The organism is Thalassobacter stenotrophicus (assembly GCF_001458315.1).
Taxonomy (GTDB): domain Bacteria; phylum Pseudomonadota; class Alphaproteobacteria; order Rhodobacterales; family Rhodobacteraceae; genus Thalassobacter; species Thalassobacter stenotrophicus.
In genome coordinates this window covers 453,565-509,286 of sequence record NZ_CYRX01000031.1, presented here as the reverse complement: position 1 = coordinate 509,286, position 55,722 = coordinate 453,565, and the positions used below count along the sequence as shown (strand labels likewise).

Annotated in this window: 55 protein-coding genes and 2 tRNA genes (2 of these 57 cut by a window edge); 26 read left to right on the top strand and 31 right to left on the bottom strand. The window is 59.0% G+C overall.

The window, feature by feature from the left end; all coding sequences use genetic code 11:
- Window positions 1–891, top strand: the 3' portion of a protein-coding gene (locus THS5294_RS13065) for a hypothetical protein (RefSeq protein ID WP_082645025.1). Its footprint begins 54 nt before the window's first position; the window shows 891 of its 945 coding nt (coding positions 55–945); its start codon lies beyond the left edge, outside the window; it ends in the stop codon at window positions 889–891.
- Here THS5294_RS13065 and THS5294_RS13060 read toward each other — a convergent pair.
- The 8 genes from THS5294_RS13060 to THS5294_RS13025 all read right to left on the bottom strand — a co-directional run bounded on the left by THS5294_RS13060 (window position 883) and on the right by THS5294_RS13025 (window position 9,077).
- Window positions 883–1,497 (bottom strand): nucleoside/nucleotide kinase family protein, encoded by a 615-nt coding sequence (locus THS5294_RS13060; protein ID WP_058124107.1) that lies wholly within the window; start codon window positions 1,495–1,497, stop codon window positions 883–885. The two genes, THS5294_RS13065 and THS5294_RS13060, sit on opposite strands and share 9 nt — an antisense overlap.
- Before the next feature lie 31 nt (window positions 1,498–1,528).
- Complete coding sequence (locus tag THS5294_RS13055; RefSeq protein ID WP_058124106.1) at window positions 1,529–3,025, bottom strand: mannitol dehydrogenase family protein; 1,497 nt, start codon at window positions 3,023–3,025, stop codon at window positions 1,529–1,531.
- The gene (locus tag THS5294_RS13050; RefSeq protein WP_058124105.1) at window positions 3,025–3,789 is read right to left on the bottom strand and encodes an L-iditol 2-dehydrogenase; all 765 of its coding nucleotides are present in this window, start codon (window positions 3,787–3,789) and stop codon (window positions 3,025–3,027) included. Before THS5294_RS13050 ends, THS5294_RS13055 begins: the two co-directional genes overlap by 1 nt.
- Window positions 3,786–4,793: an ABC transporter ATP-binding protein gene (locus THS5294_RS13045; RefSeq protein ID WP_058124104.1), complete on the bottom strand. Its 1,008-nt coding sequence runs from the start codon at window positions 4,791–4,793 to the stop codon at window positions 3,786–3,788. The genes THS5294_RS13050 and THS5294_RS13045 overlap by 4 nt, the downstream gene beginning before the upstream one ends.
- A 12-nt stretch (window positions 4,794–4,805) precedes the next feature.
- The gene (locus tag THS5294_RS13040) at window positions 4,806–5,636 is read right to left on the bottom strand and encodes a carbohydrate ABC transporter permease (RefSeq protein WP_038006878.1); all 831 of its coding nucleotides are present in this window, start codon (window positions 5,634–5,636) and stop codon (window positions 4,806–4,808) included.
- Between the two features lie 12 nt (window positions 5,637–5,648).
- Window positions 5,649–6,527 (bottom strand): carbohydrate ABC transporter permease, encoded by an 879-nt coding sequence (locus THS5294_RS13035; protein ID WP_058124103.1) that lies wholly within the window; start codon window positions 6,525–6,527, stop codon window positions 5,649–5,651.
- Between the two features lie 116 nt (window positions 6,528–6,643).
- A complete protein-coding gene (locus THS5294_RS13030) occupies window positions 6,644–7,957 on the bottom strand; it encodes an ABC transporter substrate-binding protein (RefSeq protein ID WP_038006884.1) in 1,314 nt (437 codons plus the stop codon).
- 94 nt (window positions 7,958–8,051) lie between these two features.
- A complete protein-coding gene (locus THS5294_RS13025) occupies window positions 8,052–9,077 on the bottom strand; it encodes a LacI family DNA-binding transcriptional regulator (RefSeq protein WP_058124102.1) in 1,026 nt (341 codons plus the stop codon).
- Between the two features lie 208 nt (window positions 9,078–9,285).
- Between THS5294_RS13025 and THS5294_RS13020 the strand changes: the two genes are divergently transcribed.
- Entirely contained in the window at window positions 9,286–9,777 is a 492-nt protein-coding gene (locus THS5294_RS13020; RefSeq protein ID WP_058124101.1) for an Lrp/AsnC family transcriptional regulator, read from the top strand.
- 161 nt (window positions 9,778–9,938) lie between these two features.
- A complete protein-coding gene (locus THS5294_RS13015; RefSeq protein ID WP_058124100.1) occupies window positions 9,939–11,081 on the top strand; it encodes a glycine cleavage T C-terminal barrel domain-containing protein in 1,143 nt (380 codons plus the stop codon).
- Between the two features lie 106 nt (window positions 11,082–11,187).
- Here THS5294_RS13015 and THS5294_RS13010 read toward each other — a convergent pair whose 3' ends face one another.
- Window positions 11,188–11,802: an HD domain-containing protein gene (locus tag THS5294_RS13010; protein ID WP_233486477.1), complete on the bottom strand. Its 615-nt coding sequence runs from the start codon at window positions 11,800–11,802 to the stop codon at window positions 11,188–11,190.
- A 188-nt stretch (window positions 11,803–11,990) separates the two neighbouring features.
- Here THS5294_RS13010 and THS5294_RS13005 point away from each other — a divergent pair, with 188 nt between their 5' ends.
- The 7 genes from THS5294_RS13005 to THS5294_RS12975 all read left to right on the top strand — a co-directional run bounded on the left by THS5294_RS13005 (window position 11,991) and on the right by THS5294_RS12975 (window position 19,732).
- Window positions 11,991–12,536 (top strand): YaeQ family protein, encoded by a 546-nt coding sequence (locus tag THS5294_RS13005; RefSeq protein WP_058124099.1) that lies wholly within the window; start codon window positions 11,991–11,993, stop codon window positions 12,534–12,536.
- Between the two features lie 108 nt (window positions 12,537–12,644).
- Window positions 12,645–13,589 (top strand): DMT family transporter, encoded by a 945-nt coding sequence (locus tag THS5294_RS13000; protein ID WP_058124098.1) that lies wholly within the window; start codon window positions 12,645–12,647, stop codon window positions 13,587–13,589.
- A gap of 164 nt (window positions 13,590–13,753) precedes the next feature.
- A complete protein-coding gene (locus THS5294_RS12995) occupies window positions 13,754–14,470 on the top strand; it encodes a GntR family transcriptional regulator (protein ID WP_058124202.1) in 717 nt (238 codons plus the stop codon).
- Window positions 14,460–15,368, top strand: a complete 909-nt coding sequence (locus THS5294_RS12990) for a dihydrodipicolinate synthase family protein (RefSeq protein ID WP_058124097.1) — start codon at window positions 14,460–14,462, stop codon at window positions 15,366–15,368. Before THS5294_RS12995 ends, THS5294_RS12990 begins: the two co-directional genes overlap by 11 nt.
- On the top strand, window positions 15,365–16,843 hold the full coding sequence (locus THS5294_RS12985; protein ID WP_058124096.1) for an aldehyde dehydrogenase: 1,479 nt from the start codon (window positions 15,365–15,367) through the stop codon (window positions 16,841–16,843). Before THS5294_RS12990 ends, THS5294_RS12985 begins: the two co-directional genes overlap by 4 nt.
- The gene (locus THS5294_RS12980; RefSeq protein WP_058124095.1) at window positions 16,840–18,390 is read left to right on the top strand and encodes a trimethylamine methyltransferase family protein; all 1,551 of its coding nucleotides are present in this window, start codon (window positions 16,840–16,842) and stop codon (window positions 18,388–18,390) included. The genes THS5294_RS12985 and THS5294_RS12980 overlap by 4 nt, the downstream gene beginning before the upstream one ends.
- 1 nt (window position 18,391) lies before the next feature.
- Window positions 18,392–19,732: an NAD(P)/FAD-dependent oxidoreductase gene (locus tag THS5294_RS12975; protein ID WP_058124094.1), complete on the top strand. Its 1,341-nt coding sequence runs from the start codon at window positions 18,392–18,394 to the stop codon at window positions 19,730–19,732.
- Window positions 19,733–19,867: 135 nt separating this feature from the next.
- Here the strand turns inward: THS5294_RS12975 and THS5294_RS12970 are convergent, their stop codons facing one another.
- Both THS5294_RS12970 and THS5294_RS12965 read right to left on the bottom strand, forming a co-directional pair.
- Window positions 19,868–21,073: an acyl-CoA dehydrogenase family protein gene (locus tag THS5294_RS12970; RefSeq protein WP_058124093.1), complete on the bottom strand. Its 1,206-nt coding sequence runs from the start codon at window positions 21,071–21,073 to the stop codon at window positions 19,868–19,870.
- A 152-nt stretch (window positions 21,074–21,225) separates the two neighbouring features.
- Window positions 21,226–22,266, bottom strand: coding sequence for a helix-turn-helix domain-containing protein (locus tag THS5294_RS12965; RefSeq protein ID WP_058124092.1), 1,041 nt, complete (start codon window positions 22,264–22,266; stop codon window positions 21,226–21,228).
- Between the two features lie 151 nt (window positions 22,267–22,417).
- Between THS5294_RS12965 and THS5294_RS12960 the strand changes: the two genes are divergently transcribed.
- The 3 genes from THS5294_RS12960 (at window position 22,418) to THS5294_RS12950 (ending at window position 26,562) form a co-directional block, all read left to right on the top strand.
- Window positions 22,418–22,491, top strand: a tRNA-Gly gene (locus THS5294_RS12960).
- 141 nt (window positions 22,492–22,632) lie between these two features.
- Window positions 22,633–24,468 (top strand): ABC transporter transmembrane domain-containing protein, encoded by a 1,836-nt coding sequence (locus THS5294_RS12955; protein ID WP_038006916.1) that lies wholly within the window; start codon window positions 22,633–22,635, stop codon window positions 24,466–24,468.
- 204 nt (window positions 24,469–24,672) lie between these two features.
- Window positions 24,673–26,562, top strand: a complete 1,890-nt coding sequence (locus tag THS5294_RS12950; RefSeq protein ID WP_072936638.1) for an acyl-CoA synthetase — start codon at window positions 24,673–24,675, stop codon at window positions 26,560–26,562.
- Between the two features lie 53 nt (window positions 26,563–26,615).
- Here the strand turns inward: THS5294_RS12950 and THS5294_RS12945 are convergent, their stop codons facing one another.
- A complete protein-coding gene (locus tag THS5294_RS12945) occupies window positions 26,616–26,825 on the bottom strand; it encodes a cold-shock protein (RefSeq protein WP_038006922.1) in 210 nt (69 codons plus the stop codon).
- 162 nt (window positions 26,826–26,987) lie between these two features.
- Here THS5294_RS12945 and THS5294_RS12940 point away from each other — a divergent pair, with 162 nt between their 5' ends.
- Window positions 26,988–27,317, top strand: coding sequence for an ArsC/Spx/MgsR family protein (locus THS5294_RS12940; protein WP_058124091.1), 330 nt, complete (start codon window positions 26,988–26,990; stop codon window positions 27,315–27,317).
- Here THS5294_RS12940 and thrS read toward each other — a convergent pair.
- Window positions 27,314–29,260: a threonine--tRNA ligase gene (gene thrS / locus THS5294_RS12935; RefSeq protein ID WP_058124090.1), complete on the bottom strand. Its 1,947-nt coding sequence runs from the start codon at window positions 29,258–29,260 to the stop codon at window positions 27,314–27,316. The two genes, THS5294_RS12940 and thrS, sit on opposite strands and share 4 nt — an antisense overlap.
- Window positions 29,261–29,484: 224 nt before the next feature.
- On the opposite strand from thrS, the gene THS5294_RS12930 reads away from it, so the two are divergent.
- The 8 genes from THS5294_RS12930 to THS5294_RS12895 all read left to right on the top strand — a co-directional run bounded on the left by THS5294_RS12930 (window position 29,485) and on the right by THS5294_RS12895 (window position 36,542).
- Window positions 29,485–29,709, top strand: a complete 225-nt coding sequence (locus tag THS5294_RS12930) for a hypothetical protein (protein WP_058124089.1) — start codon at window positions 29,485–29,487, stop codon at window positions 29,707–29,709.
- A gap of 73 nt (window positions 29,710–29,782) precedes the next feature.
- Entirely contained in the window at window positions 29,783–30,517 is a 735-nt protein-coding gene (locus tag THS5294_RS12925; protein WP_058124088.1) for an alpha/beta fold hydrolase, read from the top strand.
- Between the two features lie 49 nt (window positions 30,518–30,566).
- A complete protein-coding gene (locus tag THS5294_RS12920; protein ID WP_058124087.1) occupies window positions 30,567–31,556 on the top strand; it encodes an alpha/beta hydrolase in 990 nt (329 codons plus the stop codon).
- Between the two features lie 27 nt (window positions 31,557–31,583).
- On the top strand, window positions 31,584–32,561 hold the full coding sequence (locus THS5294_RS12915) for an ester cyclase (protein ID WP_058124086.1): 978 nt from the start codon (window positions 31,584–31,586) through the stop codon (window positions 32,559–32,561).
- Window positions 32,562–32,612: 51 nt separating this feature from the next.
- A complete protein-coding gene (locus THS5294_RS12910; protein ID WP_058124085.1) occupies window positions 32,613–33,359 on the top strand; it encodes an SDR family NAD(P)-dependent oxidoreductase in 747 nt (248 codons plus the stop codon).
- On the top strand, window positions 33,356–34,372 hold the full coding sequence (locus THS5294_RS12905) for a LacI family DNA-binding transcriptional regulator (protein ID WP_058124084.1): 1,017 nt from the start codon (window positions 33,356–33,358) through the stop codon (window positions 34,370–34,372). The genes THS5294_RS12910 and THS5294_RS12905 overlap by 4 nt, the downstream gene beginning before the upstream one ends.
- Entirely contained in the window at window positions 34,369–35,352 is a 984-nt protein-coding gene (locus THS5294_RS12900) for a nuclear transport factor 2 family protein (protein WP_058124083.1), read from the top strand. Before THS5294_RS12905 ends, THS5294_RS12900 begins: the two co-directional genes overlap by 4 nt.
- 62 nt (window positions 35,353–35,414) lie before the next feature.
- A complete protein-coding gene (locus THS5294_RS12895; protein WP_058124082.1) occupies window positions 35,415–36,542 on the top strand; it encodes a cobalamin-independent methionine synthase II family protein in 1,128 nt (375 codons plus the stop codon).
- On the opposite strand, the gene THS5294_RS12890 is transcribed toward THS5294_RS12895, so the two are convergent.
- From THS5294_RS12890 to THS5294_RS12860, 7 genes are all read right to left on the bottom strand, one after another.
- Complete coding sequence (locus THS5294_RS12890; RefSeq protein ID WP_058124081.1) at window positions 36,539–36,880, bottom strand: DUF427 domain-containing protein; 342 nt, start codon at window positions 36,878–36,880, stop codon at window positions 36,539–36,541. The two genes, THS5294_RS12895 and THS5294_RS12890, sit on opposite strands and share 4 nt — an antisense overlap.
- Before the next feature lie 134 nt (window positions 36,881–37,014).
- The gene (locus tag THS5294_RS12885; protein ID WP_058124080.1) at window positions 37,015–38,811 is read right to left on the bottom strand and encodes an aminopeptidase P family protein; all 1,797 of its coding nucleotides are present in this window, start codon (window positions 38,809–38,811) and stop codon (window positions 37,015–37,017) included.
- Window positions 38,811–40,682 carry a cobaltochelatase subunit CobT gene (cobT, locus tag THS5294_RS12880; protein WP_058124079.1) on the bottom strand — a complete coding sequence of 624 codons (1,872 nt, stop codon included), beginning with the start codon at window positions 40,680–40,682 and terminating at the stop codon, window positions 38,811–38,813. The genes THS5294_RS12885 and cobT overlap by 1 nt, the downstream gene beginning before the upstream one ends.
- Before the next feature lie 79 nt (window positions 40,683–40,761).
- Window positions 40,762–41,748 (bottom strand): cobaltochelatase subunit CobS, encoded by a 987-nt coding sequence (gene cobS / locus THS5294_RS12875; RefSeq protein WP_038006960.1) that lies wholly within the window; start codon window positions 41,746–41,748, stop codon window positions 40,762–40,764.
- 250 nt (window positions 41,749–41,998) lie between these two features.
- Window positions 41,999–43,333 (bottom strand): PepSY-associated TM helix domain-containing protein, encoded by a 1,335-nt coding sequence (locus tag THS5294_RS12870; protein ID WP_058124078.1) that lies wholly within the window; start codon window positions 43,331–43,333, stop codon window positions 41,999–42,001.
- A gap of 43 nt (window positions 43,334–43,376) precedes the next feature.
- The gene (locus THS5294_RS12865) at window positions 43,377–43,739 is read right to left on the bottom strand and encodes a hypothetical protein (protein WP_058124077.1); all 363 of its coding nucleotides are present in this window, start codon (window positions 43,737–43,739) and stop codon (window positions 43,377–43,379) included.
- A 54-nt stretch (window positions 43,740–43,793) separates the two neighbouring features.
- Entirely contained in the window at window positions 43,794–44,420 is a 627-nt protein-coding gene (locus THS5294_RS12860) for a J domain-containing protein (protein WP_116904192.1), read from the bottom strand.
- A 79-nt stretch (window positions 44,421–44,499) separates the two neighbouring features.
- On the opposite strand from THS5294_RS12860, the gene THS5294_RS12855 reads away from it, so the two are divergent.
- Window positions 44,500–44,757 carry a BolA family protein gene (locus THS5294_RS12855; protein ID WP_082645024.1) on the top strand — a complete coding sequence of 86 codons (258 nt, stop codon included), beginning with the start codon at window positions 44,500–44,502 and terminating at the stop codon, window positions 44,755–44,757.
- On the opposite strand, the gene THS5294_RS12850 is transcribed toward THS5294_RS12855, so the two are convergent.
- The 4 genes from THS5294_RS12850 to THS5294_RS12835 form a co-directional block, all read right to left on the bottom strand.
- Window positions 44,747–45,094, bottom strand: a complete 348-nt coding sequence (locus THS5294_RS12850) for a DUF4177 domain-containing protein (protein ID WP_058124076.1) — start codon at window positions 45,092–45,094, stop codon at window positions 44,747–44,749. The genes THS5294_RS12855 and THS5294_RS12850 overlap by 11 nt on opposite strands.
- A 34-nt stretch (window positions 45,095–45,128) precedes the next feature.
- Complete coding sequence (locus THS5294_RS12845; protein ID WP_058124075.1) at window positions 45,129–45,569, bottom strand: NUDIX hydrolase; 441 nt, start codon at window positions 45,567–45,569, stop codon at window positions 45,129–45,131.
- A complete protein-coding gene (locus THS5294_RS12840) occupies window positions 45,566–45,991 on the bottom strand; it encodes a hypothetical protein (RefSeq protein ID WP_058124074.1) in 426 nt (141 codons plus the stop codon). The genes THS5294_RS12845 and THS5294_RS12840 overlap by 4 nt, the downstream gene beginning before the upstream one ends.
- Window positions 45,992–46,233: 242 nt before the next feature.
- Window positions 46,234–46,318: transfer RNA gene (locus tag THS5294_RS12835), tRNA-Leu, on the bottom strand.
- Window positions 46,319–46,449: 131 nt separating this feature from the next.
- Here THS5294_RS12835 and THS5294_RS12830 point away from each other — a divergent pair.
- Both THS5294_RS12830 and THS5294_RS12825 read left to right on the top strand, forming a co-directional pair.
- The gene (locus THS5294_RS12830; RefSeq protein WP_058124199.1) at window positions 46,450–47,028 is read left to right on the top strand and encodes a YqaA family protein; all 579 of its coding nucleotides are present in this window, start codon (window positions 46,450–46,452) and stop codon (window positions 47,026–47,028) included.
- Between the two features lie 11 nt (window positions 47,029–47,039).
- The gene (locus THS5294_RS12825) at window positions 47,040–47,504 is read left to right on the top strand and encodes a disulfide bond formation protein B (RefSeq protein ID WP_058124198.1); all 465 of its coding nucleotides are present in this window, start codon (window positions 47,040–47,042) and stop codon (window positions 47,502–47,504) included.
- 69 nt (window positions 47,505–47,573) lie between these two features.
- Here the strand turns inward: THS5294_RS12825 and gatB are convergent, their stop codons facing one another.
- Window positions 47,574–49,106 (bottom strand): Asp-tRNA(Asn)/Glu-tRNA(Gln) amidotransferase subunit GatB, encoded by a 1,533-nt coding sequence (gene gatB / locus THS5294_RS12820; RefSeq protein WP_058124197.1) that lies wholly within the window; start codon window positions 49,104–49,106, stop codon window positions 47,574–47,576.
- A gap of 167 nt (window positions 49,107–49,273) precedes the next feature.
- Between gatB and THS5294_RS12815 the strand changes: the two genes are divergently transcribed.
- Complete coding sequence (locus THS5294_RS12815; protein ID WP_233486476.1) at window positions 49,274–49,999, top strand: transglycosylase SLT domain-containing protein; 726 nt, start codon at window positions 49,274–49,276, stop codon at window positions 49,997–49,999.
- Between the two features lie 3 nt (window positions 50,000–50,002).
- Here THS5294_RS12815 and THS5294_RS12810 read toward each other — a convergent pair whose 3' ends face one another.
- The 6 genes from THS5294_RS12810 to THS5294_RS12785 form a co-directional block, all read right to left on the bottom strand.
- Complete coding sequence (locus tag THS5294_RS12810; protein ID WP_058124073.1) at window positions 50,003–50,944, bottom strand: AEC family transporter; 942 nt, start codon at window positions 50,942–50,944, stop codon at window positions 50,003–50,005.
- Window positions 50,937–51,779, bottom strand: coding sequence for an MBL fold metallo-hydrolase (locus tag THS5294_RS12805; protein ID WP_058124072.1), 843 nt, complete (start codon window positions 51,777–51,779; stop codon window positions 50,937–50,939). The genes THS5294_RS12810 and THS5294_RS12805 overlap by 8 nt, the downstream gene beginning before the upstream one ends.
- Before the next feature lie 138 nt (window positions 51,780–51,917).
- Entirely contained in the window at window positions 51,918–52,706 is a 789-nt protein-coding gene (locus THS5294_RS12800; protein ID WP_058124071.1) for a TatD family hydrolase, read from the bottom strand.
- A gap of 18 nt (window positions 52,707–52,724) precedes the next feature.
- Complete coding sequence (locus tag THS5294_RS12795) at window positions 52,725–53,864, bottom strand: DNA polymerase III subunit delta' (protein ID WP_058124070.1); 1,140 nt, start codon at window positions 53,862–53,864, stop codon at window positions 52,725–52,727.
- 83 nt (window positions 53,865–53,947) lie between these two features.
- Window positions 53,948–54,568: a dTMP kinase gene (gene tmk, locus THS5294_RS12790; protein WP_038006976.1), complete on the bottom strand. Its 621-nt coding sequence runs from the start codon at window positions 54,566–54,568 to the stop codon at window positions 53,948–53,950.
- A gap of 7 nt (window positions 54,569–54,575) precedes the next feature.
- A protein-coding gene (locus tag THS5294_RS12785; RefSeq protein WP_058124069.1) for a D-alanyl-D-alanine carboxypeptidase family protein crosses the window boundary here: on the bottom strand, window positions 54,576–55,722 show its 3' portion. 74 nt of this gene lie beyond the right edge of the window; 1,147 of the gene's 1,221 nt are visible here — the last part of the coding sequence; its start codon lies off the right edge, out of view — the gene reads right to left on this strand; its stop codon occupies window positions 54,576–54,578.

Below are 55,722 nucleotides of genomic sequence, written 5' to 3'. Positions count from 1 at the left end.
TGCCTGATTGCGGGCCTGTTGGTGGGGCTGTTTGTTCCGGCCCTGTCACAGGCATTGCGTCCGTGGGTTGGGCCACTCATCGCGCTTTTGCTGTGTGTGACGGGCATCCGGGTCGGGGCGCGTCAGGCGCTTGGGCATCTGGATGATCTGCGTCCCGCACTGATCCGCATTGGTCTGCTGCAAACGGGCCTGCCCTTGGTGGTGGTGGGTGTGCTTGGAGTATTCGGGCTGCTGCATTGGCCGATCGCCTTGGCGGTGTGCCTGATGCTAGCGGCACCGTCGCTGACTGGGGCGCCAAACTTTGCGATCATGATGGGCCAAGACCCTGCGCCAGGGATGCGGCTGTTGGTGCTGGGCACAGCACTTTTCCCGCTGACGGCTTTGCCGGTCTTGTTGATCCTTGATCCCGCGGGCGGCGGCGCGCTGAGCGCGCTTCGCTTGTCGTTTGGGTTGTTGGTCGCGATCCTATGTGCCGTGGGCACAGGGTTCGGTGTGCGCCGTGCCTTTCCAGCCTTGTCGGCACCGCGGCCCCAAGGCGCGTTGGACGGCTGCGCCGCCCTTTTGCTGGCCATCGTGGTTGTTGGATTGATGAGCGCGATTGGTCCACTGTTGCGTACCGATCCATTGGCCTTGGTGGGCTGGCTGTTGGCGGCGCTGGCCATCAATATCGTGCTGGTGGTGGTCACGGTGCGCCTATCGCAGGCGCGCAACTGGGACATCCCCGTGCCAACTGCGATCTATGCAGGCAATCGCAACATCGCGCTGTTCTTGATTGTCCTACCGGAAGAGGTCGCGGCACCGTTGATGATCTTCGTCGGATGCTATCAAATTCCGATGTATCTGACCCCGGTCCTGCTGTCGCGATTGCAGCGCCGCACCGCCTCAGCTTGAGCGGATCACGTAATCGGGGTCAAAGGAATGGGCATCGACATAGCGCACGTTGACCATGTCATTGCCAAGTGCTCGGTCCCGCGCATTTTCTGGGTTGAGGCCGTGGTCAATCCAGCGTGTGATCAGCCGGGCGGCGAGGGTTTCATGATCTACGACCAACCGCACGGTCATGTCGAATAACCCCGCAAGACTGTCCCAAGGGGATTGGTTCAGCAAAAGGTAATTGCCCTCAACCAGCACAATGCGCGTGGTCTCGTTGATCTGCCCGCCGTCGCGGACGGTCCGGTCGGCGTCGCGATCAAATGTGGGGTAGGGCACGGTGTCCTCACCGCGCAACCGTTTGATGAGGGCGACAAAACCGTCGGCGTCAAACGTCTCGGGCGCGCCTTTGCGGTGGAACAGGTCCATGGCGTGCAGGGTGTCGTTGTCGAGGTGGAACCCGTCCATCGGCATCACGGCGGCGGTTGGGCCAAGCTGATGTGCCAAATCCTCTGCCAAAGTCGATTTGCCAGAACCGGGCGCGCCAGCAATTGCGATTAGCTTGCGGCCTTGCCCGCTCAGGGTCTTGATCCTTTGGACCAGTATCTCAGGCGTGATCTGGGTCATCTGGGCGCTCGTTTAGACAAAATTCGCAAGCCTAGCGCGCGAGATATGCGGCGATAGTGCGTTCCAACCCGTCACGCCAGATCATCTCAAGCCATTCGCAGAATGCGGTCGCGAACCGTGGCTCGGACGCAAGGTCGTTGTAGTACTGTTTTTGCGCCAGCCACGCCTTTGGGTCGGTCTTGGCGGCTTTTGCCACCGTGTTCAGATCGTCCCAGAAGGGATCGTTTGGCTCAATCGTGCTGCCGTCTTCGCGGGTGCCTTCGCACATGCGCGCCCATACGGCGGACACAAGTGCGAGCCCCTCAACCGGCGTGCCAGCTGCCAGACCGTCACGGATGGTCGGCACAATAAAGCCGGGCTGGCGGGAGGCCCCGTCAAAAGCCACGCGCCGGGTCGTATCCACAATTTCGGGGTTTGAGAACCGGCGCGCAATGAGATCGGTGTAGGCGTCGGGCGTCATGCCTGGGACGGCTTTGACCAAGGGCACGATCTCAGTATGGGTGACCTTGGACAACAGAGCCGCGACGCTGTCATTTCCCATGCAATCCGCGATTGTCTTGAGCGAGAGCATCTCACCAGCGCCCGCAATAATCTGGTGCCCACCGTTGAGGATGCGGATTTTCATAGCCTCAAAATCATGGACGGCGTCGGTGAATGTCGCGCCAGCCTTGTCCCACGCGGGGCGGCCCGCGCAAAAGGCATCTTCGATCACCCATTGGCGAAAGTTCTCATGGGTCACGGGCACCGTATCATCCACGCCAAAGGTCTGGATCAGCTCCAACTCTTGGGGGCCTGTGGCGGGCACGATGCAATCCACCATCGAGTTGGGAAAGGTGCAGGCATCATTGATCCATTCGGCCAGCACCGGGTCGGACATCCGGGCCAGCGATACGACCGTTTGGCGCAAGATTTCGCCGTTGCCTTGTAGGTTGTCACAGCTCATCCCGGTAAAGGGGCCAAGGTCCGCGTCGCGCCGTGCGCGTAGGGCCGCAACCATTGCACCGAATGCTGTTTTCGGCGTGTTGGGGTTGGCTGCATCATGGATCATGTCGGGATGTTGAGCGTCAAACGCTTTGGTCACCGGATCGATGTAGTACCCGCCTTCGGTCACCGTGAGGGCCACGATACGGATATCGCGTTGCGCCATGCGTGCGATCAGTGGACCATTGCCCGGCTCAATCGGCAAGTAGTCGATCATTGATCCGACGACTTCGGCTGAGCGTCCATCGGGGGACAATTCGACCAACGTGGTCATGTAGTCTTGCTGTGCAAGCTTTTGGCGTTGTGCTTCATCAAAGGGGCGGACACCTGCGCCGACGATGGCCCAATCCAGTGCGTCACCCGCTTGCATCAAGCGGTGCAGATACCACGCCTGATGCGCCCGGTGAAAGTTGCCTACACCAATGTGGACGATGCCGGGGGTCAGGGCCGTGCGGTCGTAACGAGGCGTTACGATATACTTAGGCAACGCGCCCAATGTGGCATTCGACAGCTTGGTCCGCGTGCTGCGCAGGTTTTGCGTATTCATCAGCTCATCCAATTCCCGCCGTCGACATTGTAAGTCTGTGCAACGACATAATCTGCGTCAGGGGAGGCCAGAAAGACGGCCATACCAGTAAGATCCTCGGCCCGGCCCATCCGGCCAAAGGGCACAGCGGCGGCCACTTCGGCCTTTTTCTGGCCAGGGGCTTTGCCCTCGTGTTTGGCGAAAAAGGCGTCCACGCCATCCCAGTGTTCTCCATCGACCACACCGGGTGCGATGGCGTTTACATTGATCCCGTGTTCGATCAGGTTCAGGCCCGCCGATTGCGTCAGCGAAATCACGGCAGCCTTGCTTGCGCAGTAGACCGCGACCAATGGCTCGCCGCGGCGACCGGCTTGGCTGGCCATGTTGATGATCTTGCCGCCGTTACCGCGCGCAATCATGTGTTTGGCCACGGCCTGCATCGTGAACAGGGTGCCCGCAACGTTGATGTCAAAGATGCGGGCAAAATCGGCGCGCTCAATCTCGATCATGGGGGCGGCGGAAAAGAGGGCCGCGTTATTCACAAGGATGTCGATATGGCCCATCTGGGCGATGGCCTCGGCGACACCTGCATCGATGCTGGTTTGGTCTGCGACATCCATTTGGATCGCGATTGCGCCGATAGCATTGGCCGTTTCACGGGCGCGTTCGATGTTGATATCGGCGATACACACATGCGCGCCTTCGGCAATATAGGCCCGGGCAAAGGCTTCACCGATGCCGCGTGCGGCACCGGTAATCAGCGCGGTTTTACCCTTTAGCCTCATTTCGCAATCCGCAGGCCCTGAGCGTCGAACCGGTGGATTTCGTCGGCACGTGGGTTCAGGTGGATCGTGTCACCATGTTGCAGGCTCACGTCGCCGATGGCGCGCACGGTCAGTGTTTCTGCAAGGCCGGTGTTGTGGATGTGAAAGAAGGTGTCGGAGCCAAGATGCTCGGCCACGCCAACGGTGCCCTGCCATTGGCCACCGCTTTCGACAACGTCGATATGTTCGGGGCGGACGCCAATAGTCGCGGCGTCGTGCTTGGCGGCCTCGGGGCCTTCGATCAGGTTCATCCGGGGTGAGCCAATGAAGCCCGCAACAAATGTGTTGCGTGGCGCACGGTACAGCTCAAGCGGAGTGCCGACCTGTTCGATCACACCGGCCTGCAATACGACGATCTTGTCGGCCATGGTCATGGCTTCGACCTGATCGTGGGTCACATAAACCATCGTCGTCTCAAGCCGTTTGTGCAGCTCTGAGATTTCGAGGCGCATACCGACGCGCAGCGCGGCATCAAGGTTAGACAGCGGCTCATCAAACAAGAAGGCTGCGGGCTCACGCACAATGGCGCGGCCAATGGCGACCCGCTGACGCTGACCACCGGACAGCTGTCCGGGGCGGCGATCAAGATAGTCCGTCAGGTTCAGAACGCTTGCCGCGGCATTCACGCGTTTGTCGATCTCTGCGCTGTCCATCTTGGCCATCCGCAGCGGAAAGGCGATGTTCTTGCGCACCGACATGTGCGGGTAAAGCGCATAGGATTGGAACACCATCGCCAGACCGCGTTTGGCGGGAACGAGGGCAGTCGCGTCCTTGCCATCGATTTCGATGTGGCCGGTGGTGATATCCTCCAGCCCTGCAATCAGCCGCAGTAGGGTGGATTTACCACAACCCGAGGGGCCGACAAAGACGGTGAATTCACCGTCATGGATGGTCAGGTCCAAAGGTGGAATGACCTGAACGTCGCCAAAGCTTTTGGTAACCTGTTTAAGTTCAATCTGTCCCATCGTTCGGGTTCCTTATTTCACCGCGCCGAAGGTCAGGCCTCGGACAAGTTGTTTCTGGCTGAACCAGCCAAGGATGAGGATTGGCGCAATGGCCATCGTGGATGCCGCGCTAAGCTTGGCGAAGAACAGGCCCTCGGGGCTGGAGTAGCTTGCGATAAAGGCTGTCAGAGGGGCCGCGTTGGCCGCTGTTAGGTTGAGTGTCCAGAAAGCTTCGTTCCAAGCGAGGATGAAGTTCAGGAGCAGCGTTGAGGCGATGCCGGGGACCGCCATTGGCGTCAGCACATAGAGGATCTCATCGCGCAGGGTTGCGCCGTCCATACGGGCCGCTTCCAGGATCTCACCCGGTATTTCGCGGAAGTATGTGTAGAGCATCCAGACGATGATCGGCAGGTTGATTAGCATCAGGACCACGATCAGGCCAAGGCGCGTGTCCAGCAGATTGAACTCCACAAAGATCAGCGAGATCGGGTAAAGCACACCTACCGCAGGCAACATCTTGGTCGAGAGCATCCACAGCAGGATGTCTTTGGTCCGGACTGAGGGTACGAACGCCATGGACCATGCCGCAGGGATCGCGATCAGGATGCCGAGGATGGTCGAGCCACCCGCGATGATGATCGAGTTCCACAGGAACTTCATGTAGTCAGAACGTTCCTGCACTACGGCGTAGTTTTCGAGCGTCCAGTCAAAGTTGAAGAACAAGGGCGGGTCGTTGATCGCCTGTGCCTCGGTCTTGAAGCTGGTCAAGATGGTCCAAAAGATTGGAAAGAACAGGATCAGTGCAATCGTCCATGCGACGGCGGTCGTGATGATCTTGCGGTTGGTTGTTACAGCGCGTGCCATGTGCGTAGCCCCTCAAGCGTCCAGGTTCTTGCCGACGATGCGCATCAAGAAGATGGCAACGATGTTGGCAAGGATGATGGCGTAGACACCGCCCGCAGAGCCAAGCCCGATGTTCTGGCTGTCGATGACACGCTGGAAAATCAGGTAGGTCAGGGTGCGGGTGCCAAAGGCGCCGCCGGTGGTGACGAAGATCTCTGCAAAGATCGACAACAAAAAGATCGTTTGGATCAGGATGACGATGGTGATGGCGCGGCCAAGGTGGGGCAGCACGATAAACCAAAAGCGTTTCAGGGCAGGGGCGCCGTCCATTTCGGCGGCCTCAAGCTGCTCGCTGTCAAGCGATTGGATCGCTGTCAGCAGGATCAGCGTGGCAAAGGGCAGCCACTGCCATGACGCGATCATAATGATCGATGTAAGAGAGGCATCCTGTAGCCATGCCACGGGTTCCGCCCCGAAAAAGCGCCACAGGTGCGAGAAGATGCCGTTCACAGGGTCCATCAGCATGTTTTTCCACACCAGCGCAGACACGGTGGGCATCACAAAGAACGGTGCGATCACAAGGATGCGGACAACGCCTTGGCCCCAGAGGGGCTGGTCCAGCAGCATGGCCAGCAGCACGCCCAGAACCACAGTGATCAGCAGCACGCCGCCCACCATAATGAGCGTGGTCTGAACGCTGGGCCAAAAGGCGTTAGAGGAAATAAAGCGGCTGTAGTTCGAAAAACCGACCCAATCGAGACCGCGCTCAATGCTGTCGCCGCGCAGGGGCAGGTACTTGGTAAATGAGAACCACAGGGTCATAATCAAGGGCACCAACATCCAGCCCAAGAGCAGGACCACGGCGGGCGCCATCATAACGCGGGCGGCGGATCGGGATGCTTTGGTGGCCATTGGTTATACCTCGATCGTTAGCGGACGAGCCGCAGGAGTGCATAAAATAGAAAAAAGGAAGAGGAGAGAGAGTGTCCAGAGGGCAAGCGCGTGGCCCGCCCTCTGGTATAAGTCGCTTAGCGGTAGCCAGCGGCTTCCATAGCTTCGTTCGTGATTGCCTGAGCTTTTTCCAGGGCTTCTTCGATGGACTGCTGTCCAGCGTAGGCCGCGGAGAACTCTTGGCTCACTTCAGTTGCGATACCGGCGAACTCGGGGATCGCTGCGAACTGAATGCCAACGTAGGGGGAGGGGTCCACGGTCGAGTTGTTCGGATCAGCCGATAGGATCGAGTCCAGTGTCATCTGGGCGAAAGGGACCGCTTGGTAGTTGGCGTTTTCGTACAGCGATGTACGCGCACCGGGAGGAACGTTTGCCCAACCTTCGTTTGCAGCAACCAGTTCGATGTAGTCCTTGGATGTGGCCCACTCGATGAACTGCTTGGCTTCTGCTTCTTGCTGGGTGCCAGCGGGAACGGCCAGCGCCCATGCCCACAACCAGTTGGAGCGTTTGCCCATGCCGTTGTCGGGTGCAAGCGCAAAGCCTACGGAGTCCGCAACAGTCGAGTCGTCGCCCGTCACGAAGGACGCAGCAACAGTGGCGTCAATCCACATGCCGCATTTGCCTTGGTTGAACAGCGACAGGTTTTCGTTGAAGCCGTTGGTTGCGAAACCTTCGGGACCAGCGTCGTCCATCATGTTCTTGTAGAAGTTCAGGGTGTCGGACCACTCACGTGTGTCGAACTGTGCATTCCACTCTTCGTCAAACCAGCGTGCGCCAAAGGAGTTGGACATTGCTGTGATGAACGCGCCGCCTTCACCCCAACCGGCTTTGCCGCGGAGGCAGATACCGTTGATGTCGTTTTCACGATCCGTCATGGCACGTGCGGCTTTAGCGATAAAGCTCCATGATGGGGCGTCGGGCATTTCCAGACCGGCTTTTTCCATCAGGTCTGTGCGGTACATGACCATCGAGCTTTCGCCATAGAAAGGCGCTGCGAACAATGTACCGTCGTGGGAAAGACCACCGGCCATTGCGGGCAGAATGTCGGCTGCGTCGTACTCAGCGGACAGGTCGTTCAGCGGCACGAGCCAGCCGTTTGCGCCCCAGATGGGTGTTTCGTACATGCCGATAGTCATGATGTCGAACGCGCCACCCTTGGTGGTGATGTCCGTTGTCACGCGCTGGCGCAGTACGTTTTCTTCGAGTGTCACCCACTCAACCGCGATGCCGGTCTGTTCGGTGAATGTGTCGGTGTAGCCCTGCATGCGGATCATATCGCCGTTGTTCACGGTCGCGATGGTGATCGTTGCGGAATGGCCGTCTGCAAATGCACCGCCAGCTGTTACCAGCGTAAATGCCGTTGCCGCACAAAGTGCGCTCTTAATAGACATCCCTGATCCTCCCTGATTGGATGTTGTCCATCAAAGTTAAGAGGAGCCGTGCGTTGCGTCAATCAAAAATTTACGCGCGTAAATTATTTTGATCTCACGCGGAATCTCGAAGGATCAGGCGGCCTTCAAGTCTTGTGCTTTTCCAAGCGGATACCGCACCATCGATTACGGCGAACAAAGCCTCTACGGCGGTCTCGGAAACGGCGTCATAGTCGTGTGAAATGGTCGTGAGCGGTGGGCAAGTGTAGCGCGAATGCGGGTGGCCGTCTTGTCCTGCGATGCGAATCGAGGTGTCAGGGCCGCGCCCCACGGTTACTTTTTTCTCACAGCATGCGGTCAGCAAGCCGATGGCCAAACGGTCGTTGCTACACAGCACCGTGTTGGTCGAAAACAGCCCCTGCTCAAGCGCTTGATGCCCGCCCAAGCGGCCAATTTCCTCAAAGCCCCAACCCTCGCCTTCGATCGAAATCACGTTGGGTGCATGTCCAAACGCCTCCATCGCGTTCAGATAGCTTTGACGGCGGCGGTGTGCGTTCGGGTTGGCGGGGGTTTTCATCTCGAAAAAACAGGGGGGCTCACCGGTGCGGCATAGGTAGTCCGTAATGTGGCGTGTGAATTGGAAGTTGTCAGAGCCCACGAACGACAGGCCCATTTCACCAACGCTGCTGTCAAAGATTAGGGTCGGAACGTCACCGCAGAATTTCTCGAGCGCGATGTGGTCGGAGGCCCGCCCCAACGGCGCAAGTAGCACGCCCGCAGGTTTGAGAGAGCGCAATGTGTCCAACACTTCAACCTCTAGGGCGGGGTCGCCGTGCGAGCTGAACAATGTGGGGCGGTATCCGGCAGCGATACAGCGTTGCTCTAGGTTGCGGGCGATCTCTGCAAAATAGGGGTCAGTCAGCAGGGGCACCACAATGCCAATGGTCTTGGTCAGTTTGCGATTCTGGTTCATCGCATAGATATTCGGGCGGTATTCGTGCGCCTCTAGGGCAGCCTCAATCCGTTGGCGGGTGCTGGCTCGTACGCTGCCGGGGTCATTGAAATACTTGGATACCGTCGGGCGAGACAATCCGCTAACCGTCGCGAATTCTTCCATGTTGCGGATCTTTTTGTTCGTCATGCTACGCGCCTTAGGGTCTGTATGACCTCGCCTTGAAAGTTACCGTAAAGCAGAAAATCTTGGCGCGCGCAAAATAAACGTGCGCGGTGTGTGGTGTCATGCTGGCGCCTTGTGCCGTTTTACGTCCGATGTTGTTGGCAGGGACAATCGGCGCTAGGTCAAAAGGGCCGCCGCAATATGGCCGCATGAGCCGATGAGAGATCTGAGCATGAAAAAGCTGAACCTTGATGCCACGGATATTCGTATCCTGAGTGCCGTTCAGCAGCATGGGCAGCTGAGCAAGACGCGGCTGGCCGCTTTGGTTAACCTCTCCGCGACGCCGTGTTGGGCGCGGCTCGATCGGCTCAAGGCTGCGGGTTACATTCGCGGCTATTACGCGGATCTGGCGCTAGAACGGATCGTAGATTTTACTCAGATCGTTGTGACAGTGTCCCTTGGGTCCCACCGAAAGGTCGAATTCGACCGTTTCGAGGATTACATCCGGAAATTAGATGAAGTCATCCACTGTATCGCGACCGGCGGCGGCATGGATTATGTCATGACGATCGTGACACCCAATCTGGCCGCGTTCCAAGCACTGATGGATGACATGTTGTCTGCCGACCTCGCGATTGAAAAGTACATGACCTACATCGCAACGCGCCATGTCAAATCCAGTCAGCCGAGCCTTGCGAAATTGGGCGCTATCATCGGCAGATAGGTGCATCCGACCAAACGGTCTGTGATGGGCCTATTTCTTGGTCTGATTGGACTGAAAATACCCCAATTTCGGGCCTTCTCCCCTCAGATTTTCAATCTAAATCCTCAGCAGGTTTAAAGACACATCTGGCCGGTCAGGCCACCTGATATGAGGGCGAAAATATGACACAAGCAGACGACTTTGGCTTTGGCACGCAAATCCGAAAATCCCCTTTCTTTGATGCCACCGTGCGGTGGGGTGCAAAGGGTTTTTCTGTTTATAATCATATGTATATTCCCCGTGACTTTGGTGACCCCGAACAGAACTTTTGGAACCTCGTGAACGATGCGATCCTGTGTGATGTGGCTGTTGAGCGGCAGGTTGAGATCACCGGCCCGGACGCTGCAAAGTTTGTGCAAATGCTCACGCCGCGGGACCTGTCCAAGATGGCCGTGGGGCAGTGTAAATACATTCTGATCACCAATGCGGACGGGGGTATTCTCAACGACCCGATCCTGCTGCGTTTGGCCGAGAACCACTTTTGGATTTCGTTGGCGGACAGCGACATTCTTTTGTGGGCGCAGGGTGTAGCCGTGTTCGCCGGGATGGACGTCCAAATCCATGAGCCCGACGTGTCGCCGCTTCAGCTTCAGGGGCCCAAATCGGGCCTCATCATGCAGGAGCTGTTTGGCGAAAGCATCATGGATCTGAAATACTATTGGCTGCGGGAGCTGGAGCTGGATGGTATCCCGCTGGTCGTTTCGCGCACCGGTTGGTCAAGTGAGCTGGGCTATGAGCTGTACCTGCGCGATGGCAGCCAAGGCGACGCCCTGTGGGAGCGGATTATGGCCGCAGGACTGCAACATGGGCTGAAGCCTGGGCATACGTCGTCGATCCGCCGAATTGAAGGAGGGATGCTGTCCTATCACGCGGATGCCGACATTCACACGAACCCGTTTGAGCTGGGGTTTGATCGTCTGGTCAACCTAGAGATGGAGGCGGATTTCATCGGCAAGGCAGCCTTGCGTCAGATCAAGGAAGAGGGACCCGCGCGCAAACAGGTCGGGTTGGTGATTGATTGCGACCCTCTGACCGGGCCGAACACAACCTTCTGGAATATCAATCAAGACGGTGAGGCGATTGGGAAAGTGACATCGGCTGTATATTCGCCGCGTCTAAAGCAAAACATTGCGCTGGCTATGGTCGCGGCAGATGCGGCTATGTTGGGTGCAGAGGTTGAGGTCGCGACCATGTCAGGCCCGACGCGCGCAACAGTTGTGGAACGTCCGTTCTATGATCCCAAGAAGCAGATCGCAGCGGCGTAATGATGCTTCAGCAGACATCCGTAAGTGTCCACTTACGGATGGCTGCGGCCAGTCCATCGGTCAAACGTCTGTGTGCCGTTCGATTGCAATGCGGTGCTTCAGATCATTAGGCCGGAACGCCGATCACTTTCCCGGGCTGTATACGGGCAGGATCAAAGGCTTTGCGCGAGAAAACCTCGTGAACCAGTTCTGCAAAGCTGTCCAACGGGTCAGTCGGGTATTCGGGGTCAAAGCTGGACTGATCCCAATGCTCGCAAAAATCCACGCATGATTGATAGTATGGGTTGTCTTTGTATTGCGCGCGCAGCTCACGATCCCAGCCGTAATGATGGGCGTAATAGTACATTTGGAAAATGCCGTGATGCTCAACCACCCATGTGACCTCTTCGCGTAGGAAAGGGCGCATGATTTCTGCGGCGAACTTGTCGTGGTTTTGCGGGGCCAATCCGTCACCGATATCATGCAGCAAGGCGGCGACAATCCAATCCGTGTCGGCACCCGCCTCGCGAGCACGCGTCGCAGCCTGCAACCCGTGTTCTAACCGCGTGATCTGATACCCGCTGAGCGATTCTTCGGCTTGGGTCGCAAGCTCGCGCAGCAGCCGGTTTGCGGTTCCGGCTCGGTGGACCTCTTCCAAGGCTTCGAGCATTTCATACTCTTCGCGGCTGCCGTCCTTCATGGCTGTGAAATTCACTTTTTCCGACATTCCGCGTAATCCCATCGAGTTGCGTCCTTTGGGCATATTCCGGCGTTTGTCGGGGCGGTCAACACAAGACCAATCACCTTCCTGCACACCGGGGCCTATGTGGCATAGCAACAAACCTTCTGACAGGTCCTTGACCATAGCCTTCTTTCCAAAGGGCGCGAGACGGAGTAGGCATCCCAATCTTTGCAGGATTGGGACAGGTCATGGCGCAGAAAGCCACCATTTATAAAGTCGAACTCTCAGTTTCTGATATGGATCGGCACTACTATGAGACCCATAAGCTGACCGTGACCAAGCATCCCTCCGAGACGGATGAGCGTCTGATGGTGCGCCTTGTTGCCTTTGCTTTAAACGCGCATGAGCATCTGGAAATGACGAAGGGGCTTTCCACGGATGATGAGCCGGACATTTGGCAAAAAAGCCTGAGCGGCGAGCTGGATGTTTGGGTGGCCTTGGGTTTGCCAAGTGAGAAGGTGATCCGTCAGTCTTGTGGCAAGGCGGGCAGGGTGATCCTTTATCCCTACGGCGGCAAAACGGCCGAGATGTGGTGGGATAAGGTTAAGAACAGCACCACCCGGTTTGATAATTTGCAGGTCGTGAATTTGGCAGAGGTCGAAACGGACGCCCTGGCAAAGTTGGCGAGCCGGACCATGAAGCTTCAGGTAAATATTCAGGACGGTGAAGTCATGGTGAGTGTGGACGATAGCATGGTGTACCTAACGCCAGTGGAGTGGAAAGGGGCGGCATAAACCGCGCTCCTTCATCGGCCACAGGCCTTGGCTGATGCGGCCCAAGCCGACACGTGATTGTCGCTAAATGAACAGACCCGCGTAGGGCAGAGCCTGTAGCCGGGTTTCATGAGTATAGCCACAGTTTACACCCCGTCGAACGATCGCATCCTTGCCGGTGTCGCCCTGATGCTGGGGTTTTGCGTTACGGCACCGCTCTTGGATGTGGCGGCCAAGCTGGCCTCAGACAGCGTCCCGGTAGGGCAAATCACGACAGCGCGTTTTCTGGTGCAATGCGTGTTGATGGCGCCGTTTGTCTGGATCATGGGCGTGTCGCTGCATGTCGCGCGAGGGCAATGGTTGGCTCTTGTATCACGTGCCGCGCTTTTGTTGGCCTCGACCTTTTGCTTTATCGCCGCGATCCGAGTGATGCCTTTGGCTGACGCGTTGGCGATTGTGTTCTTGGCGCCCTTCATCGTGCTTCTGGTCGGAAAGTTTTATCTGGGCGAAGATGTCGGTCCACGCAGGGTGGGTGCCGCGATGGTTGGGTTTGTGGGGGTCCTGTGTGTGATCCAGCCCAGTTTTGCAGCCTTTGGCGCAGTCGCATTGTTCCCGCTGGGCACGGCTGTGGGGTTTGCGTTCTACATTTTGGTCACGCGCGGTCTGTCGCGGCGGATGCACCCGGTTGCGTTGCAGTTCCACACGGGCTTGATCGCCAGCTTGCTGTGCCTGCCGGTCATGATCCTGGCAGAGGGCACAGGTTCCGCGATGCTCGATCCGGTTTGGCCCCAAGGGATCAACTGGCTTTGGCTATTTGGTGTCGGTTTTTTCGCGACCCTTAGCCATATGATGATGACCTATGCGCTGTCGCTTGCGCCCTCGGCCACACTTGCACCGTTGCAATACCTAGAACTGCCCGTGGCGACTTTGCTGGGCTATTTGGTGTTTCGCGACTTTCCCAATGCGATGGCCCTTACGGGTATTGCCATCATTATCGGGGCGGGTCTGTATATGATCCACCGCGAGCGCGTAACTGCCCGTCAGTCAGCGACTGACCCCGCAGCGCGTATTTGATCTGCACCTCAAGCCTGCGCCCTTTATGGTGATGATTGGCTCGATATTCCCCCATTCAATTTTGAACACCGCCCTGAGCGGTGTCTGTTCGGCGTTGTTCATCCACCAAAAGCTGACGCAGGAAACGCTTGATCGAATTTGCATACTGTTTGTATACATATTGTATGAATCAGAAGAAAACCAAACGAAGTAAGTCATCTTGCGCCGATGATCTGCGCAAACGTATCTTGTCGCTGGAAATTGCGCCGGGTTCGGACCTCGATGAGGTGAGCCTGTCGGAGGAATACGGCATCTCTCGAACGCCCCTTCGGGAAATTTTTCACCGGCTTTCTGGCGACGGATACGTGCGCCTTGAGGAGAACCGTGGGGCAAAGGTCGCCTCGATGGACCTGTCGGTGATGCGCGTGTTCTTTCAGACAGCACCGTTGATTTACTGCACGGTGGCGCGACAAGCCGCAGAGAGCAGGACAAGCCTTCAGGTGGCGGACCTTAGGAAAATACAAGCCGCTTTTACTGCAGCTGCCAAAGCCGGCGACGTCGGTGAGAGCGCGATACTGAACCATCAGTTTCACGAACAAATCGGTCACATGGCCCATAACCCGTATTTGATGGCCAGCCTTAAGAGGATGCTGATCGACCATACTCGACTGAGCCAGACGTTCTTTGATCCGCAATCTGAGTTGGATCAAAACCGGATCGCGCAGGCCGTAGATCAACACGATGCAATGATCTCTGCAATCGAAGCCAAAGAGCCATCCTTGGCCATCGACCTCACATTGCAGCACTGGGACCTGTCTCGGAACGAGATGGAGAAATACGTGCGCCCAGATCCGCTGCCACTTGACGTTATCTCAATGAAAGACCGCCGCAATGCACTTTGAAGGTATCTACACCCCGCTGGTCACACCTTATCACGATGACTTCTCGGTCAACGAAGAGGCGTTGGCGCAGACCGTTGAACATTTGGTCGCGGCGAGTGTTCACGGGATCATCGTGGCGGGCTCAACCGGTGAATACTATGCCCAGACCGAAGAAGAACGCATCTGGATGATGAACCGATGTGCGGAATTGATCGCAGGGCGCGTCCCCATGATTGTGGGCACCGGCGCGATCCGTACGGAGGACAGTATCCTCTACGCCCAAGAGGCGAAAAAGGCGGGTGCCGATGCCTTGTTGGTCGCCACGCCGCCTTACGCTTATCCCACAGGGCGTGAAATTGCGTTGCACGCGTTGGCCATTGACCGGGCCGCTAACCTGCCTGTGATGCTCTATAATTATCCCGGTCGTATGTCCGTGAATATGGACGAGGAAACGCTGGATCGATTGGGCCGCTCGCCCAACTTTTGCGGGATCAAAGAAAGCAGCGGCGATATCAATCGCGTTCACATGCTGGCGCGGGATTATCCCCATATCGCGTTATCTTGTGGGATGGATGATCAGGCGCTGGAGTTTTTCGCTTGGGGTGCGCGGTCGTGGGTCTGTGCGGGATCAAACTTCGCCCCTGAGGCGCATATCGCGCTGTATCAGGCCTGCGCAGTTGAGGGTGATTTCACCAAAGGCCGCGCCATTATGTCGGCGATGCTGCCACTGATGGGGGTGTTGGAGCAGGGGGGCAAATTTGTGCAGTGCATCAAATACGGCCTTACCCTGCGCGGGATTGATGCAGGGCCACCACGCCGTCCTTTGCAACCGCTCAACAAGGACGACAAACGCCAGCTCGCCCAAGTCATCCGGACCATGAACACGGCAGTTTCTGCCATCACGGGAGAAACAATATGACCGATCTTTTGACCCATGCAGAATACCGCGCCATTGCGGGTGAATTGGACTTGCCCCGTACCGCATTCATCGACGGTAAATACCGCGCGGGCTCGGGTGATACGTTTGCAACCACAAACCCCGCAACAGGCGAGGTGTTGGCCCAGATATCGGGGTGCAACGCTGTGGATGTTGATTTTGCGGTGGCCAAGGCCCGGGAGGCGTTTGAGCAAGGGCATTGGTCCCGAATGCACCCATCGGATCGCAAAGAGATCCTGATCAAGCTGTGCAAGTTGATGACCCGCAATCGCCGTGAACTGGCGGTGATGGAAAGCCTCGACAGCGGCAAACCGATCCGAGACTGCGAGACGATTGATATTCCCGAAACCATCCATTGCATCAAATGGCACGCAGAGGCCGTCGACAAAATCTATGATCAGACCAGTCCTACCGGGGACGATGCGATCTCGATGATTGTGCGGGAACCGATTGGTGTTGTCGGTGCTGTTTTGCCGTGGAACTTCCCGCTGATGATGCTCGCGTGGAAGATCGGGCCTTCGCTTGCGGCGGGGTGCTCCGTGATCGTGAAGCCCGCAGAGCAAACGTCACTGACGGCTTTGCGCGTGGCCGAACTGGCCCATGAGGCGGGAATTCCACGCGGAGTGTTGCAGGTTTTGCCCGGGGATGGGCCCTCTGTGGGCGAACCCCTTGGCCTGCATATGGACGTGGATATGGTCAGCTTCACCGGCTCCACCGAGACCGGGAAACGCTTTTTGCGTTATGCGGCGGACAGCAACCTGAAAAAGATCGTGCTGGAATGCGGGGGCAAGAACCCCGCAGTGGTTTTTGATGATGCCGAAAATCTGGATCACGTCGCGGAGCATGTGGTGAATGCGGCGTTCTGGAATGCGGGGCAAAACTGCTCGGCAACGTCGCGCCTGATCGTCCACAAGGATGTCAAAGCGCCCCTGATGGTCCGGATCGAAGCCCGCCTGCGCGATTGGAAGGTCGGTGACCCGCTAAATCCGTGCACACACATTGGTGCGTTGATTGACGCAGATCACTGCCAAAAAGTGCGCGGATTTCTAGATCCACAGGATCAAGGTGACGGCCCTTTCGTGAACCCTGTCGTCTATGATGTAACGGCGGATGACGCCAAAGCCCGCGAAGAAATCTTTGGCCCGGTCCTGTGCGTGATCGAAGTGGCCAGCAACGACGAAGCGGTCGAGATCGCGAATAACACCGACTACGGTCTTGCGGCCTCTGTCTTTACCGCCAACACCCGGCGCGCGATCCGCGCAACCCGCGCCATCCGTGCGGGCACCGTTACCGTGAATTGCTACGGTGAGGGCGATATGGCCACGCCCTTTGGCGGCTACAAACAATCAGGGTTCGGAGGACGCGATAACGGCATCCATGCCCATGACCAATTTACCGAGCTTAAGACGATCTGGATCGACCTGAGTGATCCGCGTGAGGGAGACAATGTCGGATGAGTGTTGAGGCCGTTGGAACCACACGCCGTGGACGGGGGGCGCGCAAAGCGATCCGCCAAAAGCGTGACACGAATATGTTGCCCGCTCTTAAACGTGGCATCCCGTTGACGGAACCGATGTCACCCGAGCAGGTCGCGCGGATCGACAATGCCTCAATGCATATTCTTGAGAATGTTGGGGTCGTGTTTCGCGATCCCATCGCGCTTGCGGATTGGAAAAGGGCAGGCGCCGATGTGCGGGGTGAACGCGTTCACATTGATCGTGGCCTCGTGCGGGAGTTGATCAAAACCATCCCTTCGTCCTTTACGTATCATGCGCGCAATCCCGACAAGAACCTGCCCTTTGGCAACGATCACGCGATTTTCGTGCCCATGACAGGGGCCCCGTTCCTGCGTGATCTGGAAGACAAGCGGCGAAACCCGACGCTCGATGACTTGGCGAACTTTCACAAACTCAGCCATATGCTGCCTGCGATCCACTCTTCGGCGCATCACATCGTTGAGCCTTATGACCATCCGATCAGTCAGCGGCATCTGCGCATTACCTATTCTTCGATGAAACACTCGGACAAGACGTTCATGGGCATGACAACAAGCCCCAAGAACGCGGAAGACGTGATGGACATGTGCGCCATCCTTTTCGGGCGCGAGTTCATGATGACCCATCCGGTCGTCACCGGGAACTGCAACGGGAATTCGCCGCTGGTCTGGGATGAAACAATGCTTGGCGCGATGCGGGCGTTCGCAAAATATAACCAGCCGGTCCTGTGTTCGCCGTTCGTGTTAGGTGGGGCCAACACGCCAGCCAGTGTCGCGCCCACCGTGGCCCAGGTGAATGCCGAAGCCTTGTCCGCGTTGGCCTACACGCAAGTTATTCAAAGAGGCACACCAGCGATCTATGGTCACTATCTGGCCACCGTGTCGATGAAGTCCGGGGCCCCTATGGCGGGCACCCCCGAGATCAGCTTGATGAACATGATGATTGGCCAGATGGCCCGGCACTATGATGTGCCGTGGCGCACGTCAAATACACTGGGCGGGGCAAAAACGTTTGACGCTCAGGCAGGCTATGAGAGCGCGACCACAATGATGGCAGTTCTGATGTCAGGGGCCAATTATATCTGGCACTCTGCTGGCTGGAACGAGGCCGGTATGCACTGCTCGATGGCGAAGTTTGTGGTCGATGCGGAGCAATGCGCAATGGGGCACCGGATGGCTTCGGGCATCAAGTGGGATGACTTTGAGCAGGGGCTTGCGGCGGTTGCTGATGTTGGGCCCGGTGGCCACTATTTGGGCCATCCGCACACGCTTGAAAACTTCCAAGACGCGTTCTTTATGCCCGAAATGTTCGACAACAATTCCATCGAGCAATGGCAAGCGGACGGAGCAGTTGAGATCAATGAACGCGCGTTGAAACGTGTCCGTGATTTGTTGGGCGAATATGAGGAACCCACGCTTGATCCCGGTGTGAATGAGGAACTTCTGGATTACATCGCACGTCGTGAGCGCGAGATCCCAGCCGCTGATGCATTGAACCAAGACCTGTGACATGAGCCGTATTGCCGTCAGCAAGTTGCCTATCGATCCTGGCCCTGCCGCATGGAACGAACTGCTGCCGAATGCACCGCGGCCGCAAAGCGTTGAGGGTCATCTGACGGCGGATTGGATTGTGATCGGCGCTGGTTTTGCGGGTTTGGCTGCGGCGCGGCGGCTGTCACAGCTATGCCCATCGGACCGCATTTCCGTGCTAGAGGCGCGGCGCGTGGCCGAAGGGCCCGCAGGGCGCAATTCGGGCTTTATGATTGATCTGCCGCATGATCTGGCATCGGCGGACTATGGCGGGGCGCGCGAAAAGGACCGGGCACTTACTGCGGACAATCGGCACGCAATTGCCTTTGCCGCTGAGATGGCGCGCGAATTTGGCTTGGGCGAGGATGTGTTCTCTCAGTCCGGCAAAATCAACGGGGCGGCGACGGCCAAAGGTCACGCGCACAACTGCGAATACGCTGCGCATCTGGCCAGCATGGGTGAGGCGTCCGAGATGCTTGATGCCCAATCCATGAAGGACCTAACGGGCACAGATTATTACTGCAGTGGGCTTTACACGGCCGGCACCGCGATGATCCAACCCGCAGCTTATGTGCGAGGCGTCGCACAGGGTTTGTCGTCCAACCGGGTGCAAATCTTTGAAAACAGCCCCGTGACCGGGCTGAGCCGCGATGGGGATTGGACCGCGACCACACCAGCGGGAAAGGTGACCGCGCCCAAGGTCATCTTGGCAGTGAACGGTCATCTCAACAGCTTTGGTTTCCTCAAAAACCATCTAATGCATGTGTTCACATATGCCTCTATGACGCGGCCCCTTAGTGCCGCAGAGATGGCTCGGCTGGGTGGTCAGCGCGTCTGGGGCATCACGCCCGCAGATCCCATGGGGACGACTGTGCGCCGTATTTCATCGCCGGAGGGTGACAGAATTATTGTGCGCAATCGCTTCACGTTTGATCCCTCGATGGAGGTGGATCAACGCCGTATCACCCGCGTCGCGCGGGACCATGATCGCGCCTTCTGTGCGCGCTTTCCAATGTTGGCTGACGTTGACATGCAGTACCGCTGGGGCGGACGGCTTTGTCTGAGCCGGAACAACGTGTCAGTTGTGCGCGAATTGGATGAGGAGCTGTTTGCGGCGTGCTGTCAGAACGGTCTGGGCACAACGCGGGGCACGTTGGCTGGCATCCTCGCGGCCGAGTTGGCGACAAACACGAAGTCTGATCGTCTGGACCGTATGCTCGCGGATGGTGAGCCCACCAAGTTGCCGCCGCGATTGATCACAAAGTATGGCGCAAACGGCTACTTGCGGGTTCAAGAGCTCAAAGCCGGCCGAGAGCTTTAAGCTTTGGTGCGCGCATTCTGAGCGCGGATATCAAAGATATCTGCGCGGCAGTGATCTGGTCAAAATAGATGGCAAAGCCATCATCTCATTTGACCAGATCAAGGGTTTGAGTGCGGGCGCGCAGATAAGTCTGGGCTACTCAGCCGCGATTGAGCCGGGATTTTCGTCTGTCTCACCAAATCCTTTAGGGACGGGTAAATCTGGCAGTGTCGCTGCGCGCTTTTGCAGGGCGCGGCCGATGACGACCCGGCTGATCTCCGTCGTGCCATCAACGATCCGCAACATCTGCGCCAAGCGGGACAACCGGTCCAACCCGTACGGTTGCAAAAGGCCCATACCGCCCAAGACCTGAGTGCATGTATTCGCAGCCTTCACCGCCGCGTCAGGCACAAAGCGTTTTGCGTGCGCGGCCATCAAGGGGCCTTCCGGCGTGCCGAGCGCCTCAGCTGCTTTTCGATACAGCAGCTTAGAGGCCTCAAGGTCGGTCGCAACCTCGCCCAACATCCACTGGATACCATCAAGATCGAGGTTTTTGCCGCCAAACATTTTGCGGTTCTTGGCATAAGACAGCGCCGTATCAAGTGCGGCTTGCATCAGCCCGCAACACCCGGATGCGATGGACACCCGCGCGATATCAATGGCCATCAGCGACCCCTGCAGGCCTTGACCGATCGGGAGAATGATATTGTCTTCGCTCACAACGACACGGTCCAGATGCATCTCTGACATCGGCAGGAAGTTGTAGGACGGCGTGTCGTACAGAGGGCCAAAGCTGATACCCTCAGCATCCGCTGGAATGGCGATCATCGCCATGTCCTTGTGGCCCGGTGCATCGCTGGTCTTGACGACGGTAAAATAGACGTCGGCTTCGCACGCCAAACTGACCCATGCTTTCTTACCGCTGATGGTCCACGTGCCGTCACCGTTAATGGTGGCGCGTGTGTACATCTGCATTGGATCAGACCCCGATTGCGGCTCGGTCAATGCAAAGTTTGCTAGTTTACGGCCAGAGGTAAGATCACGCGCCCATGTGTCTTTGAAAGCGTCCGTGCCATAGCCACAACCTGCAAAGGTGCAGATATTATGCATCGAAAGGGCAAAGGCGTAGGCGCCGTCGCCAAGCCCGAGTTGTTCATAAACCTGAATACCCTCAGCCAAAGGCAGCCCTTGGCCGCCCAATTCTTCGGGCGCGTAAAGCCCCATCAATCCCGCGGCACCCGCCTTGTCCGAAGCATCACGCGGCCATGTTTTTGCAGCGTTCCACGCGTCCACACTCGGCGCGATAACCTCTGTGGCATGGGTGTGGGCGATCTCAAGAATAGCGCTGAGTTTTTCGGACATGTGTTGTTTCCCTCGATATATAGAATAGTCACATCTTGCCACGCCCCTTAGGGCCTGTGCTCAGAGGTGGTTTTGAAATTAGCCCGCATACGAGGGCTTTGATTGATTTCTAGCGGCTAGGCTTGTCCCGATAAATCTCGAGAGGTGACAGGTTATTGTCTAAAAGTGACAATATCTTTCGTCTGGCGCCGATAGGCACGCGGGGTATTTCCCGTCCATCGGTGAAAGGCCCGATGGAAATTTGCGGCCGAGGAAAAACCGACTTCATGGGCAATGGCCTCAACGCTCTTTTCGCCGACCAACAGGTGCCGGATCGCTATATCGCGTCTCAAATCATCCTTGATGGATTGGAACGATACCCCGTCAGCCTGCAACTTACGCATCAGTGTGCGCGGCGTCGTGTGCATATAGCGGGCCGCGTCGTTCAGCGTGGTTTTGTCCCATCCCGCGGTGCTAAGGTAGCTTCGGACGCGTAACGCCTGAGTGTGTTCGCTGGACCTGGTGAAAATCCAATCTCTTGGCGCGTTTTCTAGAAACAAGTCCAACTCGGCGGTGCTGCGCATCTGAACGGGTCCAAGACCTTGTAGGTCAAAAGCGATGAACGTTTCGGACGTGTCAAAGGCAACAGCTGCCGGGAAAATAACCGCATAGTCCTGCGCAAAACTGGGGCTTTCAAAAGCGAAACCGACACTGCTGACCGGGACTTCGCGCCGTGCAAGCCACGACAGCAATCCATGGGCCAATTTGAGTATCAACATATGTCCAAAACGCTGCACAGGCCTTTGACCCATTGGGCGTAGGGATAGAACCCATTCCGCATCTATTTGTGTGAGTGTGAACTGATAGTCATCCAGAAGCAGGTTCCAGAATGTCGAAAAGCGGTACAGCGCAGACGACAGCGAGGTCGCTTCGCGTACCGATGTCAAAAGATGTTGCAGCGCGCGCGGTCTGATTGGCCTGCTCCAAAGGCCCATCATTTCATCGCCAGTCTCGACCGCTGCGCGCTGATATAGACCTACGATTTGATCCAAAGTCACCCGGCCTTGAGATGGGTTTTGATCTACAATGAGATTGGAGCGTTCCAGCAGTGATTGGTACTCAGCCTCAGTGCAAAGCGGGCGCAGGGCGTCGAGCCAGTCCGCAATGAACAGGCGAGAAACAGTTGAATAATGCGTTGGCGTGGCCGAGGTCATAGGGCTGTTGCTATCACTGGATTGCGCAAGGTTGAACTCCCGCGTCTCTTTGGTCGTGCTGGTGCCAGGGCAGGCTTACGGTCATGCGGGCGTAGCCGCTTTGTGGGTCTTGACCTCACTCAAAAGGTCAAATACTCACCAACACAAGGTCGCGGGCGTTGTGTAATGGTAAGACCTCAGCCTTCCAAGCTGATGATACGGGTTCGATTCCCGTCGCCCGCTCCAACCTGTTTCCCATTACACGCCAGAGTATCGTTGAAGTGCGGGTGCCCATAGCGGCGCGGCAAAGCGCTCCAGTTTGGGCCGGATGCTTGTCACGCTCGACATGGGCCTTTAAGCAGTTGCAAACGATGCGGACACACCCACATGACTGATGCGACTGACATTGGCCAAGCCTCGGCTTCGGCTCCGGTATCCCAGCCTAAACCGGCCGAGGAGGAGCGTGCGCGCTCCAAGAAAATAGGCTCTTTGCAGGCCCTGTGGCCGTTCATGGCGCCTTACCGGACGTTGTTGTTCGCGGCCATCGGTGCCCTTGTTCTGACCGCTTGTGTTAGCCTGACACTGCCCCTTGCCGTGCGGCGTGTGGTGGATGGGTTTCAGATGGGATCGTCTGAATTGCTAGACAAGTATTTCTTGGCGGCACTCGGAATTGCTGGGCTTTTGGCTATTGGGACAGGGTTGCGGTACTACCTTGTGACCCGGTTGGGTGAACGCGTTGTCGCGGATATTCGCACGGCGGTTTTCGCGCGGATGATCACCATGAGCCCCTCATTCTTTGAGAAAATCATGACGGGTGAGGTTTTGAGCCGGATTACAACGGACACGACGCTGCTGTTGTCGGTTATTGGCTCGTCTGTCTCAATTGCGCTGCGCAACATATTGATTTTCCTTGGTGGGCTGGGATTAATGATGTGGACCACGCCCAAATTGTCGGTCCTTGTCGTGATGATTGTGCCGCTGGTCGTGGTGCCGATTATCGTGTTGGGGCGGCGGCTGCGTCGCCTGAGCAAAGAAAACCAAGACTGGATTGCGGACAGTTCTGGCAAAGCATCAGAGAACCTGTTGTCCGCGCAAACCGTACAAGCCTTTACGCACGAGCGTCAGACAGCGAACCTGTTCGCCTCGGTCACCGAAGCCTCATTCGAGAGCGCGAAGACCCGCATCAAGACCCGTGCCGTGATGACAGTGATCGTTATCTCACTGATTTTTGTCGGGATTGTGGGTGTGTTGTGGATCGGGGCGCGGGATGTGCGTGCCGAAATCATGACCATCGGCGAGCTGATCCAATTCCTGATCTACGCGATCATGGTCGCAGGGGCGGTTGGTGCCTTGTCCGAAATTTGGGGCGAGTTGCAGCGGGCCGCGGGCGCGACCGAGCGGTTGGTTGAACTGCTTGAAGAACAAGACGCCGTGGCAGACCCAGTGGTGCCCCAAGCGCTGCCCGATGGTGGGCGCGGGGCGTTGGAATTTGACAATGTGACCTTCCGCTATCCGGCCCGACCGGAAACCGCGGCGTTGAACGGTATCTCGCTGCGCGTGGAACCGGGTGAAACCGTAGCACTCGTGGGACCGTCCGGGGCGGGTAAATCCACGATCATTCAGTTGATCCAACGGTTCTACGACCCGAGCGAGGGCGAAATCCGCTTGGACGGATTGAACCTGCAATCGATGAACCGTGCGGCTTTCCGCAAGGCCATGGCGTTGGTGCCGCAAGAGGCGGTGATCTTTGCGGCCTCGGCGCGTGAAAATATCCGTTTTGGGCGACCAGAGGCGAGTGATGCAGAGGTTGAGGCCGCCGCCAAAGCCGCCGCCGCGCATGGGTTTTTGTCGGCTTTGCCAGAGGGCTATGACACTTATGTCGGTGAACGGGGCGTGATGTTGTCGGGCGGCCAAAAACAGCGGATCGCCATTGCACGTGCCATCTTGCGCGATGCACCGATCCTATTGCTGGATGAGGCCACAAGTGCGTTGGATGCCGAGAGTGAGCGGCTGGTCCAAGAGGCCGTGACGGCAATGTCCAAGGACCGTACGACGCTGATCGTGGCGCATCGGCTTGCGACAGTGAAACAAGCCGATCGCATCCTTGTGTTTGAGGATGGTCAGATCGTTGCGGAGGGCACGCATGATAGCCTCGTCGCGCAGGGGGGGCTGTATGCCCGACTGGCGCGGCTGCAATTCACTGACGGTGTCGCAGCGGAATAAATCAAACGTTTAAGAGGTGCCCCCTAATTGGGGGCATTTTTGATTTAGGGGGCGCTGCCCCCGGCCTGCGGCCGCCCCCGGAGTATTTTTGGAACAAAGGAGGCGCGGCTCGCACGCAGCGTCACGGTTGTTTTGTGTGAGGCTGTTTTGCATTCTTGATGCCAAGCGCCCGATGCGGCGTGGTCATTAAGGGAGGGTGGCATCATGGCGTCGTTTGCGTCCAAAGCCGATATTGTGGAAATCGAGCGTACCGAGCCTTGGCCGGATGTTGCACCAGCGTCGACGCTGTATCAACTGTTGTCTCAGACTGCGGCGCGGCATTCTGATCGCCCGGCCATTTCGTTTCAGTTGTTTTCAGGGGCGTCTGATCCGGCTGTGACCCTAAACTGGGCTGAGTTCCATGGCCGTGTAACGCAAGCTGCCAACCTGTTTCGGTCATTGGGGGTGGGTGAGAGCGATACGGTTGCTTACGTTTTACCCAACTGCAACGAGACGCCTGCCGTATTGTTGGGTGGTGCGGTTGCGGGTGTTGTGTGTCCGGTGAACCCTTTGCTGGAGCCTGCGCAAATCGCCTCGATCCTACGGGAGACGGGCGCCAAGGTTGTGGTCACGCTTCGGGCCTTTCCCAAGACTGATGTTGCGCAGAAGGTGGCTGAGGCCGTGGCGCTGGCACCAAATGTTGAAGCCGTGTTGCAGGTGGATCTGTTAGGCTATTTGAAGGGGCTCAAGCGGTTTGTGGTGCCTTTGGTTCGGCCTAAGGTTGCTGCTACGCACAAGGCGCGCATCTTGGATTTTGAGGCTGAGTGCCAAAGGCATCGCAGTGATGGCCTTGATTTTGCCGACAGTGCAGGGGACCGCGTCGCGGCGTATTTCCACACGGGCGGCACCACGGGTATGCCTAAGGTGGCGCAGCACACCTATGCGGGCATCATTTACAACGGCTGGATCGGGCATCGATTGTTGTTCACGGAACATGACAACATCATCTGCCCATTGCCGTTGTTCCATGTCTTTGCGTGCCATGTCATTTTGATGGCGGCGGTTACGTCAGGGGCCCATGTGGTGTTTCCTACGCCTCAAGGGTACCGTGGCGAGGGCGTGTTCGACAACTTTTGGAAGTTGGTTGAGCGATGGAAGATTAGTTTCATCATCACCGTACCTACGGCGATTTCGGCCAAGATGCAGCGCCCTGTGGATGCGGATATCTCAAGCGTGAAGACAGCGTTTTCCGGGTCTTCCCCGCTGCCGGTCGAGTTATTTAATCGGTTTGAGGCGGCGACTGGGGTTAATATCATCGAAGGGTATGGATTGACCGAGGCCACGTGTCTTGTGTCGTGCAACCCGGTGGATGGGGTCAAAAAAGTCGGCTCAGTCGGGGTGCCGTTCATGCATTCCAACGTTAAAATTTTGCGGCTTAAAGATGGTGCGGTTGTCGAATGCGCCACCGATGAGATCGGAGAGATCTGTGTTGATAATCCTGGGGTGCTAGAGGGCAGCACCTATACAGAGGCCGACAAAAACCGGGACCTGTTTTACCACGATGTCTATCTGCGCACGGGTGATTTGGGGCGGATAGATGAGGACGGCTATCTGTGGATCACCGGGCGCGCAAAGGACCTGATTATCCGTGGAGGGCACAACATTGACCCCGCAGAAATCGAAGAAGCGCTGGCAGGTCATGAGGCAGTGGCCTTTGTCGGAGCCATTGGGCAACCCGATGCGTTCGCGGGTGAGTTGCCGTGCGCCTATGTTGAGCTGGTTACTGGCGCCGATGTCACAAGTGACGCGTTGATGACCTATGCCAAGCAGCACGTGTCGGAGCGCGCCGCGCAGCCGAAGTACATTGAGATCATGGAGGAGTTGCCCAAGACAGCAGTGGGCAAAATCTTTAAGCCTGACCTTCGCAAATCCGCAATCATGCGGGTGTACAACGCCGCGTTGGGCGAGGCAGGCGTAGCCGCCCATGTCGAACGTGTGGTCGAAGATAAAAAGCGTGGCCTCGTCGCGCATGTGGCCCGTACCGGTGAGGCGCACGAGGGCGAAGTCTCAAAGGTCCTCGGGGTTTATGCGCAACCGTGGGAATGGGCTGAATAAGCCAGCCGGTGCTTTGGCGCGCCCCGGTGTTATGCGGGGCGCGCACGCAAGCGTCAGTCGAGAGCGACGAGGTCAGACGCCGAGGATCGGCCGTCGCGACCCTCACGCAATTCAAACTGGATTTTTTGATCATCCCGCAGGCCCGTCATGCCCGCGCGTTCGACCGCAGAAATATGGACAAAGATGTCCTTTCCGCCGTCGTCAGGGGCAATGAAACCATAACCCTTTGTTGTATTGAACCATTTTACAGTGCCGGTGGCCATCCCGGTGTCTCCTACTTGTCCGTTCGCCCATGGGCGTCTGTTCTTTGCTTCAGCCACCCCGGCCGTAAGCTTGATGGGAAATTAAGTATTGCGTAAACCATCAAAGACAAGGCGATGCGCAGCGACCACGATTTTCGCTAGGTCGCGTGACAGGGGGATAGAATGGTTAAATTATACGGGATCAAGGCGTGTGATACATGCCGCAAGGCGCTTAAGTCTTTGGAAGCGGGCGGTTTTGCACCGGAATTTCACGACGTGCGTGACGCGCCCCTAAGGGGTGAAACGCTTGAAGCGTTTCTTAACGTTTTGGGGAGCGACTTGCTAAACACGCGGTCTACCACGTGGCGTGGCCTGTCGGAGGAAGAGCGGGCGCAAGAGCCGCTGACACTTTTGCAGGCGCATCCGACTTTGATGAAACGCCCCGTCATTGATCATGACGGGACGCTTACTTTGGGGTGGGGCAAGCCTGTTCAGGCGGCCTTTGGGGTTTAGCGCAGGTCGGGCGCTACGGCGTCTGCTGCCAGCATTTCGACCACCTCAGAGAGCGGTAGAACCTGCGTCTGTTTTTCACCCAAACGGCGCAGGGTAACTGTGCCATCCTCAACCTCTTTGCGGCCCACAGCGAGGATCACGGGCACCTTACCGAGCGAGTGCTCGCGTACCTTGTAGTTGATCTTTTCGTTGCGCAAATCGGTCTCTGCCTTGATGCCAGCGGCTTTCAACTGTGCCACTGCGTCCGTGCAAAAATCATCAGCGTCCGACACGATTGAGGCTACAACCACCTGACGCGGCGCGAGCCAGAAGGGCAGTTTGCCCGCGTGTTCCTCGATCAGGATGCCGATAAAACGCTCAAACGAGCCGAGGGTCGCGCGGTGCAGCATTACGGGGCGGTGGCGTTGGCTGTCTTGACCGATGTAGCTGGCGTCCAGCCGCTCAGGCAGGACGAAATCCACTTGGTGCGTGCCGCATTGCCAATCGCGCCCGATGGCGTCGGTCAAAACGAACTCAAGCTTTGGGCCGTAGAATGCACCTTCGCCGGGGTTGATCTCGGGTTCAATGCCCGCCGCCCGGGTGGCATCCAGCAGGGCGGCCTCGGCCTTGTCCCACACCTCATCAGAGCCGGAGCGTACTTCAGGCCGCGTTGAAAACTTGACGCGGAAATCGGTGAAGCCAAGGTCGCGGTACATGTCCGACAAAAAGTCGATGTAGATGCGTGTCTCGCTCTCGATCTGGTCCTCGCGGCAGAAGATGTGGCCATCATCCTGGGTAAACCCGCGCACCCGCATGATCCCGTGCAATGCGCCCGAGGGCTCATAGCGCGCACAGGACCCAAATTCCGCCATCCGCAGGGGAAGGTCCCGGTAGGATTTAAGCCCTTGGTTGAAAATCTGCACGTGGCAGGGGCAGTTCATTGGCTTGAGAGCGTTGACAGCTTTTTCGCGCGCGTGATCTTCGTCCACCTCAACGATGAACATGTTCTCTTGGTATTTTTCCCAGTGTCCGGATTCGATCCACAACTTGCGATCGACGACCTGTGGGGTGTTGACCTCAACATAGCCGCCAGCGCGCTGCTTGCGGCGTACGAAATCTTGGAGGTCGGTATAGATGCGCCAGCCGTTGGGGTGCCAGAACACTTGGCCCGGGGCTTCTTCTTGCATGTGGAACAGGTCCATCTCGCGCCCAAGGCGGCGGTGATCCCGTTTTTCGGCTTCCTCAAGGAAGGTCATGTACTGCTTGAGGTCGTCCCGGTTGCGGAAGGCCACGCCGTAGATGCGCTGCAACATGGGGCGGGTGTTGTCGCCCAAGAAATACGCCGCCGAGACGTTGGTCAGCTTGAATGCATCGGCGGGCACTTGGCCTGTGTGTTGCAGGTGCGGTCCACGGCACAGGTCCATCCATTCGCCATGCCAATACATGCGGATGTCTTCGCCTTCGGGGATGCGATCAAGGATGTCGACCTTATAGGGTTCGTTATTGTCGATGTAGTACTGGCGAACTTTTTCACGGCTCCAAAGCTCGGTGCGGACGGGTTCGCGCGCGTTGATGATCTCTTTCATCCGCTTTTCAATCGCACCCAAATCTTCGGGGGTGAAGGGCTCTGCGCGGTCAAAGTCATAGAACCAGCCGTTGTCACGTACGGGGCCGATGGTGACCTTTGTGTCAGGCATCAACTCTTGAACGGCGCGGGCCATGATGTGGGCCAGATCGTGCCGGATCAGCTCTAGCGCGGGCTCTGCATCTTGCATCGTGTTGATTGCAATGGCGCAATCGGCCTCAAGCGGCCATGCCAGATCCCAATGGGCGCCGTCGACCTGCGCGCTGATCGCTTTTTTGCTGAGCGATTTGGAAATCGCCGCCGCGACCTCAGCGGGCGTGGTGCCAGCGTCTACGTCACGTGTGTTGCCATCGGGAAAGGTGAGGGTGATCTGGGACATCGTTTGTGTCCTCCGTCGTTTTGGCGCCCACGGAGCGCCCGGTTGCGGGTAATATGTTCGGCCGCTTTGTGACGGGTGCCGCCGGGGGCGTCAACCCGCGCCTGATCTGGGTATGCAAATGTATGCTGAGATAGGCATTTAAGTCGCAGAAAATACTGGAAAAGTCGCTTTTGCGCACCATGTTTCCGATAAGAAAGTTTTGTAACCGTACAAAGGCCGTCGTCATGCCCACCCCCAACCGGACTTTTGATCTGAGTGTAGAAGACCTTGACCTGATCGAGGCAGCACTGCGCCGCAAGAAACGCGCGCTCAATGAGGCGCAATTGGTTGGTGCTGGCACGCCCGATGACGCGGCGGAGCAGCTGAAGGACATTCATGATCTGTTGGGGCGGCTGCACAATCAAAAGACGTTCTATCGCCCCAAGCAAGCCGTCTACGTCAGCGGCTAGGTCGTCCTCAATCAAGGCCTGACACCCTTCGCTCTTTGCGGCATAACCGTAAAAAACAAGAGGGGAGCAGCACGTGCAATATTTGGACACAACCCAAGGCCGCCGCATCGCATATCACCGCACCGAGGGTGCAGGGCCGACCGTGGTTTTTCTGGGCGGCTTTAAATCTGACATGGAAGGGTCCAAGGCGACCCATCTAGAAGCCGTCGCGCGCCGTGAAGGTCGTGCATTCGTGCGCTTCGATTACTCAGGGCATGGGCAAAGCTCGGGCGCGTTTACCGATGGCTGCATCGGCGATTGGCGCGATGATGCGCGCGCCGTGCTGGACGAACTGACGACAGGCCCGCTGGTTCTGGTGGGCTCCTCCATGGGCGGTTGGATTTCACTTCTGCTCGCGCGCGAGATACCTGAACGCCTTAAGGGGTTGGTCACCGTTGCCGCTGCACCTGATTTTACAACCCGCCATTGGGACGGCCTGTCTGAGGCAGATCGCGCCACAGTAGTGCGCGAAGGCCACGTGGCCCAGCCCAGCGACTATGGCGAGCCTTATATCTTTACCAAACGACTGTTCGACGATGGGGCTGAGAACCGGGTTTTGACAGCGCCTCTGTCCCTAAGTTGCCCTGTCCGCATGGTGCAAGGCACCCAAGACAACGCGGTCCCGACATCAGAGGCCACGCGTCTTTTGGATCATCTACAATGCCCCGATGCGCAGCTTTTGTTGGTCAAGGACAAGGATCACAGTTTTTCCGACCCTGAATGCCTGCACCTAATCGAACGCTGCGTCGCGGAAGTTTCTGCGTCTTGACGCAGGCCCCTTGCTTCGCCCTTATCCATGCAGGGTGGAGGAAAAATTGATGCTTGAATTTTTGACGTGGACAGCGCGGGTTATCGCGGTGGTGGTGGCAATCGGGGCGGGGCTATGGGTGTTTGGCCCATATGAGCCAGTCGAGGCTGCAAGTGCATTTGATCCTAATGCCTTGCCGGATGATCTTGATGCATATCTGGCGCAGTCAGAGGCCCTTGTGCCCAACCTGCGGCTCGGCACCCACAAACGCATCCATTGGCATGGGCTCCCCGGCGCGCAGACCGATGTGGCGGTCGTCTACATCCACGGCTTTTCGGCCAGTTCTGAGGAAATTCGCCCCGTTCCGGACCGGGTCGCGCAGGCGCTTGGGGCCAACCTGTATTTCACGCGGCTAACTGGGCACGGCCAAGATGGCGCCGCGATGGCCACGGCCACGGCGGGTGCGTGGTTGCAGGATGTGGCCGAGGCCTATGCGATTGGCCGCAAGATCGGGCGCCAAGTCCTTGTGATTTCGACGTCCACGGGCGGCACCCTCGCGGCCGCGACGGCCATAAATCCGGGCCTTTCGGAGGGCATCCTTGGGCATGTGTTCGTATCGCCGAATTTCGGCTTGGCCAATCCCGCGGGGCAATTGCTGAGCTGGCCCGCCGCACGCTATTGGGCGCCACTCATTGCGGGGCAGAACCGCAGCTTTGAGGTTAGGAATGAGGCTCACGGCGCCTATTGGACCAGCGCATACCCAACGATCGCGGCGATGCCGATGGCAGCGATTGTACGCTATGCGGCGGGTTTGGATGTCTCAACGGCTCAGCTCCCGGCGATGTTCCTGTTTTCTGATGCTGATCAGGTCGTCTCCTCCACGGCTACTCGGGCGGTTGCTGCGAAATGGGGCGGACCGGTCCAGCTTGAGCCGGTTACGGTCGGCCCCGATGATGACCCTTATAGCCACGTTATCGCCGGGGATATTCTATCGCCCGGGATGACCGATCACGCCGTTGCATCCATCACGAAATGGGCGCAAACACTCATCGCTCCCTAATCACTGCCGCTTCACAGGAGGCCTGAAATGGATCCCAAAGCCGTTGTCCAACCGCTTCACATATTGTCTGATTGCACCTTGGCGCAGGCGCGGTCCGCGCTGGGCCAAGTGTTTGCGCCTGACGCCTTGATCCAACTTGGCGCGCCTTGGGGCACAGGTGCCGGGCCGGACGCGTGGGCGGACCAAGCGCTTGCGCCCCTGTACGATGCCATGCCCGATGCCGAGCGGCGCACATGGATTGAGATGGCAGGCCATGACGCGGCGGGTCAGATGTGGGTTGGCCACGGCGGTCACTACATGGGCCAGTTTTCTAACCCTTTCCTCGGCATTCCAGCGACCCACCGACTGGCCGCAATCCGCTTTCATGAGTTCTTTCGGATTGAAGGCGACCGCGTGGTCGAGATGCAGGCGATCTGGGATATCCCCGAACTGATGATGCAGGCGGGTGTGTGGCCGCTTGCGCCCTCGCTTGGGCGGGAATGGCTGGTACCCGGACCCGCGACCCAAGACGGTTTGACCATCTCTGGCGATGGCTCCCACGCGCTGGGGATTGTTGGTGATATGCTCACGGGCCTCGGGCGTTCCCGCGAGGGCGAGGCGGCGATGGAATTGCCCCGCTACTGGCATCCGCGTTGCAGCTGGTACGGGCCTGCGGGCATTGGCACCGCGCGTGGCATCGTGGGCTTCAGGCAGCATCACCAAATCCCCTTCCTTGACGCGATGCCGGACCGCCGCGCCTTGATGGATCAGGGGCATTTCTTTGCAGAGGGCGACTATGTCGGCTTTACCGCCTGGCCGGGGATGGAGATGACGCTGAGCGGCGCGAACTGGCTGGGCCTGCCCGCGACGGGTCAAAAGATGACGATGCGGTCGTTGGATTTTTGGCGGGTTGAGGGCGACCTGATCCGCGAAAACTGGGTCTTGGTGGATCTGTTGGACGTCTATGCGCAGTTGGGTGTCGATGTTTTTGCGCGAATGGCGGCATTGGGCGGTGGACAGGCTTGACCTTGGCCGCCCATTCCGGTTGCATACCTATGCAGTCTGACCGGAGCCACCATGACCCCTTTGCCCAAAACCCCATCCTTTCGGCTTGACGGTAAACGGGCGTTTGTGCCCGGCGGCGCGCGGGGCATAGGTTTGGCCTGTGCTGCGGCCCTTGCGGAGGCGGGGGCGGAAGTCACAGTCGCCGCCCGCAGTGCCGATCAGGTGGCCGAGGCTGCCTCGGCCTTGGGCGGTTCCGGCGTCGTGCTGGATGTGACTGACCATGACGCCGTCCGCACCTTTTTTGGGCAGTCGGGGCCGTTTGATATCCTGTGCAATTCGGCGGGCCTTGCGCGTCACAGCTCGGCCATGGACACAACACCAGCCGACTTTGACGCGGTGATGGCGGTGAATGTGCGCGCGGCCTATTTCCTCGCTCAAGAAGCGGCACGTGGAATGGTGGGCCGTGGGGGATCGATCCTTCAGATCAGTAGCCAAATGGGCCATGTCGGCGGGATTGACCGAGCCGTTTATTGCGCCAGCAAACACGCGGTCGAAGGCATGACCAAGGCCATGGCGATCGAGTGGGGGCCGGAACGTATTCGCGTCAACACCCTGTGCCCCACGTTCATCCGCACGCCTCTAACAGCCGCCACATTCGCGGACCCGGACAAACGCGCCTGGATCGAGAGTAAGATCAAACTGCCCCGTGTGGCAGAGGTGGAGGACATCATGGGCGCCGTGGTCTTTTTGGCCTCGGACGCGAGTGCGATGGTGACCGGCACGTCGCTGTTGGTCGATGGCGGATGGACCGCCGGATGAACCGCAAGATCACCTCAATGGACGTCGCGGCCAAGGCAGGTGTGAGCCAATCGGCGGTAAGCCGCGTCTTTACGCCCGGCTCATCCGTATCAGAAAAAATGGCCCGAAAGGTCCGCGACGCGGCAGAGGAATTAGGCTATCGGCCCAACGTTTTGGCGCGTTCGTTGATCACAGGCTCCAGCCGGATCATCGGGTTGGTCGTGGCCTATCTGGACAATCCGTTCTACGCCGATGCGCTGCAAAAGCTGAGTGAAGCCCTCGATCAAGAAGGCTATCACCTGTTGGTGTTTATGGCGGGAAACACCCAAGGTGACGTGGACCATGTCATCGAAAGTCTGATGGACTATCAGGTCGACGGGATCATCACGGCCTCCATCAACCTCAGTGGTGAGCTGGCTGAACGATGCGCGCGCGCAGGCATTCCAGTGGTGTGTTTCAACCGCTCTGTCATCGGGGAGGGGCTTTCCGCGATCTCATCCGCCAACCGCGCAGGCGGGGCCAAGATCGCGGCTTTCTTGGCGGCGGGTGGCCATCAGCGATGCGCACATATCAGCGGCTGGCAAGGTTCCAGTACCGGGCGTGAACGCGCGGAGGGTTTCGCGGAGGGGCTAAGCGAGGCAGGCCTAGAAGTGCACGCGCAAATCGATGGCATGTTTGATCGCGACACAGCGATGAACGCGGCCCAAACCTTGATGCAAATGTCCGAGCCACCCGATGCGATTTTTGTCGGCAATGATCATATGGCCATGGCCGTCATGGATCATCTTCGATTTGTTATGGGGCTGAGCGTTCCCAATGCCGTATCGGTGGTGGGCTACGATGACGTGCCCATGGCCGCATGGCCCAGCTATGACCTGACCACGCTGCGCCAACCTGCGCGCCGCATGGTTGACGCCACTGTCCAAGAAATACTGACCCGCATAACCACACCCGACGCGCCCGTGCGTCGGATCGAAATTGACGGCCCCCTGCTGGTGCGGGGCTCGGCGCGTCTACCAAAGGAGGCCCCATGAAGGGTTTTGACGAAAAATTCCAAGATTTCCCGGACTATATCATCGGGATCACCAAAGAGATCTGGGAAGATCGGGGCATCGCGACTCTGCACGACTATTACCACCCCGAGATTGTCGTCCGCTCCCCTGCGAGTGTGGTGATCGGAAATCAGAATGTCATTGGCGCGACCATGGCCACACTGGCAGAGTTCCCCGACCGTCAGCTGTTGGGCGAAGATGTCATTTGGTCCGGCACGCCGGAGACGGGGATGCTCAGCTCGCACCGGATTATTTCGACGGCCACCCACGCAGGCAGCGGCGCCTATGGCGAGGCGACGGGTAAGCAATTGCGCTATCGCATCTTGGCTGATTGCCACGCGCGCAACAACATGATCGACGATGAATGGTTGATCCGGGATCAGGGCGCGATTGTCCGGCAGATGGGATGGGATCCCAAGGCGTTTGCCGCAGACCAAATCACGCGCGAAGGCGGGCCAGAGGCTTGCGTGCGCCCACTGAGCCCCGAAACGGATCAGCCCGGCCCCTATAAGGGCGCTGGCAATGATGACCCGTGGGGCGCGCATTACGCCGAAATTTTGCAGCGGATCATGAATGCCGATATGGCCGCGATCCCCGACAGCTATGACCGGGCCTGCCAAATGGAATATCCGGGTGCCTATACGGGCCACGGTTGGGGTGATGCGGACCGGTTCTGGATGTCACTGCGTGCGGCATTCCCCGATGCGAAATTCACCTGCGAACATGTCATCGGCCGCGATGATCCAACGATGCCGCCACGTGCCGCGATCCGCTGGTCGCTGTCGGGCACGCACTCCGGCTGGGGTGCATTTGGCGCACCCACCGGGGCGCAGGTCTATGTGTTGGGTATCAGCCACGCGGAATTCGGCAGCTTCGGCGTCGCCGCGCCAAAACTGCGCCGCGAATTCACGCTGTTTGATGAAACAGCCGTGTGGAAACAAATTTTGCTACAAACGGGCTAATCCAGCCACCGATGACTTTGACAGCGGCACGTGCAAATGCGTGCCGTGAGAGGGAGACTAAGATGATCAGAACAACCCATGTGGGCAGCCTGCCGCGCACTCAAGACGTGGTGGATTTGATCTTCGCCCGGGAAAACGGCGCGTCCTATGACCAAGCCACGTTTGACGCCACCATGACCGCGGCCAGTGCGGCGACGGTTGGGCGGCAGGTCGCCTCGGGCGTGGATATCGTCAGCGATGGTGAGACGTCGAAAATCAGCTACGCGACATACGTAAAGGACCGCTACACCGGCTTTTCCGGCGATAGCCCCCGCAATGCGCCTGCCGACCTAAAGGCGTTCCCGGGGTTTCTGAAGCGGCTCGCGGATGATGGCGGGACACCGCAATACGCACGGCCCATGTGCACGGGGCCTGTTGCCTCCAAGGGGCAGGGTGAGTTGCAGACCGATATCGCCAACCTCAAGGCGGGCATGGCAGAGCATGGCGCAGCAGAGGGCTTTATGAACGCAGCCTCGCCCGGCGTGATTTCGTTATTTTTGCAAAACGACCACTACACCACGCGGGAGGCATATTTGGCTGCACTTGCTGATGCTATGGCCGAGGAATATCGCACCATCGTCGATGCGGGCCTGTATCTACAGCTGGATTGTCCCGATCTCGCGCTGAGCCGTCACATGCTGTTTGCGGACCTGTCTGATTCAGAGTTTCTCAAGATCGCGGCAAGCCATGTAGAGGCCCTGAACCATGCGCTTAGCGGGATTGATCCATCGCGGGTGCGTGTTCACATCTGTTGGGGCAACTACGAGGGCCCGCATGTGTGTGATATCGACATGGCCAAAGTGTTTCCGACGCTGATGTCGGTCAATGCGAGCCAGTTGTTGTTTGAGACCTCAAACCCCCGTCACGCCCATGAGTGGACCGTGTTCCGAGACCGCGCCGCAGAAATTCCTGAGGATAAAATCCTTGTGCCCGGCGTGATCGACAGCACCACAAACTTTGTGGAACACCCTGAACTGGTCGCTGAGCGCGTTACGAAATTCGCACAAATTGTGGGGGCGGACCGGGTTATCGCAGGATCGGATTGTGGTTTTGGAACATTCGCCGGCTTCGGCACCGTTGATCCAGATATCGCCTATGCCAAGCTGAGCGCCCTATCGGAAGGCACCCGCTTGGCGGCTGAACGGCTCTAGAGTTTTTCGACGTGGATGGTCCCGGTCGCAAAGGCGATATGCCCTGCGATCGCGGACACCGCGTCGGCGGGGGTCTCATAGGACCACGCAACGTCGTCAACTTGTCCGCTACGCCCAACAAGGTGAAAATAGCTCGCGACGCCCTTTTTGGGGCAGGTGGTGGTTGTGTCGGATGGCTCAAGAAAAGCCATGCCGATGTCTTCGCGGGGGAAATAGATGACTGGGGGCATGTTGCCTTCGGTCAGTTCCAGCGCGTTGCGGGTTTCACCAAGCACAGAGTTATCGGTCCGAACGACCCAGGTTCCGGTAGCCTTGTGAACGGAAATCTCTTTTAGCATATCTCTCTCCCCTGCGGTGTAAGGGCCTCATGTAACACAAACTGTGCAGAAAGCCACTGCCATGCGCGTGTGACATAGGTGTGACGGCTTCTTATGCACAAAGCGGGTGGCTGAGCACCCTATACGACCTGCGACTATAGGGGCGCGCAGGCCGCCGTGAGCCATGCCAAAGGCGCGGTATCCAGCTGAGGCCCGACCTTGGCCAGGACTTCGCCATGATAAGCATCCAGCCAATCTCGCTCCGCCGGGGCTAGGATCGTGACGTCAATCAATCGCCGATCAAACGGCACGAAGGTCAGCGTCTCAAATGCATACTGCGTACGCTCTGGGTCGCCACCGGGCAGGGCAGGGGCGGGCTGCACCACGATCAGGTTCTCCAATCGAATGCCAAATCGTCCCTCTAGGTAGTATCCCGGCTCATTGCTGAGGATCATTCCGGGTTGTAGCGGCAGATCGGAGACGCGGCTTAGGCGCTGCGGCCCTTCATGCACGCTAAGGTACACGCCAACGCCGTGACCCGTGCCATGGTCAAAATCGCGCCCCGCCGCCCAAAGCGGCGCACGGGCCAGCGCGTCCAGATGGGCCCCCGCAACGCCCTTCGGGAACCGCGCACGCGATATCGCGATAAGCCCCTGAAGCACTTGGGTATAGGCGGTGCGCTCCTCTGGGCCGGGCTCGCGCAGGGCCATCGTCCGAGTGATATCCGTGGTGCCGTCCAAATACTGCCCGCCGCTGTCCACCAGCAGGAGCGTATCGTCCGCAAGGGGGCGGTTGGTTTCCTTGGTGACACGGTAGTGCATGATCGCGCCGTTGGGGCCGCTGCCACAGATCGTTTCAAAACTAATGTCGCGCAGGGCATTGGTTTCGCGCCGGAACCCTTCGAGTGCGGTGACAACGTCGATCTCTGACAGGCTGTCTTTGGGGGCACTGTCGAGCCACGCGAGGAATTTCACCACCGCGCTTGCATCCCGCAAGTGGGCCGTGCGCGTGGCGGTAATTTCGGCGTCGGTTTTGGCGGCCTTGGGCAGGGCGCAGGGGTCACGGGTGTCGACGGGTGTCGCACCTGCCGCCATCAGGGCGCCGTAGACCGCGAGTGGGGCTGTGCCATAGTCCACTGCGACCTTGCCCGTCAGCTCGGACAGGGCGGGTGCAAACCCTGCGGGTTCAGCGATTGTGACGCCCTCTAGCGGCGCGATGCCCTCAAGTTTCTTGGCGTCAATGAACAGGGTGACTGTACCGTCGTCGTGCAAGATCCCCAAACACTGCGCAATCGGGTTGCGCGGGATATCTGCGCCGCGAATGTTCAAAAGCCAGTTGAGGCTATCTGGCAGGGTCAGCACGGCCGCCGATTGTCCCGCTTTGCGCAAGTCCGCTGCAAGGCTGGTGCGTTTGTCCTCGGCGCTTCGCCCGGCAAGGGCGTCCGGGTAGACCATCACAGGCTCGGTCGGTGGGGCGGGGCGATCCTGCCAAATGCGGTCCAACAGATTGTCTGTTTCACGCAGATCAACGCCCTTGTCCTCAAGGGCAGTGGCAAGGGCGAGGCCTTCTTTAACCGTGTGCAACCACGGATCAATCGCCAGGGTTTGGCCTTTGGCCATGCGCGCCGTGAGCCACTCCGCTAAGCCGGTCTCTGGCCAATGCACGGGGGTAAAGCTGCCCAAATCGACCTGATGCTTGACCTGAACGCGGTAGCGTCCATCCACGAAAACACCGGCTTGATCACGCAAAGCCGCGCAAAATCCGGCGGACCCGGTGAACCCTGTCAGCCACGCCAAACGATCATCGCAAGGGGCCACGTATTCACCTTGGTGAACGTCCGCGCGTGGGATCAGAAATCCATCGACGCCCTCAGCCTCCATGATGCGGCGCAGGGCCTCCAATCGGGGGGGGCCGTTTTCGGGGCGCGCGCTCACGGAGAAGTCTTGAAACACTAGGAAACCTTTTTCATTCCAGCGAACCGCGCCCTTGCGCGCGGGTCCGTATCAAAGAGAGATGCAAGCTGCTCGGTCATCGCGCCCGCCAATTGCTCAACGTCGGTGATGGTTACAGCACGCTCATAATAGCGGGTTACGTCATGGCCGATCCCGATGGCGATCAGTTCGATCTGCTTGCGCTTTTCCACCATGGCGATCACGTCGCGCAGGTGTTTTTCGAGGTAATTAGCCGGGTTTACCGACAGGGTGCTGTCGTCCACGGGCGCACCATCGGAAATCACCATCATGACCTTGCGCGCCTCGGGGCGGGCCAGCATCCGGCGTTGCGCCCATTCCAGCGCCTCACCATCGATGTTTTCCTTCAGAAGGCCCTCTTTCATCATCAACCCAAGGTTGGGCCGCGTCCGGCGCCATGGTGCGTCGGCTGATTTGTAGATGATGTGGCGCAGGTCGTTCAGGCGTCCGGGCTGTTGGGGGCGGCCTTCTTTGAGCCATTCCTCACGGCTCAGGCCGCCCTTCCACGCGCGGGTCGTAAAGCCGAGGATTTCGACCTTAACACCGCACCGTTCCAGCGTGCGGGCCAGAACGTCGGCGCAGATTGCCGCGATTGAGATCGGACGGCCCCGCATCGACCCAGAGTTATCCAGCAAAAGCGTCACGCAGGTGTCACGGAATTCTGTGTCACGCTCCATCTTAAAGCTGAGCGGTGTGGTTGGGTTGGCAACAACACGAGCAAGGCGGCCGGCATCAAGGATGCCCTCCTCCAGATCAAACTCCCAAGAGCGGTTCTGTTGCGCCTGAAGGCGGCGTTGCAATTTGTTGGCAAGCCGCGACACGGCGCCCTTAAGTGGCTCTAGCTGCTGATCCAGATAGGCGCGCAAACGCTCCAACTCGGCGGGTTCCGCAAGGTCCTCGGCGCGAATTTCTTCGTCGTGTTCGGTCCGATACACGATGTAGCCGGGGTCCGCCTCTGAGATGGGCGCCGGTGGGGGCGGCTCCATGTTGTCTTGGCTCTCGGGCATCTCGGCTTCTTCGGCGTTCTCAGCCTCGGCCATGTCATCCATCGTCACAGAGGCCTGCGCGGGGTCGGACTGCTGTTCTTGGCTTTGCTCGGGCGAGGCCTCATCGTCCTGCTCGGATTGATCATCCTCGCCGGTGCTGTCGGGCTGCTCATCCTCATCGGACTGGCCTTCTTCTTCCTGATCCTCGTCCTCTTGGTCAGGATCGTCGCCCAGCTGATCGCCGTAACCCATGTCATCGATCAGCTGACGGGCGAGCTTGGCAAAGGTCGCTTGGTCGGCAAGCGCGCCATCGATACCGTCGAGCGTGCCTTCGCATTGGCCTTCGATGAAATCGCGCCACAGGTTCATGACGTTCGCCGCAGCCGGAGGCAGGTCGCGGCCCGTGGCCAGATGCCGGATCAGATAGCCCGCAGCGGTGGCCAACGGGGCTTGGGCGGCCTCGGTGATTTCACCGTAGCCGCGACGCGACGCGTCTGAGCCGATTTTGGCGTCGATGTTGCCTGCGGTGCCGGGCATAGCGCGGGCGCCAACTGCCTCGCACCGAGCGGTTTCCATCGCATCGTAAATTTCACGCGCCATGTTCCCGCTGGGCAGGTAGCGGCTGTAGGTGCTGGCGTCGTGGTATTTGTGGCGCAGGGCAAAAGCGTCGGCTGTGCCGCGTGCCAGCAGGACCTCTTCGCGGGTCATGCGGCGCGTTACTTGTGGTAGGCGCACACTGTCGTTGGTGGCACCGGGGGGGTCCACGGAATAGCTGACGCCCAACTCAGGATCGTCGGCCAGAACCTTTGTCGCCTCCGCAAGCGCCTTTTTGAACGGATCAGCCGGGTTATCGTTGGGTTTCTTCATACTATCCTCCGGCGGCGGAGGGCGTTGCTACACAAGCCCGCCCGCCCAGATTTTCACGGGAAAACCCGCCGCGTGTTCCTTAGCCGAGGCTCATGCTTGCTGCACTTTCAGGCAGTTCTTCGTCAAAGCACCGCTGGTAGAATTCGGCCACGGTCTGGCGTTCCAACTCATCACATTTGTTGAGGAACGACAGGCGGAACGCATAGCCCACGTCGCCAAAGATGCGCGCGTTTTCGGCCCATGCCAGCACCGAGCGGGGCGACATCACAGTAGACAGATCGCCGTTCATGAACGCAGTCCGGGTCAGGTCGGCCACAGTCACCATCTGGCTCACGATTTGGCGGCCTTTTTCGGTATTGTAGTGGGGCGACTTGGACAAAACGATTGCGGCTTCCGCATCGTGGCTGAGGTAGTTCAGCGTTGCGACCAGAGACCAGCGGTCCATCTGGGCTTGGTTGATCTGTTGCGTACCGTGATAAAGGCCAGTCGTATCACCCAGACCAACGGTGTTGGCTGTTGCGAACAAACGGAACGACGGGTGTGGAGTGATTATCTCGTTTTGGTCCATCAGCGTCAGTTTGCCGTCGGCTTCCAGTACGCGCTGGATCACGAACATCACATCCGCGCGGCCGGCATCGTATTCATCAAATACGATGGCAACGGGGTTGCGCAGGGCCCACGGCAGGATGCCTTCGTGGAATTCGGTAACCTGTACGCCGTCCTTCAGCTTGATCGCGTCTTTCCCGATCAGGTCAATCCGGCTGATGTGGCTGTCGAGGTTCACACGCACTGCGGGCCAGTTCAGCCTGGCAGCGACTTGTTCGATGTGCGTCGACTTACCCGTGCCGTGATACCCTTGGATCATGACGCGGCGATTGTAGCCAAAGCCAGCAAGGATCGCGAGCGTGGTGTCTGGGTCGAACTTGTAGGTCGGATCAATCTCAGGCACGCGATCAGAGGCTTCAGCGAACCCCTTTACCTTCATGTCTGAATCAATTCCGAACACTTCCCGGACCGAGATATCTTCGGTCGGTTTTGCAATTTGCCCCATGCCACCATCCGCCATCGTGTAATCCTTACCTTGTTGGGGGGCGCTCAGCCCACCGCGTTCGACGCAACATAACGCATGAAACGGCGAGGGGAAGGGGTGTGCTGGCACTATCGCGCCTGTCTTGACTAAGACCAGCCCGCAGTCGCCTTGAACGGGTGGCAACGGCGGGCTGAACACTTGAATAAAAAGGGGAGGGGCGTCTGCCACGACCACCCCTCCCGGAGAAGGATCACGCAATATAGGGACGCTTGCGTGATCCTATCGCTCACTCGGCGGCATGCGGGGCGGACGCCCCCCGAAACCATCCAAGTTTGCGAAACACAACCCAGTCGAGCGCGAGCACAGCGATCAGGCTGGCACCGACAAGCGGCAGCAGGATCATCATGGTCACGATCAACGCTGCCACAGGCCATGACACCTGTGCATCTGGGGCGGCAGGCACGCCGAGACTGCCCTGCGGCCGGCGCATCCACCACGCCACAAACCCCGACACTGACAGCACGACGCCCAGCACTGCGGCCACGGTGTTTTGGGCCACGTTCGCCCAGCCGTATAATTCGCCTTGGTGAAAGCTGATGCCGAGGGATTTGGCCTGCGCCACCCCGGGGTTGTCGGTGAAATCGACCCGTGCCAAGACCGCGCCGCTATACTGGTCAATCACCAGTTCTGATTGCGCGTAGCGGTTCACGCTGGCAGAGCGCATCCAATACGCGCCATCGGCTTTGCGTGGAGGGCGGATTTCATAAGGTGTGGCCAGCCCTTGGTCCGCAGCGATGGCCGCGACCTGTTCAACCGCGATCGGCTCGCCTGTGTCGGTGCTCGACTTGGGCACAGAGCCACCGAACCGGAGGGATTTGCTTTGAGTGCCGGTGATCTCTTGGACCTTATTCAGGCCACCGCCCCAGACATCCGTCCACGGCAGCCCGGAGACCAAGATCGGCAAGACCAAAACCACCGCGAGCATCCCGGTGAACAGATGCATTTGCCTCCAAAACCCGCGCTTGGCGGATTGGTTTTTCGGCGGGCGGGGCAATGCCGCGCGGTCCCGCAGCCGCTGCGCGCCGCGCGGCCACCACAACACGGCTCCGGTCACCAGCATGATCACGGCCCAATGCGCGGCCAGTTCCACAAACTTGGTGCCAATGTCGCCAAGCAACAGTTCTCCGTGGAACTTTTTGACTTGGTGCATCAGCATCGTGTCGCGCGCCTGCACGGCAATGATGTCGGCGGTGTAGGGATTGATCCAAGCGTAACTGCGCACGCCTTGAGGGGTGTTGAACTCAATCCGAGTGGTATGTTCGGGCGACACGGGCGGGATCACCGCGCGCATCCGGGAAATCCCGACAAAGGTGTCGAGCTGAGCGATTTGAACGGCGATGGGCAGGGCTGTTTCCTGCGCCTCTACATAGAAACGGTCTGCATAGAGCCAGTTTTCGATCTGAGGCTTATAAAGGTAGAGGCCCCCCGTGATCGAGAGCATTGCCATGAAGGGCAACACATAGAGAGAGGCGAGGAAATGCCATTTCCAGACAAGGCGGTAGAACGCCCCGCCACGGGCGATGGTTGGGCGGATTGAGGCCGCCCCGGTGATATCGGACATGTAGTGTGGTCTTTCGCTGCGAACTTAGGTCTGAACAAAGGGGTCAGACGGGCAGCGGCGGACCTTGGGAGGGGGGCGGTAAAACGGCAGCGAGGGGCGCAGACACAAGGTCCGTACGCGCCGCATCGCGAAGGTTGGCACGGGCGAGTGTTTGCCAAACGGGTGTCTCGGGCACGGCGATTGCGACCACCGCGTCCTTGAAAACACACTTGTGGGCCTCGGTGTCGGCGACTTCGACGGGCTGACCCTCGGCGTCAATGACGATGGTCTGCATCTCAAAGCCAGAGCAGATCACGATGGTCTGGAATTGGCCGGGCATCAGCTCCATGGCGATGGCAGATGCGCGCGGGGCAAGAATACCCAGCGTGATCGTCAAAACCAAAAGAAGGCGGAGCGCGTGCTTCATGGCACCCTTGGTGCGGCAGTCGCCCCAATGGGGCAACCGCCAAGATGTCGCAGCCTATTTAAAGCTGCGACTGTCCTTAATCTGATCCCAAGCCCAGACGACTTCGCCAAGCTGTTCTTCTTGGCTGCGGTCGCCTCCGTTCATGTCGGGGTGAAGCACTTTGATCAGCTTTTTGTAGGCCTTGCGGATTTCGGCCTTTTCCCAATGATCCTTTGCCTCAAGGATCTCGAGTGCTTTGCGCTCGGTGGGGGGCAGCCTGCGACCACCGCCACCACCCTTGCCGGGATTGCGGGTGGCATTGGCACCCAGCACCTGATGCGCGTCATCCACGCCCAAACGAGCCCAGGCGCGTTCCTCGGCGGATTGCTTGAACGGTTTGGTGGGGCGCTCGCCCACTTTGTCACGGTCAAGTTGCGCGTTGATTTCTTCTTCGGTCGTCCCGTCAAAGAAATTCCACTTCAGGTTATATTCCCGCACGTGTTCACGGCAGAACCAATAGAAGTCGTCCAGAATGTCCGGGCTTTTGGGGGCGCGGTATTGGCCCGCTTCCTCACAGCCTTTGTGTTCACAGACACGTTTTGACGTCTCAAACGCCCCGGACATGCCGCGCCGTGTGCGGTTGGTCTTTTTCTTTGCGGTCGAAACACGCATGTCGAAGTTGAATGGATCGCTGCTGCTCACGGGTGTGTCCCCTTCGTTGCAAGGCCCTAGACTTTAGACTATCTGGCGGGGGAGTGAAGAGGCAGCGAGGGGATTTTTCGTGACTAAGGCCGATAAAATTGAAGCCGCCCTGCGCGCAGCGTTTACGCCGCAGGTTTTGGATGTCGTGAACGAGAGCCATATGCACGCGGGACATGCCGGCGACGATGGCACGGGCGAGACACATTACGCCGTGCGCATCCAATCCGCCGCGTTTGATGGGATGTCCCGGATTGCGCGTCACAGGGCCGTGCATGCCGCGATTGGCAAGGACCTGATGGTGCAAATCCACGCCTTGTCGCTGGATATCAGCGCGTAGGTTCCGCCCCTTCGTCTACCTGATCCGCGCCCTCGGGCGTGTCTGGAGGCGTTTCTTCACGCTTGGGGCGTGCCAACAGCGGATGTGTAACAGGGGCTGCGGCCTGTTTGGGGCGGCGAAAGATCAGCATTGTGTGCTGAACTGTGCTGCGAAACAGAAGGCCGCGGCGTTCCTCCGCCGGGAGGGTGTCGGTGCGAATGTACTCCCACCCCGCGGCGCCTAGCTCGTTCATCACTACGCTTAGGGCATTGGCAAACTTCGCCTCATTGCCGCGAATACCTTTGCCGGATTTGCCGCGACGCGGGGCAGGGACGATTTTGTATTCGAAGGTTTGCATTGTGTCAGATGTCCTTTGGGAAGGGCGCGGTGCACTAAGCGAGTGCGGCTGTTTTATGGTGTGCAAGGGCTGCTGCGATGACGCGGTCGACGTTTTGACTGAACGGACGACCGGCGGCTGCGATTTCCGACAGCGGGATCCATTCGGCGTCCGCGGCATCATCTGCGGCAACGGGGCTGCCCGCCACATAGTGGCACAGCACGGCGGCCAACAGGTAGTGGTGGGTGATGCGGTCCTGTGCGTCGCGGCCAACCACATCTAAACAGGTGAGATAGCCTGCGGCGGTCGCGGTGACACCGGTTTCCTCATGCAATTCGCGGACTGCGGCCTCAAGGGCGGTTTCCCCCCATTCGACGTGTCCGCCGGGAAAACCCCATAGCCCTGCGTTCGGCTCTTTGCCCCGCTGCACCATCAGTGCCGCATCGTCGCGCAATACAACCGCGATCGCGCCGACTTTGGGGCGATCCGCGCTCATAACAGCCCCGTGGGCGATTGTTTTTCGCCCCGCGCATAGAGCCAAAACAAGAGCGTGAGTGCCAAGCTGCCAGTCATCAGCGCGCAACCAACCCAACCCGCAACATCGACCATAGAAGGATCGGACAGAACCAGCACCCAAAGGGTCATCCCTGAATTGAGGACGAATGATAACCCAAACAACCAGACCGCCGCGCGGTTTAGAAGAACCAACGCCGCTCCCCCAAGCAGAGCAAGAACAACTTGAGTGGCCCAAACTGCATCAAACCACGGAGGAAGTGTTGCAAACCATTCCTGCTGCTCGGGTGTGAAGGCCTCATAGTAAGCTGGCAAATTGTATTGTACGGCCGCGTAGTCGATCAGAACAGCAACTCCATAAAATACAGTTACCAGTCCCATGAACCAGTAGTGAAAACGTTCCATCCTGTATCCTTCGCAAGCAATGGGATGAGCATACCGCTGAACTCTCATTGTGCAATGTCGTCGAAAGGACCGTACGTTTGATTCGCGGTTAACAGCCCAACCGTGATCCGGGCGATGACGGTACAAACCGAGCTCGCCGCGTATAGCTGTTTTTAGATTTTGTGAGTGATTTCCGCAGGTTTTAAGAGGATTAACCCGTTTCGATTGGCCGGGTCCCCGAAGGGATGCTCTTAACACTTTGCTGGTACCGGTGGCCGGACTCGAACCGGCAAGCCTTGCGGCGGGGGATTTTGAATCCCCTGCGTCTACCAATTCCGCCACACCGGCACTTGCGAGGCCCGCTCTAGCCCAGTGTCGCGAGAGCGTCAATCGCTCTCGGGCAACAGATGCATTTATTTGGCCTGATTTGCCGCGTCGCGGCATTGACGGAACTCAAAAGGCATGACACTGCCGAAAGTATGATAAGGTCTTTATACAACTGGACTATGTCCATGGCCGACCATCCCCGCGCGTTGTGGGTGCTGGCTTTTGTGGCGTTCATCGAAAGTTCGGTTTTCCCGATCCCCCCGGATATCTTGATGATTCCCATGATCCTCGCGGCGCCGCGCCGTGCGTTTTTGATTGCGGGCGTGGCCACAGTGTCATCCGTTTTGGGCGGAATGCTGGGCTATTTTATCGGCGCATTCTTTTATGACGCCATCGGCGCGCCCGTTCTCGAAGCGATGGGCAAGGGCGGCTCAATGGCCGAGTTTAACAACCGCTTTAACGATTTCGGATTTTGGGCGGTTCTTGTGGCAGGGCTGACGCCTTTCCCGTATAAAGTGATAACGATTATGTCCGGTTGGACCGGGATGCCGCTTGCGACGTTTGTGGCAACGTCCATCCTCGCCCGCGGTTTGAGATTTTTTATTGTGTCTGCATTGTTATGGAAATTCGGCGCACCGGTTCGCGCCTTCATTGAGCGTCGCCTTGGGCTTGTGTTCACCGCGTTTGTTATTTTGTTAATCGGTGGCTTTGCGGCCCTTAGGTTTTTATGATCCTGCACGATATGTCCCAAAAACAGATGGTTATGGTCGCGGCTGGCGGCTCTTTGGTGCTGCTCGCTGGTGCGTATTTGTTTCAGGCGCTGGGCTATGCGCCGTGCCAGATGTGCTTGTGGCAACGCTGGCCACACGGGGCGGCGATTGTTCTGGGCTTGGTCGCTATTGCTGGCATCGCGCCACGGGTGACGGCCTATGTGGGGGCCGCTGCTGCGTTAACGACCGCAGGGATCGGCGCGTTCCATTCCGGGGTTGAGCAGGGCTGGTGGGAAGGCCCAAGCGCGTGCAGTAGCGCGGGCAATGATTTGGGCACCCTCAGCGGAGCGGATTTGCTGAGCACGGCAATCCAAGACACGATCATCATGTGCAATGAAATCGCATGGTCCTTCATGGGCCTGTCGATGGCCACATGGAACATGGTTCTGTCGTTGGTGTTCGTGGCGATTTGGCTGCGCGCGGCCCGGATGGCCTAGCACGTCAGGCCCACTAATGACTGGCCAAATGACCCGCCGGATGCCAAGGCACCCGGCGGCATTAAGGTCTTAACCCGCCAGTTTCTTGGCAACGATTTGGTTGACGACCGCAGGGTTTGCTTTGCCGCCCGTTGCCTTCATCACCTGACCCACGAACCAACCCGCGAGCTTGGGGTTCTGCTGGGCCTTTTCGACCTGCGCGGGGTTGGCGGCGATGATGTCGTCAACGGCTTGTTCAATCGCACCTGTGTCGGTCACCTGTTTCATGCCGCGGGCTGCAACAATCTCAGCCGGGTCGCCGCCTTCGGTGTAGACGATCTCAAACAGGTCCTTGGCAATCTTGCCCGAGATTTCATCCGCTTTGATCAGCGCGATGATCCCTGCCAGTTGCGCAGGCGAAACGGGGCTGTCAGCGATGCCTGCGTCGTCCTTTTTCAAACGACCAAACAGCTCATTGATGACCCAGTTGGCGGCCAGCTTGCCGTCGCCTGCGGCCTCAGCCACAGCCTCAAAATAGACCGCATCAGCAGTCTCAGCGGTCAGAACGCTCGCGTCATAATCGCTCAACCCAAAGTCCGACATGAACCGGGCTTTCTTGGCGTCGGGCAGTTCGGGCAGCGAGGCTTCGATTGCATCGACCCATGACTGCTCAATTTCTAGCGGCAGAAGGTCGGGATCGGGGAAATAGCGGTAATCGTGCGCTTCTTCCTTGGACCGCATCGACCGGGTCTCGTTCTTGTCGGGATCATAGAGCCGGGTTTCCTGCTCGACGCTACCGCCTGCTTCAACGATGGCGATCTGGCGGCGGGCCTCGACCTCAATAGCGGCTTGGATAAACCGCATGGAGTTCATGTTCTTGATCTCACACCGGGTGCCAAGGTGCGAAAAATCCTGCGTTTCTTGGTATTTCTCATAGGCGCCGGGCAAACAGATCGAGACGTTCACATCCGCACGCATGCTGCCGCTTTGCATGTTGCCATCACAGGTGCCCAAGTACCGCAGAATTTGGCGCAGCTTGCCCAAGTAGGCAGCGGCCTCTTCGGGGCCACGAATGTCGGGACGCGACACGATTTCCATCAGGGCCACGCCGGTCCGGTTTAGGTCCACGAATGACATCGCGGGGTCCATGTCGTGGATGGATTTGCCGGCGTCTTGCTCAAGGTGAATTCGCTCAATGCGCACAAGCCGCGCGGTCGGGGCTTCTTTGGCAGAACCCGCGCCCATTTCGACCAGCACTTCGCCCTCACCCACGATGGGGTGGTACAGCTGCGAAATCTGATAGCCCTGTGGCAAATCCGGATAGAAGTAGTTTTTGCGATCAAACGCCGAGGTCAGGTTGATCTGTGCCTTGAGGCCAAGGCCCGTGCGCACAGCCTGCTCTACGCAGAATTCGTTGATGACGGGCAACATGCCGGGCATGCCTGCGTCCACAAAGGCCACGTTGGAATTGGCCTCTGCGCCGAACAGGGTCGATGCGCCAGAAAACAGCTTTGAGTTTGAACTGACCTGCGCATGGACTTCCATTCCGATGACCAATTCCCAGTCGTGCTTGGCACCGGCAATGGTTTTGACTTTGGGCAGGTCATAGGACAGGTCGAGCATCAGGGCCTCCGGGGTCATGTCTTGGCCTTTCGTTTAGGCGAGCATGCGGGGCAGGGCAAGGGCAAGCGATGGGCGAAAACAGGCTCAAACCCCGGCTTGGGGCTGTGGAAATTGATTTTTCCTATCTCTGGGGCTACGCGACAAAGACGGCCTTGGGGGTGTGGAGCATGTTAAGCACGGTAGCAAAGGGGGCGATGGCCCTGTTGGTGTGCCTCACGGTGTCTGCGGCCTCGGCGCAATCGGCTGCTGTGTCGGATGCAGAACCACCCGATCAGACGTTACAGGCCCCGCTGTTTTCTGCCCCTCCAATCGGGCGTCCTGCGCAGGCCAAACTGCCAAAACTACGGTGGGATCATATTAATGGGTCCCGCGCATGGACCCGGGCTGCGATGCGCGCGCTTGGGGCACATGGCGCGCCGCTGGTCGACATGGTGCCCGGTGATATCGCGCAATGGTGTCCTGCCTATCCGGAGGCCGAGCAGTGGGCGCGCAAAGCGTTTTGGGCGGGCCTTCTGAGTACCCTTGCAAAGCACGAGAGCACCTATCGCCCCGGCGTTGTCGGAGGCGGTGGCAAGTGGGTCGGCCTTGTGCAAATTCTGCCCGCAACCGCGCGTGGCTATGGGTGCAGCGCGCGCACGAGTGAAGCGCTCAAGGATGGTGGGGCCAACATGTCGTGCGCCGTTCGGATCATGGCGACGACGGTGCCGCGCGACGGTGTGGTCAGTGCAGGTATGAAGGGCGTGGCTGCGGATTGGGGCCCGTTTCACAGCCGTGCCAAGCGGGAGGACATGCGCCGCTGGCTCGCCGCGCGCCCGTTTTGCAAAGTGCCGGTTGATCTGGCCTCTGTCGCGCCGATGCCTCGGCCGGGCGCGCCAAGGCCCGTGCCGAACTGAGGCTTAGGGTAGGATCAAAATCCAGACCGAAACCGTTACGATCGACGCCGCCGTGCCCAGTAAGACCCCAGAGGCCGAGACCCGCGTCGCTCGGCCATAGACCGCTGCAAAGAGGTAACTGTTCACACCCGGCGCCATTGCGGCCGTCAGTACGGCGGCGCGCAATTGCGGCGTATCTAGCGCGAGCAGTGTGCCCATCCCCAGCGTCACCGCGGGGTGTAGGATCAGCGCGATAGAGATCAGCATCAAGATCGTGCGGCCATCACCCTCGGGCTTGTAGCGGACCATAACGCCCCCAAGGCCAAAGAGGGCTGCGGGTAGGGCCGCGCTGGTCATGAGGGTCACGGCCTCCATCACCGGCGCAGGCAGGGTCAAGCCCGACAGGTTCACCGCAAGGCCAAGCCCCACGCCGATCATCAGCGCGTTGCGAAACATCGCCCGGGCCACCAGTCGCGCGGTGGCAAAGGCACCGGGGCGGGTGGCGGCGTGTCGCGCGCGGACGATCTCCATGGTGGTTAGCCCGACCAAATAGCAAAAGCCTGCGTGGATTGAGATAATCGCGAAGTTTGGCGTTAGGCTGTCGATGCCGTAGGCACGTTCGGCGATTGGCAGGCCAAGCAAAACGGTGTTGGCGAACATTGCGGCAAAGCCAATGGCGATTGCATCCTCGGTGGGGCGACCAAAAAAGATTTTGGCCCCCGCGATGCCTGCCATGAAACACACGATAGAGCCTGTGTAGTAGCTGGTCAGCAATCGCCAATCAAAGCTGGCCTTCAGGTCCAGCCCTGCAATGGCGGAAAACAACAGGCAAGGAATGGCGAATTTTTGGGTGAAGGTCATCAGACCTTCGGTGTGGGTCTCGGAAAAAATCCCGCGCCATACGGCCAGATAGCCCGCCGCAATCAAGACAAAGACCGGCAGCGTGACGCTAAGAACGTCACCCATCGGTGTAAGGGAGTTCGAGGACACGACCATCCCACGCGGGACTGATGTGCGCGGGCGTTTCTGCGTCGAGCGTCGCGTAGTCGAGGTCGATGTGCATATTGGTGATCACCCCCTGTTTGGGGGCCATCTTGGTGAACCATTCCAATGTCTTGCCGAGGTGGAAGTGGGACGAATGCGGTTCGCGCCGCAGGGCATCGAGAATCCACAGATCAAGCCCTTCGAGCGCGGGCAAAGCGGCTTCAGGGATGTCAGAGACGTCGGGCAAATACGCAGCACCGCCGACACGGAACCCAAGCGCGTCGATGCGCCCGTGGGCGACTTCAAACGGGGTGAGTGTCAGGGGGCCGCCGGGGCCCTCGACCGTGACGGGTGCTGGCGTGTCGATCCGGTGCATATCCAGAATGGGCGGATAATCTGAGCCGGGAGGCTGTACAAATACATAGCCAAACCGCTGGGTCAAATTGTCGAGCGTGATACGATCTGCCCAAACGGGCAGGCGCGCGCGCATGTTGTAGACGATCATCCGCAAGTCATCGACACCGTGCACGTGATCGGCGTGGGAGTGGGTGTAGAGAACACCGTCCAGCCGGCCAACGCCTGCATCCAACAACTGCCCGCGCAGGTCCGGTGAGGTGTCAATCAGGACGGTAGTCGTGCCCTTTTTGCCCACTCGCTCCACCAGTAAAGAGCACCGCCGCCGTCGGTTTTTGGGGTTGGTTGGATCACAGTCGCCCCAATTGCCGCCGGGTTCGCCCGACAGCCGAGGCACGCCCCCAGAGGAGCCGCAGCCCAAAATGGTCAGGCGTAAAATGTCGGGTGTGGAGGTCGGATTCATGGCGTGTTGATGCGCCTTTGACGGGTTGGATGCAAGAGCAAGGCGTATCGTCGTGCGTTGGTTAGGGCTGCGAAATGGGGCGCTGCCCCCGTCTGATGAGATCAGACGCCCCCGGGATATTTCGAAACCAAAGAGGGGCTAGGGCTGTGCTTTCCAGAACAGACGCTCAAAGTTTTGTTCTAACTGTGCGGCGAAGTCCGGGTAAGGGATTTCGAAGTGGTCGGCCATCCGCTTGGCAGTATGGGCAGAATACGCGGGTTCGTTGCGTTTGCCGCGGTAGGGGGGCGGGGCGAGATAGGGGCTGTCGGTTTCGACAAGGAGCCGGTCGCGCGGGGCGTTGGCAAATATATCGCGCAGTTCGGAGGATTTGGGGAAAGCGGCGATCCCCGAGATCGACAGATAGAAGCCAAGGTCGAGGGCGGCCTGCGCCAATTCGGGGCTACTGGAGAAGCAGTGCATGACGCAAGTGTAGGCGCCGGCTTTGTGTTCCTCGCTGAGGATGCGGGCCATGTCGTCGTCGGCGGCGCGGGCATGGATAATCAGTGGCAGGCGGGTCTGGCGCGCGACCTCAATGTGGATGCGTAGGCTTTCTTGTTGGATCGAAGCGCTTTCGGCGGTGTAGTGGTAGTCGAGGCCTGTTTCCCCGATACCCACGAATTTGGGGTGCTCTGCGAGGGTCAGCAGTTCATCTAGGGTTGCTAGGGGTTCTTCAGCTGCGCTCATGGGGTGGGTGCCAGCGGCCCAGAATACGGGTGCGTGGCGCTCTGCGAGGGCGCGGACCTGTGGGGCTTGGCGCAATTTGGTGCAGATTGTCACCATTCGGTGGACGCCAGCCTCGGCCGCGCGGGTGATCAGATCGTCATGCTCACCCTCGAACGTGTCGAAGTCGATGTGGCAGTGGCTGTCGGTGATTTTGGGGGCGGTCATGAACGGGCGCTCCTGCGCTCAGGCCCAGCGACGGGCCTCGGTGTCGATTGCGTGGAGCGTATCAAGGATGACGGCGGCGGGGTCAAGGTTGACGGCGCGGGCGTGGGCGATCCGGGCGCTGTGGGTGGCCGAAAGGGTGGCCCAACTGCGCGCGGCCACGTCATGGGGCGCGAGGCGGGCAAGGATCTGTGGCTCATTCTCTGCGACGGGCGGGTTCGGCGGGCCGGTTAGCCCTGTGCGCGCAAGACGGGCCAGAAAGATCGCAATCAGTTCTGTAGTCAGCGCGTAGGTTTCTGCATTCGCAGCACCCACGCAGGCATCCGCGCATTTGAGGGCGGTCTGCCGATCCAGCGTAGGGCGGGCCCACAGGCTGAGGAGGCGCGCATAGATGTCGAGGCCACCACCCGATGTCATGCGCAACGCGGTTCCAACTGAGCCGTTGGCGAGCGCGTTTAGGCCCGGTGGACGCGTGGTGTCTGCGTCCGGGGCAGCTTGGTGCAACGCTTGGGTCAGGTCATCCTCGGACAGGGGCATCAAGGGCAGGGCCCGGCAGCGTGAACGGATCGTGGGCAAAAGACGCGCAGGTTGATGTGCGATCAGAAACAGCGTCGTGTTGGCGGGCGGCTCCTCAAGGGCCTTGAGGAGCGCGTTGGCCGCCGACGTGTTCAGTTCATCCGCGGCGTCTACGATCACTGTGCGTCTGCCGCCATCGCTCGCGGACATGTGGAAAAAGTTATGCAGGGCACGCGTGGCATCCACCGTGATTTCGGCGCTCAGCTTTTTGGTTTTCGCGTTCCAGGGGCGGCGCAGCAGGAAATGCGATGGCTCCGAGAGGGCGACCATGCGGCGCGCGACGGGGTGGTCTGGATCTGTCTCAAGGCTGGTGGGTGTGGGGGCCGCCCCAAAGAGCCCTGCATCGCCACCGGGTGTGGGCTGCGACAACAAAAAACGGGCCGCGCGCCACGCGAAGGTTGCTTTTCCGATGCCGCGTGGCCCGGTGAGGAGCCACCCGTGATGGAGCCTGTCCGAAGTAAAGGCGTCCAGAAACGCGGCCTCGGCGGCGGCCTGGCCAAAAAGGCGCACAGTATTGCGTGGGTGTGGGGCATCCCCTGCGCGATCTGGTTCTGGCGGGGCCTCATCGGCTTCGATTACCGCCATTCGGGAGCACCTTTCAGGGAGGCGCGAGCGCGAGGGTTATAAGAACGCGCGCGACGGGCAGCAGGGACGGTGTTTTGCATCGCTTAGACCTTTTGGCGCAGATGGCTGTCGACTGCGTCCCAGATGCGCGCGGCGACCGCGTCTTGGCTGCCCTCCGCGCTGACGGGGATGCAGCGATCGGGGGCGTCTTGGCTGAGGGCCGCGAACCCTGCGGCGAGCTTTTGTTGAAAACCCAACCCCATCGCTTCGAACCGGTCCTCGGTTGTGTCGCGGGCAAGGCCCCGGCTCAGCGCGTGGGCGGGGTCCATATCCATAACAATGGTGACGTCCGGCTCCATTCCGATCATCAGGCTGTGCAGGGCGTCGACGGTGCCGCGCAGATCGCCGCGTGTTGCACCTTGGTACACGCGGGTCGAATCCGCGAACCTATCGCTGATGACCACCTGACCTGCGGCAAGGGCGGGACGGATCGTGCGTTCCAAGTGATCGCGACGAGCGGCGGTGAACAGCAAAATCTCAGTCTCGGGGGACCAACGGCCGGGATCGCCCTCAACCAGCAGGCGGCGGATTTCTTCGGCACCGGGGGCGCCGCCGGGCTCACGGGTCAGGACAACGTCGTGGCCTGCTTGCCGCAAACGATCAGCGAGCATCCGCGCTTGGGTGGACTTACCGGACCCATCGATGCCCTCAAAGCTTATAAACATATGGTTTCTACTGTTCGCTAGAAGAGAGGGTGCGCGCATCGGCAGCACCGCCCAAAAGGCGGGCCAGAACGGCTTCACCCGCAAGTTGGATGCGGCGCAGAATGCCCGCAGGTTCCACATCGGCGGCCACGCGCAGGGGCACGGTGACGGGGGTCATATCCGCGACGGTGACATGGAAGGTGCCGACCTCGGTGCCAGCCGTCAGGGGCGCGGAAAGGGGGCCGTCGAACTTGATCTCACCAGAAACGGTGCGGTCGCCGACAGCGGGCATCAATAAGGACACATCGGCCCCGGCAACCAAAGGTACAGAGGACGCAGCCCCCATAAAAACGGGGGCTTCACCGACCACGGCGCCTTCGGTCAAAACGGTCGTCTGCGCAAATTGGCGAAACGCCCAGTTGACGATGCGCTCTGCCTCACGGGCGCGGGCGGCCTCGGTCTCAAGGCCTGAAATCACAAACGTGACACGCCGCTCGCCCTGTAATGCCGAACCAACAAGGCCGTAGCCTGCCTCTTGGGTGTGCCCGGTCTTGAGACCATCTGCCCCGATATCAAGCCGCAAAAGCGGGTTGCGGTTGCGGGTGTTGGACGGCGCGCGGCCATCAAACGCAAACTCGGTTTCGGCGAACATCGTGTAGTACTGGGGAAAGTCGGTGATGATTTTTTCCGCGATAAACGCGAGATCCTTCATCGACATCACGTGGCCCAAGGCGGGCCAACCGCTGGCATTGCGGAATGAACTTTGCGTCATCCCCAGATCGCGGGCGCGCTGGGTCATCATCTCGGCAAAGCCTTCTTCTGTGCCATCGGGGGACAAAGCCTCCGCCAAGACAACACAGGCGTCGTTGCCCGACAAAACGATGATCCCACGGATCAAGTCTTCGACCCGGACACGGTCTGTGGTGTCCAAGAACATGGTTGAGCCGCCAAACGACATCGCATGCTCTGACACGGGCAAGATGGTGTCCATGGTCAGACGCCCATCTTCCAGCGCCTCATAGGTCATCAGCAGCGTCATCAGCTTTGACATCGATGCAGGCGGTAAGGGCACATCGGCCAGCTTTGACAGCAGGACTTGCCCGGTGTTGTGGTCGATCACCACGGCCGAGGTCGCCTCGGTCTGGAACACCTGCGCAAGGCTCGCGGCGGGTGCG

What these genes read in the sequence shown, in the direction of transcription:
- THS5294_RS13060 (WP_058124107.1), bottom strand. Translation starts at nt 1,497, where the DNA reads ATGACCCAGATCACGCCTGAGATACTGGTCCAAAGGATCAAGACCCTG.
- THS5294_RS13055 (WP_058124106.1), bottom strand. Translation starts at nt 3,025, where the DNA reads ATGAATACGCAAAACCTGCGCAGCACGCGGACCAAGCTGTCGAATGCC.
- THS5294_RS13050 (WP_058124105.1), bottom strand. Translation starts at nt 3,789, where the DNA reads ATGAGGCTAAAGGGTAAAACCGCGCTGATTACCGGTGCCGCACGCGGC.
- THS5294_RS13045 (WP_058124104.1), bottom strand. Translation starts at nt 4,793, where the DNA reads ATGGGACAGATTGAACTTAAACAGGTTACCAAAAGCTTTGGCGACGTT.
- THS5294_RS13040 (WP_038006878.1), bottom strand. Translation starts at nt 5,636, where the DNA reads ATGGCACGCGCTGTAACAACCAACCGCAAGATCATCACGACCGCCGTC.
- THS5294_RS13035 (WP_058124103.1), bottom strand. Translation starts at nt 6,527, where the DNA reads ATGGCCACCAAAGCATCCCGATCCGCCGCCCGCGTTATGATGGCGCCC.
- THS5294_RS13030 (WP_038006884.1), bottom strand. Translation starts at nt 7,957, where the DNA reads ATGTCTATTAAGAGCGCACTTTGTGCGGCAACGGCATTTACGCTGGTA.
- THS5294_RS13025 (WP_058124102.1), bottom strand. Translation starts at nt 9,077, where the DNA reads ATGACGAACAAAAAGATCCGCAACATGGAAGAATTCGCGACGGTTAGC.
- THS5294_RS13020 (WP_058124101.1), top strand. Translation starts at nt 9,286, where the DNA reads ATGAAAAAGCTGAACCTTGATGCCACGGATATTCGTATCCTGAGTGCC.
- THS5294_RS13015 (WP_058124100.1), top strand. Translation starts at nt 9,939, where the DNA reads ATGACACAAGCAGACGACTTTGGCTTTGGCACGCAAATCCGAAAATCC.
- THS5294_RS13010 (WP_233486477.1), bottom strand. Translation starts at nt 11,802, where the DNA reads ATGGGATTACGCGGAATGTCGGAAAAAGTGAATTTCACAGCCATGAAG.
- THS5294_RS13005 (WP_058124099.1), top strand. Translation starts at nt 11,991, where the DNA reads ATGGCGCAGAAAGCCACCATTTATAAAGTCGAACTCTCAGTTTCTGAT.
- THS5294_RS13000 (WP_058124098.1), top strand. Translation starts at nt 12,645, where the DNA reads ATGAGTATAGCCACAGTTTACACCCCGTCGAACGATCGCATCCTTGCC.
- THS5294_RS12995 (WP_058124202.1), top strand. Translation starts at nt 13,754, where the DNA reads ATGAATCAGAAGAAAACCAAACGAAGTAAGTCATCTTGCGCCGATGAT.
- THS5294_RS12990 (WP_058124097.1), top strand. Translation starts at nt 14,460, where the DNA reads ATGCACTTTGAAGGTATCTACACCCCGCTGGTCACACCTTATCACGAT.
- THS5294_RS12985 (WP_058124096.1), top strand. Translation starts at nt 15,365, where the DNA reads ATGACCGATCTTTTGACCCATGCAGAATACCGCGCCATTGCGGGTGAA.
- THS5294_RS12980 (WP_058124095.1), top strand. Translation starts at nt 16,840, where the DNA reads ATGAGTGTTGAGGCCGTTGGAACCACACGCCGTGGACGGGGGGCGCGC.
- THS5294_RS12975 (WP_058124094.1), top strand. Translation starts at nt 18,392, where the DNA reads ATGAGCCGTATTGCCGTCAGCAAGTTGCCTATCGATCCTGGCCCTGCC.
- THS5294_RS12970 (WP_058124093.1), bottom strand. Translation starts at nt 21,073, where the DNA reads ATGTCCGAAAAACTCAGCGCTATTCTTGAGATCGCCCACACCCATGCC.
- THS5294_RS12965 (WP_058124092.1), bottom strand. Translation starts at nt 22,266, where the DNA reads ATGACCTCGGCCACGCCAACGCATTATTCAACTGTTTCTCGCCTGTTC.
- THS5294_RS12955 (WP_038006916.1), top strand. Translation starts at nt 22,633, where the DNA reads ATGACTGATGCGACTGACATTGGCCAAGCCTCGGCTTCGGCTCCGGTA.
- THS5294_RS12950 (WP_072936638.1), top strand. Translation starts at nt 24,673, where the DNA reads ATGGCGTCGTTTGCGTCCAAAGCCGATATTGTGGAAATCGAGCGTACC.
- THS5294_RS12945 (WP_038006922.1), bottom strand. Translation starts at nt 26,825, where the DNA reads ATGGCCACCGGCACTGTAAAATGGTTCAATACAACAAAGGGTTATGGT.
- THS5294_RS12940 (WP_058124091.1), top strand. Translation starts at nt 26,988, where the DNA reads ATGGTTAAATTATACGGGATCAAGGCGTGTGATACATGCCGCAAGGCG.
- thrS (WP_058124090.1), bottom strand. Translation starts at nt 29,260, where the DNA reads ATGTCCCAGATCACCCTCACCTTTCCCGATGGCAACACACGTGACGTA.
- THS5294_RS12930 (WP_058124089.1), top strand. Translation starts at nt 29,485, where the DNA reads ATGCCCACCCCCAACCGGACTTTTGATCTGAGTGTAGAAGACCTTGAC.
- THS5294_RS12920 (WP_058124087.1), top strand. Translation starts at nt 30,567, where the DNA reads ATGCTTGAATTTTTGACGTGGACAGCGCGGGTTATCGCGGTGGTGGTG.
- THS5294_RS12915 (WP_058124086.1), top strand. Translation starts at nt 31,584, where the DNA reads ATGGATCCCAAAGCCGTTGTCCAACCGCTTCACATATTGTCTGATTGC.
- THS5294_RS12910 (WP_058124085.1), top strand. Translation starts at nt 32,613, where the DNA reads ATGACCCCTTTGCCCAAAACCCCATCCTTTCGGCTTGACGGTAAACGG.
- THS5294_RS12905 (WP_058124084.1), top strand. Translation starts at nt 33,356, where the DNA reads ATGAACCGCAAGATCACCTCAATGGACGTCGCGGCCAAGGCAGGTGTG.
- THS5294_RS12900 (WP_058124083.1), top strand. Translation starts at nt 34,369, where the DNA reads ATGAAGGGTTTTGACGAAAAATTCCAAGATTTCCCGGACTATATCATC.
- THS5294_RS12895 (WP_058124082.1), top strand. Translation starts at nt 35,415, where the DNA reads ATGATCAGAACAACCCATGTGGGCAGCCTGCCGCGCACTCAAGACGTG.
- THS5294_RS12890 (WP_058124081.1), bottom strand. Translation starts at nt 36,880, where the DNA reads ATGCTAAAAGAGATTTCCGTTCACAAGGCTACCGGAACCTGGGTCGTT.
- cobT (WP_058124079.1), bottom strand. Translation starts at nt 40,682, where the DNA reads ATGAAGAAACCCAACGATAACCCGGCTGATCCGTTCAAAAAGGCGCTT.
- cobS (WP_038006960.1), bottom strand. Translation starts at nt 41,748, where the DNA reads ATGGCGGATGGTGGCATGGGGCAAATTGCAAAACCGACCGAAGATATC.
- THS5294_RS12870 (WP_058124078.1), bottom strand. Translation starts at nt 43,333, where the DNA reads ATGTCCGATATCACCGGGGCGGCCTCAATCCGCCCAACCATCGCCCGT.
- THS5294_RS12865 (WP_058124077.1), bottom strand. Translation starts at nt 43,739, where the DNA reads ATGAAGCACGCGCTCCGCCTTCTTTTGGTTTTGACGATCACGCTGGGT.
- THS5294_RS12850 (WP_058124076.1), bottom strand. Translation starts at nt 45,094, where the DNA reads ATGCAAACCTTCGAATACAAAATCGTCCCTGCCCCGCGTCGCGGCAAA.
- THS5294_RS12845 (WP_058124075.1), bottom strand. Translation starts at nt 45,569, where the DNA reads ATGAGCGCGGATCGCCCCAAAGTCGGCGCGATCGCGGTTGTATTGCGC.
- THS5294_RS12840 (WP_058124074.1), bottom strand. Translation starts at nt 45,991, where the DNA reads ATGGAACGTTTTCACTACTGGTTCATGGGACTGGTAACTGTATTTTAT.
- THS5294_RS12830 (WP_058124199.1), top strand. Translation starts at nt 46,450, where the DNA reads ATGATAAGGTCTTTATACAACTGGACTATGTCCATGGCCGACCATCCC.
- THS5294_RS12825 (WP_058124198.1), top strand. Translation starts at nt 47,040, where the DNA reads ATGTCCCAAAAACAGATGGTTATGGTCGCGGCTGGCGGCTCTTTGGTG.
- gatB (WP_058124197.1), bottom strand. Translation starts at nt 49,106, where the DNA reads ATGCTCGACCTGTCCTATGACCTGCCCAAAGTCAAAACCATTGCCGGT.
- THS5294_RS12815 (WP_233486476.1), top strand. Translation starts at nt 49,274, where the DNA reads ATGTTAAGCACGGTAGCAAAGGGGGCGATGGCCCTGTTGGTGTGCCTC.
- THS5294_RS12810 (WP_058124073.1), bottom strand. Translation starts at nt 50,944, where the DNA reads ATGGGTGACGTTCTTAGCGTCACGCTGCCGGTCTTTGTCTTGATTGCG.
- THS5294_RS12805 (WP_058124072.1), bottom strand. Translation starts at nt 51,779, where the DNA reads ATGAATCCGACCTCCACACCCGACATTTTACGCCTGACCATTTTGGGC.
- THS5294_RS12800 (WP_058124071.1), bottom strand. Translation starts at nt 52,706, where the DNA reads ATGACCGCCCCCAAAATCACCGACAGCCACTGCCACATCGACTTCGAC.
- THS5294_RS12795 (WP_058124070.1), bottom strand. Translation starts at nt 53,864, where the DNA reads ATGGCGGTAATCGAAGCCGATGAGGCCCCGCCAGAACCAGATCGCGCA.
- tmk (WP_038006976.1), bottom strand. Translation starts at nt 54,568, where the DNA reads ATGTTTATAAGCTTTGAGGGCATCGATGGGTCCGGTAAGTCCACCCAA.